The sequence below is a fragment of the Sediminibacterium salmoneum NBRC 103935 genome (assembly GCF_000511175.1).
GTDB lineage: Bacteria > Bacteroidota > Bacteroidia > Chitinophagales > Chitinophagaceae > Sediminibacterium > Sediminibacterium salmoneum.
This window is the reverse complement of record NZ_KI866530.1, coordinates 3,195,364-3,246,830: the sequence shown is the minus strand read 5'-3', so window position 1 is coordinate 3,246,830 and position 51,467 is coordinate 3,195,364. Positions and strand designations below refer to the sequence as shown.

The 51,467-nt window shown below is 36.0% G+C and carries 45 protein-coding genes, 1 pseudogene and 1 riboswitch; of the genes and pseudogenes, 2 read left to right on the top strand and 44 right to left on the bottom strand.

Annotation, left to right across the window (positions count from 1 at the left end):
• Positions 1-170 precede the first annotated feature (170 nt).
• The 30 genes and pseudogenes from P767_RS0115035 to P767_RS17330 all read right to left on the bottom strand — a co-directional run bounded on the left by P767_RS0115035 (position 171) and on the right by P767_RS17330 (position 32,139).
• Positions 171-1,445, bottom strand: a complete 1,275-nt coding sequence (locus P767_RS0115035; protein ID WP_026765192.1) for a MutS-related protein — start codon at positions 1,443-1,445, stop codon at positions 171-173.
• 217 nt (positions 1,446-1,662) lie between these two features.
• The gene (locus P767_RS0115030; protein ID WP_026765191.1) at positions 1,663-1,998 is read right to left on the bottom strand and encodes a HepT-like ribonuclease domain-containing protein; all 336 of its coding nucleotides are present in this window, start codon (positions 1,996-1,998) and stop codon (positions 1,663-1,665) included.
• Positions 1,991-2,284: a nucleotidyltransferase family protein gene (locus tag P767_RS0115025; RefSeq protein WP_026765190.1), complete on the bottom strand. Its 294-nt coding sequence runs from the start codon at positions 2,282-2,284 to the stop codon at positions 1,991-1,993. Before P767_RS0115025 ends, P767_RS0115030 begins: the two co-directional genes overlap by 8 nt.
• A gap of 242 nt (positions 2,285-2,526) precedes the next feature.
• Positions 2,527-2,742 (bottom strand): GDCCVxC domain-containing (seleno)protein, encoded by a 216-nt coding sequence (locus tag P767_RS19075; protein ID WP_071840097.1) that lies wholly within the window; start codon positions 2,740-2,742, stop codon positions 2,527-2,529.
• Positions 2,742-3,359 (bottom strand): mercuric transport protein MerTP, encoded by a 618-nt coding sequence (gene merTP, locus P767_RS0115015; RefSeq protein WP_037351961.1) that lies wholly within the window; start codon positions 3,357-3,359, stop codon positions 2,742-2,744. Before merTP ends, P767_RS19075 begins: the two co-directional genes overlap by 1 nt.
• A complete protein-coding gene (locus P767_RS0115010) occupies positions 3,356-3,727 on the bottom strand; it encodes an ArsR/SmtB family transcription factor (RefSeq protein ID WP_026765188.1) in 372 nt (123 codons plus the stop codon). The genes merTP and P767_RS0115010 overlap by 4 nt, the downstream gene beginning before the upstream one ends.
• 292 nt (positions 3,728-4,019) lie before the next feature.
• Positions 4,020-4,772, bottom strand: coding sequence for a hypothetical protein (locus tag P767_RS0115005; RefSeq protein ID WP_026765187.1), 753 nt, complete (start codon positions 4,770-4,772; stop codon positions 4,020-4,022).
• Positions 4,773-5,011: 239 nt separating this feature from the next.
• On the bottom strand, positions 5,012-7,384 hold the full coding sequence (locus tag P767_RS0115000) for an outer membrane beta-barrel family protein (protein WP_026765186.1): 2,373 nt from the start codon (positions 7,382-7,384) through the stop codon (positions 5,012-5,014).
• Between the two features lie 3 nt (positions 7,385-7,387).
• Complete coding sequence (locus P767_RS0114995) at positions 7,388-8,113, bottom strand: superoxide dismutase (RefSeq protein WP_026765185.1); 726 nt, start codon at positions 8,111-8,113, stop codon at positions 7,388-7,390.
• Between the two features lie 300 nt (positions 8,114-8,413).
• Positions 8,414-8,782 (bottom strand): hypothetical protein, encoded by a 369-nt coding sequence (locus P767_RS0114990; protein ID WP_157611570.1) that lies wholly within the window; start codon positions 8,780-8,782, stop codon positions 8,414-8,416.
• Positions 8,783-9,026: 244 nt separating this feature from the next.
• The gene (locus tag P767_RS0114985) at positions 9,027-9,734 is read right to left on the bottom strand and encodes an adenylate/guanylate cyclase domain-containing protein (RefSeq protein ID WP_037351959.1); all 708 of its coding nucleotides are present in this window, start codon (positions 9,732-9,734) and stop codon (positions 9,027-9,029) included.
• Positions 9,734-10,225 carry a Pycsar system effector family protein gene (locus tag P767_RS0114980; RefSeq protein WP_026765182.1) on the bottom strand — a complete coding sequence of 164 codons (492 nt, stop codon included), beginning with the start codon at positions 10,223-10,225 and terminating at the stop codon, positions 9,734-9,736. Before P767_RS0114980 ends, P767_RS0114985 begins: the two co-directional genes overlap by 1 nt.
• 389 nt (positions 10,226-10,614) lie before the next feature.
• A complete protein-coding gene (locus tag P767_RS0114975) occupies positions 10,615-12,801 on the bottom strand; it encodes a peptidase domain-containing ABC transporter (protein ID WP_026765181.1) in 2,187 nt (728 codons plus the stop codon).
• 22 nt (positions 12,802-12,823) lie between these two features.
• Positions 12,824-13,339 carry a TlpA family protein disulfide reductase gene (locus P767_RS0114970; protein ID WP_026765180.1) on the bottom strand — a complete coding sequence of 172 codons (516 nt, stop codon included), beginning with the start codon at positions 13,337-13,339 and terminating at the stop codon, positions 12,824-12,826.
• Between the two features lie 9 nt (positions 13,340-13,348).
• Complete coding sequence (locus P767_RS0114965) at positions 13,349-13,819, bottom strand: hypothetical protein (RefSeq protein WP_157611569.1); 471 nt, start codon at positions 13,817-13,819, stop codon at positions 13,349-13,351.
• Positions 13,820-14,252: 433 nt separating this feature from the next.
• Positions 14,253-14,486, bottom strand: a complete 234-nt coding sequence (locus tag P767_RS0114955; protein WP_026765178.1) for a hypothetical protein — start codon at positions 14,484-14,486, stop codon at positions 14,253-14,255.
• 806 nt (positions 14,487-15,292) lie between these two features.
• A complete protein-coding gene (locus tag P767_RS0114945; RefSeq protein WP_026765176.1) occupies positions 15,293-15,676 on the bottom strand; it encodes an acyl-CoA thioesterase in 384 nt (127 codons plus the stop codon).
• On the bottom strand, positions 15,677-16,138 hold the full coding sequence (locus tag P767_RS17340) for a PAS domain-containing protein (RefSeq protein WP_051417388.1): 462 nt from the start codon (positions 16,136-16,138) through the stop codon (positions 15,677-15,679). It abuts the gene before it with no gap.
• Positions 16,139-16,149: 11 nt separating this feature from the next.
• Positions 16,150-16,593 carry a hypothetical protein gene (locus P767_RS0114935; RefSeq protein WP_157611567.1) on the bottom strand — a complete coding sequence of 148 codons (444 nt, stop codon included), beginning with the start codon at positions 16,591-16,593 and terminating at the stop codon, positions 16,150-16,152.
• 9 nt (positions 16,594-16,602) lie between these two features.
• Positions 16,603-19,002, bottom strand: coding sequence for a ribonucleoside-diphosphate reductase subunit alpha (locus P767_RS0114930; protein WP_026765174.1), 2,400 nt, complete (start codon positions 19,000-19,002; stop codon positions 16,603-16,605).
• Between the two features lie 25 nt (positions 19,003-19,027).
• Entirely contained in the window at positions 19,028-19,999 is a 972-nt protein-coding gene (locus P767_RS0114925; protein WP_026765173.1) for a ribonucleoside-diphosphate reductase small subunit, read from the bottom strand.
• A gap of 117 nt (positions 20,000-20,116) precedes the next feature.
• Positions 20,117-20,312, bottom strand: a riboswitch (cobalamin riboswitch).
• A 463-nt stretch (positions 20,313-20,775) separates the two neighbouring features.
• Positions 20,776-21,635: pseudogene (locus P767_RS17335) on the bottom strand (AadS family aminoglycoside 6-adenylyltransferase).
• Between the two features lie 152 nt (positions 21,636-21,787).
• Positions 21,788-22,234, bottom strand: a complete 447-nt coding sequence (locus tag P767_RS0114915; protein ID WP_037352889.1) for an SRPBCC family protein — start codon at positions 22,232-22,234, stop codon at positions 21,788-21,790.
• A gap of 212 nt (positions 22,235-22,446) precedes the next feature.
• The gene (locus P767_RS0114910) at positions 22,447-23,682 is read right to left on the bottom strand and encodes a TCR/Tet family MFS transporter (protein WP_026765171.1); all 1,236 of its coding nucleotides are present in this window, start codon (positions 23,680-23,682) and stop codon (positions 22,447-22,449) included.
• A 378-nt stretch (positions 23,683-24,060) separates the two neighbouring features.
• A complete protein-coding gene (gene ltrA / locus P767_RS0114905; RefSeq protein ID WP_026765157.1) occupies positions 24,061-25,284 on the bottom strand; it encodes a group II intron reverse transcriptase/maturase in 1,224 nt (407 codons plus the stop codon).
• A 1,907-nt stretch (positions 25,285-27,191) separates the two neighbouring features.
• A complete protein-coding gene (locus P767_RS0114885) occupies positions 27,192-27,560 on the bottom strand; it encodes a hypothetical protein (RefSeq protein ID WP_157611565.1) in 369 nt (122 codons plus the stop codon).
• A 302-nt stretch (positions 27,561-27,862) separates the two neighbouring features.
• A complete protein-coding gene (locus tag P767_RS0114880) occupies positions 27,863-28,744 on the bottom strand; it encodes a WG repeat-containing protein (RefSeq protein ID WP_026752532.1) in 882 nt (293 codons plus the stop codon).
• 211 nt (positions 28,745-28,955) lie between these two features.
• A complete protein-coding gene (locus P767_RS0114875) occupies positions 28,956-29,831 on the bottom strand; it encodes an HAEPLYID family protein (protein ID WP_026765168.1) in 876 nt (291 codons plus the stop codon).
• 284 nt (positions 29,832-30,115) lie between these two features.
• Entirely contained in the window at positions 30,116-31,021 is a 906-nt protein-coding gene (locus P767_RS0114865; RefSeq protein WP_026765167.1) for a hypothetical protein, read from the bottom strand.
• A gap of 236 nt (positions 31,022-31,257) precedes the next feature.
• On the bottom strand, positions 31,258-32,139 hold the full coding sequence (locus P767_RS17330; protein ID WP_051417387.1) for a DUF5694 domain-containing protein: 882 nt from the start codon (positions 32,137-32,139) through the stop codon (positions 31,258-31,260).
• A gap of 526 nt (positions 32,140-32,665) precedes the next feature.
• On the opposite strand from P767_RS17330, the gene P767_RS17325 reads away from it, so the two are divergent.
• Together P767_RS17325 and P767_RS0114850 are read left to right on the top strand one after the other, a co-directional pair.
• Positions 32,666-33,343, top strand: a complete 678-nt coding sequence (locus P767_RS17325; protein ID WP_172637558.1) for a sensor histidine kinase — start codon at positions 32,666-32,668, stop codon at positions 33,341-33,343.
• Entirely contained in the window at positions 33,337-34,044 is a 708-nt protein-coding gene (locus P767_RS0114850) for a LytR/AlgR family response regulator transcription factor (protein WP_026765166.1), read from the top strand. Before P767_RS17325 ends, P767_RS0114850 begins: the two co-directional genes overlap by 7 nt.
• A gap of 210 nt (positions 34,045-34,254) precedes the next feature.
• On the opposite strand, the gene P767_RS0114845 is transcribed toward P767_RS0114850, so the two are convergent.
• From P767_RS0114845 to P767_RS0114775, 14 genes are all read right to left on the bottom strand, one after another.
• Positions 34,255-34,959 carry an endonuclease/exonuclease/phosphatase family protein gene (locus P767_RS0114845; protein WP_026765165.1) on the bottom strand — a complete coding sequence of 235 codons (705 nt, stop codon included), beginning with the start codon at positions 34,957-34,959 and terminating at the stop codon, positions 34,255-34,257.
• Between the two features lie 137 nt (positions 34,960-35,096).
• Positions 35,097-36,320, bottom strand: coding sequence for a group II intron reverse transcriptase/maturase (gene ltrA, locus P767_RS0114840; RefSeq protein WP_026765157.1), 1,224 nt, complete (start codon positions 36,318-36,320; stop codon positions 35,097-35,099).
• Positions 36,321-37,352: 1,032 nt separating this feature from the next.
• Positions 37,353-38,204, bottom strand: a complete 852-nt coding sequence (locus P767_RS0114830) for a GNAT family N-acetyltransferase (RefSeq protein ID WP_026765164.1) — start codon at positions 38,202-38,204, stop codon at positions 37,353-37,355.
• A gap of 188 nt (positions 38,205-38,392) precedes the next feature.
• On the bottom strand, positions 38,393-39,979 hold the full coding sequence (locus P767_RS0114825) for an ABC-F family ATP-binding cassette domain-containing protein (protein ID WP_026765163.1): 1,587 nt from the start codon (positions 39,977-39,979) through the stop codon (positions 38,393-38,395).
• Between the two features lie 283 nt (positions 39,980-40,262).
• Positions 40,263-41,045, bottom strand: a complete 783-nt coding sequence (gene lnu(H), locus P767_RS0114820; RefSeq protein ID WP_026765162.1) for a lincosamide nucleotidyltransferase Lnu(H) — start codon at positions 41,043-41,045, stop codon at positions 40,263-40,265.
• 324 nt (positions 41,046-41,369) lie between these two features.
• Positions 41,370-41,906, bottom strand: a complete 537-nt coding sequence (locus P767_RS0114815) for a hypothetical protein (RefSeq protein ID WP_037351954.1) — start codon at positions 41,904-41,906, stop codon at positions 41,370-41,372.
• Positions 41,903-42,394 carry a hypothetical protein gene (locus P767_RS18215; protein ID WP_051417385.1) on the bottom strand — a complete coding sequence of 164 codons (492 nt, stop codon included), beginning with the start codon at positions 42,392-42,394 and terminating at the stop codon, positions 41,903-41,905. The genes P767_RS0114815 and P767_RS18215 overlap by 4 nt, the downstream gene beginning before the upstream one ends.
• Entirely contained in the window at positions 42,391-42,636 is a 246-nt protein-coding gene (locus tag P767_RS0114805) for a hypothetical protein (protein ID WP_026765159.1), read from the bottom strand. Before P767_RS0114805 ends, P767_RS18215 begins: the two co-directional genes overlap by 4 nt.
• 2 nt (positions 42,637-42,638) lie before the next feature.
• On the bottom strand, positions 42,639-43,154 hold the full coding sequence (locus P767_RS0114800) for a hypothetical protein (RefSeq protein WP_026765158.1): 516 nt from the start codon (positions 43,152-43,154) through the stop codon (positions 42,639-42,641).
• Positions 43,155-43,346: 192 nt separating this feature from the next.
• The gene (gene ltrA / locus P767_RS0114795; protein WP_026765157.1) at positions 43,347-44,570 is read right to left on the bottom strand and encodes a group II intron reverse transcriptase/maturase; all 1,224 of its coding nucleotides are present in this window, start codon (positions 44,568-44,570) and stop codon (positions 43,347-43,349) included.
• An 815-nt stretch (positions 44,571-45,385) separates the two neighbouring features.
• Entirely contained in the window at positions 45,386-47,947 is a 2,562-nt protein-coding gene (locus tag P767_RS0114790; RefSeq protein WP_026765156.1) for a DEAD/DEAH box helicase family protein, read from the bottom strand.
• 5 nt (positions 47,948-47,952) lie between these two features.
• A complete protein-coding gene (locus tag P767_RS0114785; protein WP_026765155.1) occupies positions 47,953-49,941 on the bottom strand; it encodes a DNA methyltransferase in 1,989 nt (662 codons plus the stop codon).
• Complete coding sequence (locus tag P767_RS0114780) at positions 49,938-50,897, bottom strand: 5'-nucleotidase (RefSeq protein ID WP_026765154.1); 960 nt, start codon at positions 50,895-50,897, stop codon at positions 49,938-49,940. Before P767_RS0114780 ends, P767_RS0114785 begins: the two co-directional genes overlap by 4 nt.
• On the bottom strand, positions 50,897-51,232 hold the full coding sequence (locus P767_RS0114775; protein ID WP_216593243.1) for a helix-turn-helix domain-containing protein: 336 nt from the start codon (positions 51,230-51,232) through the stop codon (positions 50,897-50,899). The genes P767_RS0114780 and P767_RS0114775 overlap by 1 nt, the downstream gene beginning before the upstream one ends.
• Positions 51,233-51,467 lie beyond the last annotated feature (235 nt).

Genomic DNA, 51,467 nt, shown 5'->3' with positions numbered 1-51,467 from the left:
CCGAGGCTTTACGCAGGGTGGGGAAGGATAATTCCCGCTGCTGGCTTGGCCACTACTGACGCGATTAGTTAAAGCCAAATTACTGAAGCTCATTTGAAATACCAAAGCTGATGGGCTATTGCTGAAAGCCCAACTTGCGCAAAGCCTATTGTTGTACGCATACCTATTTGTCATGATGCATCTAATAAATCATTTAGACCTACATTCTCAAACAGAAGTTGTCCAACTTTTAGGTCTGACCATCCTTCTTTGACTTGATAATTAAATAGGGGTGTGCTATTTTCAATTACACAGTCAACATAATAAGTTTCAACCTCTTTTCTTTGCACTTCTTCAATCTGCTTTATTTGATGTAGATGTGAAGAGATAAAGAAAAATGATTTCTTGAATTTTGTTAGTCCCTTAATAGTGGTAGAACTAATTTGAACTGCATCATCAATACTTGTACCCTTAAATAGTTCATCAAAAATGGCAAAACAGCTTTTATTCTCCGAAGCGTCAACAACAACCTGTTTTAGTCTGATTATTTCATTCATAAATTGGCTATATCCATTTGAAATGTCATCATTATGATTAATAGAGATGGATACACGCTCAAAAAAAGGTAATTCCATTTTCTTTGCTGGTACAGCTACACCGAGTAGAGCAAGGTGAATGCAAAGACCAATAGATTTTAAAAGTGTTGACTTTCCTGACATGTTTGGTCCTGTGAGAAGAATCACATTTTTGTCTATTGTAAAGCTATTTTTTACTGGGTTCTTTATTAGAGGGTGGTAAACGTTTTCAAATAAAAGATGGAATTTGGAAAAGGATGGAAAACAAAAATGATATTTTATGATACATTTGCTAATTGAAATATATGCTTCAAATTGGAAAAACATTTTATAAAATACATCAAATTCTCCCTTTAACTTTTTGCCAGTAATAATTTTTGCAATTTCTAATAAATGCTTTATCTTAAATTTGCCTTCTCTTACCAACTCATCGTAGTACCTTAGGTTTAAAGATGTAACAAAGTTGTCTAATGAAACAAGTTCCTTTTTATAGTCATCTGGAAAGGAACTGACATTGATTCTTTTTAAATAGGTGAAATGGAGCTTATGAAAAAGTAAAATAAATTGAATAAATCTTGCTCTAGTCTGATGTCTTTCGTTTTCTAAAAATAGAAGCCTCATTTTTGAAGCTTGTATAATTTTTTGATATGAAGTGTCATTTAAAAAATTATATACTTCGTGAAAGTCCAATCTGGAATAAGAATAATTAGTGAATATTTCAGCGTTAGCAATAAAGCCTTTAAATATCTCTTGTCTTTTCTCGATATCGGCTAGTGTAGAAAGTGGCTCTTGGAATATTTGATAAAGTGTTTCTTTAGCAAAGTCATTAAGAGTGTAGTCGAACAATGGTAATATTTCTGTCTGTAGGTTTAAATCATTAATGTTGTTCATTCGGTCACTCTTTGCATTGTTGGAATAATCATGTGAGTTGCGTACAACGTCCGTGGCTTTACGCTGGTTGGAAATTCCGTGATACTACTGCTGGCTTGGCCTCTAAAGCCCCGATTAGTTAAAGCCAAATTACTGAAGCCCATTTGAAATACCAAAGACGATCGGCCATTGCTGAAAGCCCAACTTGCGTAAAGCCGTTTGTTATGGGCTGTGTAAGTTAGCCTTGAAGTTTAATTAACTGTTCGATCATTTTAGGAAGAAATGTCTCTTTTATTACCCAAACAATAGAATAATCTATTCCAAAATAGTCGTGAACAATTCTGTTTCTGAAGCCTCGAATTTTATGCCAGTCAATTTCTGAATGCTTCGCCTTAAAATCTTCGGGTAATCTGTTAGCCGCTTCTCCTATGATTTCGAAATTTCTGATTACAGCATCTACTGTTTTTGAGTCAGCTGAAAATTGCTCTAGAGTCAAGCCAAGAGTATAATCTAGGATTTTTTGTCCACTATCAAGGATATCGTCAATAAGCAGGTCTGTAGATCTTTTAGACATAAATGATATCGGATTCTATAGCTTGAAAATATTTCGTCTTGATTCCGTTTCTCGATACAAGATCTATTTTTCTTTTTATTTTCTGTTCGAGATAATCAGCCAAATCAATGAATTCAATTCCGATAGGCTTAGAAAAATCTACAATAATATCGATGTCGCTTGATGTTGGTGAAAAATCATCGCGCACAACTGATCCAAAAAGGCCAATAGAACTGATAGAATACTTTTCCATTAGCTCTGGCTTCAGCCTAAGTAGCAAATCTTTTAAGGATTCCAACTGTGTCATACTTCAAAGATACGAAACCTGATAATACATAGCCCATAACGTTGGGGCTTGCTGCTGTGCTGGTATTTTATAATGTCCAGCCCGGAGCCGCAGCCGATTGAAAAACTGATGATGAAGATAACAACTAAAGCTCATTTATATTCTTCAGCCCGAACAAAAGCTGATAGCGAACAGAATGATGAGTATATATTCGTCAGCCAGCATAGCAGCAAACCTCGCTGTTAGCTGCATACCCTTCGTCGCTACGAACAGCAGGATGTACCTAATTGCATAGGTGGACATTTTACTGTCCCGTAACTGCAATAAACGCAACAGTCGCCTTCCTTTGGTTTAAGTCGTGTCTTGCAACTTGAACACTCATAAAAATACTGGCAAGCATCTGTTGGCATTGTTTCTTCTTGTCTGTGTCCACAAATGGGGCAAGTAATAACAGATTGAAGTATGATAGTTTTTTCCATTAGTTGTTGATTACAGATTGAGAAGTTACTTTATAGCCAGTTTTATTAATGACGGATACAAGGCTGTCAACGGAAGTTTTACTGTTGTCAAACTTTACAAGACTGTTGCCTTTTTCGTAAGAAGTATTGAACTCAATCACTCCCGAAGTTTTTGAAAGTTCGTTGTTTATATGTTCTGTACAGCCTTCACAGGTCATACCTTTTATTTTAAATTCTGCTGTCTGTATATTGCTTTTGTCAACAATAATAACTTTTGTTTCTTGAGGCTTTGGATAAAATACTTTTGCATAGTAAGGAAATGCAATTAACAGTCCTGCAACCACTGTAACGATTGCTAAAAAAGATTTTGATTGCCAAAATGATTTTTTGTTGTCCGGTTCACAGTCGCAGTCAAGTTGCTTTTGTGGCTTTAGTTTTTGATACCACGCAAATGCAAAAACTGCAATTGTCAAACCGATTAAATAAGGACGAAAAGGTTCAATCCACGAAAACGAGGAAGCAAGTCCACTTGCACCACCAAAGAAAGCTAAAACTGGTGTTATGCAACAAAGCGAAGCTGCAACCGCTGTCAACAGACCTGCAACCCAACCTTTACTATTTTTTGTTGGCGTTATCATACTGTCACCAAATTTTGTTGATTAATAATTTTAAAAAACGGTCTTAAAGTTTTTAAATGTTCGCTGCGTAAAGAATAGAAAATAGTTTGTCCTGCTTTTCTGGCTTCAATGATGTTACCGTCTTTTAGTTTGCGTAAGTGCTGAGAAACTGCGGGAATGCTCATTCCTAAAATGTCGCTTAGGTCGCAAGGGCAAAGTTCATTTTCCTCTTCAAGCAGGAACAGTATTTTCAGTCGCACTTCGTTGCCCGTCAAAGCAAGGACTTGTCCTAACTGTAAAAATGATTTTGAGTTAGCCTTTAATTTTTCCCGGCAACTTTTAATTTGTTCAATGTCCGCCTGAAGCCGTATGCAAGTGTCGTTTGCCATTGTCAATTTTGTTTGTTGTGTCAAAAGTAGTAAAGATTACTTATTTAAGCAAATACTTAAATACGAAATTGTCGGCAGGGTTACAAAGTGTCCTTGAAGTGTCGCAAAAAAATGTCCGTTTGAATAATTGGGAACTGTCCAATAGGGCTGCAGCTAACGGTTTCGGGCTTTGCGTTCGGGCGGGTTTCGGAGAACAACACTGTCAACCAGCACTGAACTTGAATAGAAGCACAAAACTCCAAGTTTGCACGTCAGCCCGCCTGACGCAAAACCCGTGTTACCAGCAGATTTTCTATTCATTTTCAATGTTGTCAAGTCCGTAATTTTTAGCTGTCAAATTAAACTGGTCTCTTGCCCAAATATATTTTTTGTATGCACTACTTTCCTTTGGAAGTTTAAGTCCGTCAACTATTATCTGTCTTAGCTTTGAATAGTGAACAGAAGCTGTTCCTTCTCCGCCACCGACACGGTCGTCATAGTCTGTAAAGTAGTCCAAGTAATATTCACCGTTCTCTATCTGTTTGCAGTTTTTCTTAATGAAGTCAATTTCCCATTCTTCAAAGCCTTTGTTGGCCGGACCAGGGAAATGTTCAACAATCTCGAATATTTCTTTGTCAAACTTAACAATTGGTAGTTTTTCGTCTTCTTCAGCCAAATATGCGTCAACATAGGCTTGTCCAAATAGTGTTGTGTCCTTGTGATACATTTTTCCAAAACGAATTGCTCCTTTGCATAAAAAACCATTGCTAATTAAAAGGTGAATTGCAAAAGCACAGTCAGAAAGCATATAATAAATACCACCTTGTTCTTGAATTAATCGTGAAATTATTAAGCTGTCTGAAACTTGTAAAATTTGAGTGTCTGCACCAAGTTTTCGGTCAGCTTCAATCTCGTAGTGATCTTTCGGTTTTATAAAAAAGTCTTTTAACTCTGTCAATGTGTCGAGTATTCTATTAAATTCTTGTTCGTCTTCGTTGGACTTGTCAACCGAACTCTTGAACCCAAGAATGTCTATAAATGCTACTACTCTAATGTCGTATCCCATTGTCTTTATGTTGGTCTGTTAAATTTGCTGGTAACGGAAAAGCATTGGCGATGTGACGGCATTCCGTGTTCCGTCTGCCCATAACCGCTGCTAAATAAAGTTACAGAAGTTCATTGTTTATTCTGTTGCCCGGTGTTATTCGTCTGACGAAACCGAAGCTGAGTAGCGGACAAAAAGTTGAGAATATATTCTTCACCCGCCATATTGCCAATGCAATGTTACCTGCTGTGCTGTATTCCTTAGTCATTACTAAATTTATTATCCATGAGTTTTTCCTTAAAAGTGGTTCCAAAGGTGTAAGCAAATGTTAGCAAAGCGGCTCTTGTATCGACTTTGAAAATACGTTGGAATGAAAAATCATTGGTGTCCCAAATAATTCCACTGCGTTGAGTATTGAACACATCGGTAACAATAAAGCCGATTCTTGCTTTTTCTTTCCAGATTTTATGTTGAAACGCTATATCAGTATTATACACAGAAATAGTCCTGCCTTGTATGGTTGCAACAGGTGAATTATAGACAGATAGTACCTGTATTTTAAAATGCTTGTTTATTGTAAAATCATTTATCCATTTTGCATTCCAACTCCAAACGTTATTTACAGCATCAGCCTCTATATTTTTTGCATCGATTTGTTGATTAAATACCGATGCACTGATGTTTGAAGTCCAAAACGAAAATATATTGTATGCAAATATCATCTCCAGACCAGTTGTGTTGGTCGTTCCTGCATTAATAGGTTTTGTAAAGAGAACACCGTTGGTGTTGAGCTCTGTAAAAGGTAAGATGGAGTTAGTACTGTTTCTGTAATAGAGTCTGGTCAGCAAATTCCCCTTCTGAAAGGAAAACGAATGACTGAGTTCTGCATTATGACTTATCTCAGGCAACAATTCGGGATTGCCACTGCGTTGGGTAAGTGAGTCTGTGATATCTGTAAATGGGTTAAGTTGCCCAAGTCTTGGTCTGTTGATTCTTTTGGCAAGGCTTAATCTAAGATTTTGTTGACCTGTCAGCCGGTATCCGGTACCCAAATTATAAAACTGGTTGTAGTAGTTATTGTCGAAATTTAATTGCTGGCTTTTAACACTACCTTCATTTATTGTTTGTTCTCCCCTTAAACCAAATTCAAAATCCCACCGTTCTTTCGTTCTGAATTTATATTGTGCATACCAGGCATGAACCTGCTCTCTGAATTCGAGTTTTCCAGTCAGGCTCGGTATCGGCGTAAAGACTCCGTTGCTGTCATTTTCCTGTGAAAAGTCACTATCGAAAAATCTTAGCAACGCTTTATAACCTGATTCAAACAAGCCTTTACCCATTTTCTGAGTATAATCAACCCGGATATTCGAAACAGAACTTTTATCGTTAAAGCTGGTTCGTTGTAAAACAGGCACACCTGTTTGCTCATTTGAGATCGTCAGATATTGTGAATTAATATTGGTCCGTTCGATACCATCGCTGAAAGAATTACTGAAATTAAAATTCAATAACTGTTGTTCCTTATTAAGTTTCCTTTCATATTTCAAAGCAATCTCTGCTTGTTTTGCTTTTCGGCCTTCGTCTGAAAATCGCCTGTTTTTTGATTCAAATCCGCCAGCCTGATTCTGAAAAGTGCTGAATAGCGTTTCATTGTTTTGTTCGTTCTGCCATCCCAATAAAAACTCAGCACCTGCTGCATTTTTACCTTTCGTGTAATCTATACTGCTTCTTAAATTATGTATCGCTTCCTCACGGGCATCATTTCTATCTTGCGTTAACAGGTAATTGGTTGGAAGAAAGAAATTAACCCTCGTGCCTTCTGCATTTCTTGTTCTTTCTGCTAATCGGTTATCATACGAAAGTCCCACATTCCAGGCTCCTCTTTTATAATTCATCATAGCAGAACTGTTGAATCGCCAACTGGCCCCCCAACCGGTTCCGATGACTGCTGCACCATTTAAACCATCGGTTTTCTTTTTTTTAAAGATGATATTGATAATTCCGTTTTCCGCTTCCGCATCATAGTTGGAACCTGGTGATGTAATGATTTCAATTTTTTCAATACTTGTTGCCGGAATACTATTGAGGTTGTCAAGTTTTGAGTTCCTTCCGTTTATCAATATCAATGGTGTTTTTCCCCTCAAATTGATATTGCCGTCCGCATCTACAAAAACGGTTGGAGTTCCCCTCAGTATATCGGCAGCCGTGCCTCCTTGCTGCGTGAGCACTGCATCTGTATTTACTACCAATCCATTATTGGTTTGTTGAATAACCGGTTTTTTTCCAACAATGGATACTGTTTGCAGTTGTTGGACGTTTTCAATAATTGTTATAGTGCCCAATGTCAAAACGGGCAGATTTGTGCTTTCTATAACCAATTGTTTTGAAACATATCCAATGGAGTGAATTTTTAAGATGAATTCTGCATTTTGAACCTGAGTAAACCTGAAATTACCAAGACTGTCTGTAGTTGTGCCTTGAATAATCTTTAATGTGTCTTGCTTGTAATACAATAGAACATTTGCAAACGCAACAGGTTCGGCATTAGAATTTTTTACGGCACCTTCAATTTTGATTTGTGCAATTATGCCATCAGACAACAATAATAACAGATGAACTAAAATTAATCTCATTTCTTATTTTGTAAGTTTGATTGCATCAGCAAGTCGTTGGGATGAGTTGTCCCAATTAATAATGTTGAACAATGCGTCCACAAAGTCGCTCCGTTTATGTTTATATTTTAAGTAATACGAATGCTCCCAAACGTCAATTACAAGTAAAGGAATAACGCCCCACTGGGTCAGTTTTTCGTGGTTCTCACATTGTAAAATAGTAAGTTTGTCCGTGTAAGGTTGATATCCTAAAATGCCCCACCCGTTGCCGTCCACATTTTTGGATGTCTGTGCTAAATATGTTTTTAGTTTGTCGTAGCTGCCAAAATCTTTTTCAATTCGTTTGAGTAGGTCACCCTTCGGTGTTGTAGCTTTGTTGGTAAGGTTTGTCCAAAAGATAGAATGCAAGATGTGTGACGACAAATGATAAGAAAGTTTCTTAGTCCAGTAATCAACTGTTTCAAGGTTGTTGCTGTCCATTGCCTCTCTGATTTTTTTGAGGTCTGTATTTGCTGCCTTTGTCGCCCCACCGTGATGGAAGGTATAGTGCAAATGCAATGTCTCGCTGTCCATATACGGCTCTAAAAAATTTTCCGTGTATGGAAGTGCCTGTTGAACAAAGTTGCCGTTTGCGTCCACCAACTTATCAATGTTGTTGTCTGTCAGATTTTGCGAAAATGCGTTGTTTGTTCTGATAACTGTCGCAGCACTTGTCAACGCCCCAATTTTTAAAAAGTCTTTTCTGTCCATATTTTGAATTGTTAGAGATTGTCAATTAGCATAGCAGGTAACGTCCGTGGCTTTACGCTGGTTGGATAATCTGTGATCCAACTGCTTGCTTGGCCACTATAGACTCTATTAGTTAAAGCCAAATTACTGAAGTTCATTTGAAACTCCAAAGCTGATGGGTCATTGCTGAAAGCCCAACTTGCGTAAAGCCTTTTGTTGTGCACCGTCTATTTCTTCGCTTATATCAATTATAATATTTTCACTAAACGAGAGGGTATAATTACTTGACCTACAAAGACTAATTGCAATTATCTCTTACAATCAATTTTTCGGTGGCTGATAACTTTTCGCTTTACTTTTTAAAAATTCAGTTATCGCCATTTTTGATTGAAAAGTAGAGTCTGGTGAAACACAGGGCATTTTATCCAAAGTCATAGAATATAGATCTAAACCATTGCCAAGATTTCGCTCATATACCCCATTATTATCTATAATCAAAGTAGGCATCTTATGTTTAGAACCAAATGGCTTCTTCAGTGAATTATTATTAGGCTTAATTCTAATTAAAGTATCAGAAATTGTTCCCTTATTAAACTTCTGCAAATCATTAGGAACTTTTGAAACAGGTAATTGAGAAAAGCTATTGCTAGAGGCGAAGAATAGAAATATAGCTAAAAGTATTAGTCGCATAACTAAAATTTTAATCATTTAAATTTAATCAATTTATTCTGTAAACTTTCAACAGCTTTGTTAATAGTGCAGATTCTAGTTTCATTAAATATTTATGGTGCACAACGTTTGGCCACTTGGCGTTCGTGCGGGATTTCGGAGCACTTCACTGTCAACCCACCACTAAAGCCCAATAGGAGCACCGCACTTGAATTTAAGCACGTGACCCCGAATGACGCCAAACGGCTGTTGTGTGCCGTTATTCTCATGGTTTCAGTGGTGTTTTAGACCTATAAACTGTATGTGTTTGTCCACTTATTACAACATCCTTAGCAGTCCATACGTCTTCAGTACCATTTTTCTTAGCACTCATTGCAAGTTTATTGTAACATTCTTTCGAAATATAAACTTCATAAGGATAATCTCGAATGTCAGACAATTTTGCTGCAAATGCTGGAGCTTTACCAATCCAAATCAAGTCATTATTATTTCTAATTCCTGAACGAACAGCTCGTGCTTCACTTGTGTCTACACCAACGCAATGCCTAATTTTTATGTCATTGTCTCTAATTGATTTAAATTTTTCCTTTGCTTTTGGGTTTATAATGTTAGTTACAACCCAGTCTATATTTCTCGCACAAGTCACAGCCGTTGTATTGGGATAATCACCCTTAAAAATTCCCATTACTCTATCACCATCAAAACTTCTTACTTCACCATTATGGTGTCGAATTAGTCTTACAGCTGTGTCAAGATATGTTCTAATGATTTTAGCTGTCGTCTGCCATGGACAAGTTTTTGCTAATAAAGATGAACCAGCCAAGTCAGCATAAAGAAAAGTCGCTTCAATTTTTACTGCACCATCTTTTAGAGCTACGTCTGTTGTCTCTGGAATGACAGTTCCATTTCTTTCATTCCAATTTATGCTTAGAATTGAGTTTACTTCGCTTTCTAAAGTATCTAAAATTGCCATTATTTCAAGTATTCGTTGGATAGATAAATAGACGCCAACCATGGTAAAATTGAAATACTCAACATCACTAAAGCTAATTTCAGATACTTGAATTTTAGTTTTAGAATGACAGAATTTCTATGGATTTGATATAGAATATCTTCCAAATAATCTTTGTCCGATGTGCCTAGAGTTTTCTTTTTGAACTCATCAAACTTCATTTCAGCAATTGTCCCGAAATAATTTAAAGAATTGTTTGATGATTCTGTTTGTGGGTATTGGCATTTATAGATGAAAAAGAGTCCAGCTGCTAAAGTTACTCCAGTTACTCCATAAACTACGTAAGCAAATGTTGTCCATTCGTCAACTTTAGAACTTGAAGAAGCTAAAACCCCAAGCATTGCGATTAACATTCCTGCAACAAAAGTTGTCCTACTGTCATGTCGTCCAACCCAATCTAATTTTCTTTGCAGATTTGTCTCGGCTTGGTTTATTTGTTTTTCTATACTCATTTTTCTTTATATAATGGCACACAACGGACAGGTATTGCCGAAGTGCAGGGAATAGAACTACATCCGCCCGGCTGACCGCTGCTTAGTAAAGATAAAAAAGATGATGCTATGCACATAGCTAAATAGATAAGGTCAAGCTGGATATGCAGCCCAACAGAGTTACAACAGTTGAAACACGGCTTCCGTCAGCCTGCATTTTGGCAATACACTTGTTGTAAGCAGCTCTGTTATCTGTCGGAGCGTTAATTGTTACGTAATGTCCTCTGTCGCCATAAAGCTGCTTACCCTGCGTGGGCGAAAGACAGGCTCTTACCGCTGCTTGGCCTTAGTGTGCAGGCTTTGAGCGGCTGCGGTATGTGCCTGGCTTTGCAGCATGGCCGGTTACGAACTTACCCTATCATGTCGGCCCAGTAGCGGCTGTATAAATTGTCGGACTGCAGGAGTGTGTCATGGTTACCCGTTGAGGTAATAGAACCCCTGTCCAGCAAGTAGATACGGTCGCAAAAGGTTTTAAGAACATGCAGCCTGTGGGTTATGAGTATGATGGCCATTTGTGATTTCAGACGTTGCAGCAATTGCAATACAAAAAGTTCATTTTCTCTGTCCATTGCCGCTGTCGCTTCGTCTAACAGTAACAGTTGCGGTCGGTGATATAATGCCCTTGCCAGTGCAATCATTTGTTTCTGACCGCCGGAGAGGTTAATACCTTCCTCACCTACCAGAGTCATTACAGAATGAGGTAATGTGTCCATAAAAGAAGCAAAACCATAGTTGCGTAAAAACTCAATAACTGTTTGTGGATTTTTAGCAGCATCTTCAAAAGCAATGTTTTCCAAAACAGTTCCGTTAAAAATATGAACCTGCTGCGGCACTACGGCGGCAACTTGTTTCCAGTTAGAAATTTGAATGTCAGAAAACTTTGTACTACCATTAATCAGAACGTGTCCGTTTTCAGGAGTATAATGCTGCATCAGTAATTGAACCAATGTGCTTTTGCCACAACCGTTTTCACCCATTAGGGCGATGATTTCACCTTTGTTGACTTCAAAAGAAACATTTTGCAGAACAGGACTTCTACCGGGATAGCGAAAGGAAATATTCTTTACCTCCATTTGTTTGAAATCCGATAGTTCCAACTGCCCTTTTTCTTGTGGTTGTATTCCTGCAAACTCATACATGCGGTTAAAGGCGATACGGGCTTCGTTGATCGGTATGCTTAACAAGGCAAGATTCGCAACCGAAGGCAGCAACGAACCTACCATGCCCATTACAGCCATTAACTCACCTGCCTTTAATTGGTTGTGCAAGACCTGATAACTCAAAAAGAGCAACAAACCACACAACAAAAAAGCTGCAAATACATTGGCAACAAAGGAAAGCCGCATTTGTATTTGTCCTAAACGGAATATAGCCGATTGATATTGATTGTAAATGGCATTGTTTGTTTCTGAAAAAAGAACTTCCTTACTGTGATTTTTTACCGGCTCAATGCCCTGCAGCGTAGAAATATAATTGCTTTCTGCCATAGCATAACCAGCCATCGTATTACGCTGTGCTTCAATGATATTTTTATTGCTTTTGTAAATGAGCAAAAAGAAAACAGGCAAAGCGGCTAAAGTAATAAGGCCACTTGTAACAGAATAGGAGAATACAAATACCAGCGTAACCAATACTACAATGCTATCCAATAACGTGTTACCTGCAATCTGGCTCACAACCCTTTGAATGCGGTTGGTATCATGCAGACGGGCAGTGAGTTCACCTATTTTGCGGGTGTCAAAAAAAGGTTTGGGCAAAAAAAGCAGTCTGGAAAAGAAATCCTTTACAATTCGCAGGTTAAATTCTTTGGATTGGCGAAGCAGTAATTGAGTGCGAATAAGGCTAACGGCTTCTTTTGCCAGTAAGAGCAGAAACACAAAACCAATACCTGTATAAAGTTTGTTGTACAGTTTATTGGGTAAAAACTCATCAATTAACCGTTGGGAAAAGATGGCCATAGTAAGACCAAGCGCTGCTATAGCTATACCCATCGCTGCCACAATGAGGAGAAGTGGCATATCTGGTTTTACAAGTTCTCTGAACCATTGCTTCTTTGAACGATTGATGTTTTTCTTTTTTTGAAACTGTTCATTGGGAGTAAGCACCAGGCAGGCTTTTGATTGCCAGATGCTTTCCAATTCGGCAGGTGTCATATACACCATTCCTTTTGCAGGGTCGCCAATAATCAAAAGAAGTTTACCTTTGTTTTCCTTCTTACCAAAATACACCACATAGTGCTGTAAGTTGTTTTCCAAAAGAACATGTAAAATGCAGGGCGAAGGGTGGGCTAGTAAAGCATCCATATCTGCCTCACAACTTTCTGCATCAAACCCCGTAGCCTGTGCTGCTTGATATAATCCTAACAGAGTTGTTCCTGTAATAGATGTGCCGCTTAAACGGCGGAGGCTTTCAAAATCATTATCACCTCCGTAGTAGCGTATAAGGGAAAGTAGACAGGCAATCCCGCAATCTTTTTGGTCTTGCTGCGGTACTATTAAAGGTTTTAGCTCTGTTGATTGTATAAAAGATATAGGCATGAATTAAGATGATGTTACGGATTTACTCTTTTACCAGATAAGCTACACTGCACTCACCACTGTGCTTACGGAGAAGTTTACCATTTTTGTACACATAAAAAGATGGAACCGAAGCGGTTCCAAATGTTTTAATAAAATCCGATTCTGTATCATTCAGCACCGTTACGTTTTGAAGTTTCGCTATTTCCATACTATCTGCAAATCGTTTGGTTTTTTCAACGGAAGCTGATGTTATCATGAGCCATTTTACATTTTCTACAAGTTGTTGCTCCCGAAACAGTTCCTGTACCATGCTTTGGCAGTGGTCGCACTCGGGGTTAAAATAATTGAGTACTAAAAGTTGTTTATAAGTTTTGAAACTATCTGTATTGAAAATGCTGCCATCCATTTTGCGGAGCTGTATAGAGGGCAGGTACTGAGTAGCAGCTACTATTTTTTCTTTGGCTTCTGTTGTACTCCAGATTTTATAACCAAGGAATGAAACCAATAAAAGTAAAATTGGAGGCACAGTTATATGGATGATTTTTCTACGGTTCATGAAAAATTGTTAAGGTTGAAACACAACAGATAAATAACTTACCAATAACACCCAAAGTGCAAGACCCGGCAGGTAAGTAGATGCAACGAATTTCAAAGAAGGCAAAACTTTGCTTTTAGCCTCCTCTGCAATGAGGTAAGCTAAAACGAACACATAACCGAACTCAAAAATGTTGAGTGTATTAAAAAAGTAAAGGCTCCACTTGGGCACACTATCCGAAACAAATACCTGCAACGAAAACGGGTTTACCGATAATTGTTCCAAGGTTTCTACATCCACAAAAAACTCGGTGTAGAATAACCCTGCTACAGCACCAAATGCAAAAACAATTTCTGCCTGAATGGCTATTTTCCAGAAAGATGTTTCAGTAAACCTATCTGTAATAAAACTGCCAGCTTTTAAACAAATCCATGTAAAGGTGATGCGAAGCAGCAAGACAAGTGGAATAAACAAATAGCTTATCCACTGCCATTTTCTCACAAAATCAATTGAATCTTTGATATTATTACTTGTCAAATTATAACCAAGTGCTGAATTTATAAAATTGTCTGTCAAAATAAATTCGTGATTATAAAATGCTACTAAAAAATAGATGATTGAAATTGAAATGAAAATAACTTGTTTTGTCATTAAAAAATTATTGTTTCTTCAGTGAGCGAAATATTGAAATAATAAAAAATGTAAATAATGAAAATGAAGAAATTAAAACCAGTTTATCTACTATATTAGTTAATGATAAACCATTTATTAAAAAGTAAACTATTGTCCAAATCATTGAAATTCCAAGTAGGAAAGATAAAATTGCAGTCTTTCTTGTTGCCATAAAATTTAATTTTTCAAAAATTGAAGATTTACTGTTTTATTTAATATAGAGGGGGGTATGACACTACAAACTCATAGCCCCCCCCATTTTTTACTTTTCAGAACATGCAATTGCAGTAGTTGCAATTGAACCACCTAATGTAACACCAGCGGCTGTATTTGCGGCAATAGTTCCTAGTGCAGCGACAACGGTTGCTCCTCCTGTAGCAAAACCAGTGATTGCAAGTCCAAGAATAGCCATACCAGTAAAGAAGATGCCTGTTGCACATCCAAATTTGTCACCTCCATTGATTGTTGACATTTGTGTTAATTCCATTTTTTTCATTTGTTGCGATTTTGAATTGTTTATAAATACTCGTCTTGTGTTCGTTGTACTTTCGAACTGGGCATACAGTATTTTTATCCCTCGTACTTGCGGTACTCCTTGCAGTGTAAGCTGCCACTGCCATACAGTCCTTTGCTATTTTTCTTTGGGTCAACAAAGGCAAAATGTCCCTCAATTTGTACGTACTGAATAAGTTTAAAAAAGTTCTGTTGTTTATTTTTTGCACAACTGCTGATAGTAAAATGTTAGCTCGGTTGTGCGTTGGCGTTGCAGCTCTTACCGCAGCTTTGCTTTGTGTCTATCCATGTGCGGCTGCTGTATGTGCTGCAACGAAGCGTAGACAAAAATAAAATTGAAAAGTTCAAATTTCCAAATCAAATTTTGTAAAATGTCGGTAAGGGTTGCTTACAACGGACAGGGCTTGCTGCTGTGCTGGTATTCATTGAACGTCCAGCCCGGAACCCCTGATGATTGCAAATATGTAGTTGAAGTTAACAACTAAAAGCCAAATAGAATTACGTCGGCTGGAACTGGTGCTGATAGCGAACAAAAAGATGAGGATATGTTCGTCCGCCAGTATAGCAGCAAACCCCCTGTTGTACGTTCGCCCTTTTCTCTGTCCAGTAGTAGAGTGTTGCATTTTAACTGTGTCAACCTAAAGACTGTTACCCAAGCCGAGCAAGAAGGCAAGCTCTTTGGCAGGTTGGCTTCTGTGCTGTGGGTTTTGTGTGCCTGCCAATGTGCTTGCCTTGCGGCGTTGGCTATTGGAGACTTCGCTTATTGTCCTTTTGTCATTGTGTGTTTGGTCAATTGATTTTCGTTGGCTTTTTATTGTCGTCAATAGCAACAAATGTAAACTCTCCGCTTACTGCTTTTTGTCTGTCGTTAGAATACATCTGTTCAACAAAAATATCAACTCTTACTTTTAAGCTCGTATTGCCGGTATAAGATACTTTACCAACCAACTCTATTATAGTTCCTGCAGGTATGGGCATTTTAAAATCTATTCTGTCGCTGCTAACAGTTACCATTTTTTGTCTGCTGTAACGGGTTGCAGTTATAAAAGCCACTTCATCCATCAAGTGCATTGCTGTCCCACCAAATAAAGTGTCATAATGATTTGTACTGTCGGGAAATACAGCTTTAAATATTCTTGTGATTGATTTTTCAATTTTTTCTTCGTTCATCATTTATGCAACATTTTCAATTGCAATGAAGTTTACTAAATTCCCTTTTTTGTTGAAGACAGGATAACCTTCAATTTGGCATTTGTAAATACTCCCGTCTTTTTTATAATTTGTAATGATACTTTTAAATGGGTTTTGTTTATCAACCGCTATTTTAATTTTTTCTCTTTCTATAATTTCAGTTTTAGCACCTTGAAACATTGTGGGCTTTTTGTGAATTACATCCTCCTGTCTGTAACCATTCATGGCAAATATATTTTCAGTAGCATGAATGATATTGAGTTTCGTATCCGTAATAATAATCACTTTGTTTTCCCAAACCAATGTATTGTCAAGAGAAACGAGGGGTTTATGCCAGTTACCTGCATTCATTATACTTTGCATTATTCTCAAGTCATTGGCTAATTGCATTCTTCTGTGCAATCCTTCTAAACATATATCCCAGCATAAAAGTGGATGTGCCATAGTTATTAGTTTTAATCAGTTCGTTTCATCCTTGAAAATGGATAACCATTACATCCTTTACGGGGGTTAATCCTATCTGCCGTTGCTGTATTCATTGCTTCCTCCATAGTACTTGCTTTATATGTAGTAAGGCAATAACCCCAATGCCAGGGTTTCATGTTTTCAAAATACATTATGTCTATCCTTGTGTACAGCCCACCGTCCGAAGGATTAGCTTCATCATTCTTTGCAATAAAAAAATTTTCAGCCTTGTTGTACTGTAACAAGTGATACTTTATGCTTTTACCTTGCACCCATTCTTTGTTTGTAATAATATAGCTGCTTCCGTAATCATCTTTAAAGTTTCCAAGTAAGGCAGATGGCATCTGCTTTAATGTTTGCTGGCTAATTTTGGCAGTCGTATGACAAGCCGATACCAATAGCCAAAAAGCAACTATGAGATTTCTTATTTTCACTTGCTTATTTTACGAACCACAACTAATACAACCATCTTCCATATTGCAACTTGGGGCATCAGTTTGCGTTGGCTCCACATCATTATTTATTTGTGGTTGTTGATTTACTATTTCTGTTGATGGAACTACAGGGCTTATTTCATTGCTACCTTGCTTTTCTACTGTAAATTGAACAGCTTGTGTGGCGGCTTGTGTACGCAAATAATACATGCCAGTTTTTAAACCTTTCTTCCATGCGTAAAAGTGCATAGAAGTAAGTTTAGAAGTATTTGGGTTGTCAACAAATAAATTCAACGATTGGGATTGACAAATGTATGCCCCTCTGTCAGCTGCCATATCAATAATATTGCGTTGTTTTATTTCCCAAACTGTTTTGTATAATTCTTTTATGTCGGTTGGTATTTCTGCAATGTTTTGGATAGAACCATTGGCAGCAATAATTTTATTTTTCATACTGTTATTCCACAATCCTAAATTCACTAAGTCTTTTAAGAGATGTTTATTTACGATTATAAATTCACCGCTTAAAACCCTTCTTGTATAAATATTGCTTGTATACGGCTCAAAACATTCGTTGTTGCCAAATATTTGTGACGTAGAAGCAGTAGGCATAGGCGCTAATAAAAGCGAATTACGTACTCCGTATTGTTTTACCTCTTCTTTTAGCAAAGCCCAATCCCAACAGTCAGTTGGTGTTACACCCCACATATCAAATTGAAAAATACCTTTTGAAACTGGCGAATCTACAAAGGTTTCATAAGCACCTTGTTCTTTTGCCAAATCTTTACTGGCTGTCATTGCCGCAAAGTAGATGGTTTCAAAAATATTTTTATTTAACAGTTTTGCCAACTCACTTTCGAATGGCAAACGCAATAAAATAAATACATCTGCTAAGCCCTGCACACCCAAACCAATTGGGCGGTGCTTCATATTGGAAGTTCTTGCCTCTTCTATTGGGTAGTAATTATTGTCAATTATTTTGTTGAGGTTTTTTGTTACTTGATAAGTTACTTCATATAGTTTTTGCTGGTCAAACTTTCCATCAATAACAAAACGGGGTAATGCCAATGAAGCTAAATTACAAACTGCCACTTCATCAGGGCTGGTATATTCCATTATTTCAGTACAAAGATTACTGCTTTTAATTGTGCCTAGATTTTGCTGATTACTTTTACTGTTTGCAGCATCTTTATATAACATGTAGGGTGTACCTGTTTCAATTTGTGATTGTAAAATCGCAAACCACAAATCCTGTGCTTTCACTGTTTTTCTTGCTTTGCCTTCAGCTTCATATTTAACGTAAAGCGTTTCAAATTCTTTACCCCAACACTCACTTAACCCCGGTGCCTCATTGGGGCAAAACAAACTCCAATCACCATTTGCTTCCACCCGTTTCATAAACAAATCGCAAATCCATAAAGCAAAAAATAAATCTCTTGCCCTCATTTCTTCTTTACCATGATTTTTTCTTAAATCTAAAAACTCAAATACATCACTATGCCATGGCTCTAAGTAAATAGCAAAAGCACCTTTGCGTTTTCCGCCACCTTGGTCAACATATCTGGCAGTATCATTAAATACACGGAGCATTGGAATAATGCCGTTGCTTGTTCCATTTGTGCCGCCAATATAACTGCCTGTGGCTCTGATATTGTGAATGGCTAAACCAATACCACCAGCACTTTGAGAAATTTTTGCTGTTTGTTTTAGTGTGTCGTAAATGCCGTCAATGCTATCTTCTTTCATTGTTAAAAGAAAACATGAACTCATTTGAGGTTTAGGAGAACCTGCATTAAACAATGTTGGTGTGGCATGTGTCATCCATCGTTCACTCATTAAGTGATATGTTTTTATGGCACTCTCAATATCTTCTTTGTGTATGCCTATTGCAACTCTCATATACATGTGTTGCGGACGTTCTGCAATTTTTCCATCAACTTTTAGCAGGTACGATTTTTCCAAAGTTTTAAAACCAAAATAGTCAAAACCAAAATCTCTGTCGTAAATAATGGTGCTGTCCAGTAACTCTGCATGTTCTTCAATTATCTGCATCACATCATCTGCTATTAGTGGTAATTTTTTTCCTGTTGCAGCATCTGTATAATTATAAAGCCTTTGCATTGTTGCAGAAAAACTTTTAATGGTATTCTTATGCAGGTTGCTTACTGCAATTCTTGACGCAAGTATTGCATAGTCGGGATGTGTGATAGTAAGCGATGCTGCTGTTTCTGCTGCAAGGTTGTCCAGCTCTGTTGTCGGCACGCCTGCATAAATACCTTCAATGGTTTTCTTTGCAACATCAATTACATTCACCATTGGGCTTAAACTGTAACTTAATTTTTCAATTCTTGCGGTTACTTTGTCAAATTTTACAGATTCCTGCTTACCGTTTCTTTTTATTACAAACATGGGTGTAGTATATATTTAATGTTGTTCAAAAATCTTCTTCAGTTGAAAATACTTGAGTTTCTTTATTACCCATTACTCCAGCTTTTTGATAATCGCCAACTCTTTTTTCAAAAAAATTTGTTTTGCCTTGCAATGAAATCATTTCCATAAAGTCAAATGGATTGGTGGCGTTGTAAATTTTTGTACAACCTAATTCACTTAGCCAACGGTCTGCAACAAACTCAATGTATTGTTGCATCAATTTAGCGTTCATACCAATTAAATCAACAGGTAATGCTTCAGTAATAAATTCCTTTTCTATTGTTACAGCATCGGCAATAATATCCTGGACTTTTTTTTCTGACAATTTGTTTTGCAGCATACTATAAAGTAGACAAGCAAACTCACAATGTAAACCTTCATCACGGCTTATTAATTCATTACTGAACGTAAGCCCCGGCATTAAGCCTCTTTTTTTCATCCAGAAAATAGAACAGAAACTGCCGCTAAAAAATATTCCTTCTACTGCTGCAAATGCAACAAGGCGTTCAGCAAAATTTCCATTGTCAATCCAACGCAAAGCCCATTCTGCTTTTTTCTTTACTGCTGGTACAGTGTCAATAGCATGAAATAGTTTATGTTTTTCTTGTGGGTCTTTGATGTAAGTGTCAATAAGCAAAGCGTAGGTTTCGCTGTGTATATTTTCCATCATTATCTGAAAACCATAAAAGCATCTGGCTTCGGGTAATTGCACTTCACTCATAAAGTTTACCGCAAGATTTTCATTTACGATGCCATCACTTGCAGCAAAAAAGGCTAACACATGAGAGATAAAATGGCGTTCTCCATCATTTAGTGCAGCCCAATCTTTTAAGTCGCCACTTAAATCAATTTCTTCGGCTGTCCAAAAGCTGGCTTCATGTCTTTTGTATTGTTCCCAAATTTTTGGGTAATTAATTGGCAGGATAACAAAGCGGTCTTTATTTTCTTTTAAAAGTATTTCTTCTGTATGTACCATAATCAATATTTGTTTCAAAAATTTTTAGCTACAGGAGAAAAATATAGTGCTGAAAGAATGAGCCGCATGAAGCAGCGAAGACTGTCAGTACCATGCCTTTCACCCGAAAGCGTTGTTACTAAATGTTTGATTCTGGCAGGTCTTCTGACTTGCTCCATTGTTTAAAGCCTTCCCGTCCAAAATGACAGTGGCATGGGGATTAAACAACTTTGGTGGAGCTTACAGCTACGGGGATAGTTCAAGACTTAAACTTGATTCCCTTTTAATGAAATCCGCTTGTGGCGAATTGTCAACCAAAATGTGGTGTAAAATAATAACCTAAATTTAAAATTGGGGCAAGTTGTTATACACTTTATGTTGAAAACATTGGAAAGTCGCAATGGGAGGATGTTGTAAAATATTGTGGGTTGCTGATGGTAGTAATTTTTTCATATTTAAGGAGATGCCGATAAGAATTCAGTCCGCTGGGTGGTGGGTGGGCATGGGGCCTTGGCATTATTAGCTCTTGGCAAGGTTGGCTTTGTGTCGGGGTTTGTGTGCCTTGCCATGTGCTAAAAATAGCGTAGGGTCGGGTCGGCTGATTTTTGTATTTGTCGGAATGATGAATGTTAGCAGGAAGTTCGTTAGGGTGACGTACAACGGTTTGGGTATTGCCGAAGGCGGGGATTTTTAGCGCAAAAGTTCAAACGAAGGACGAATGTTGAACCTTGCACAAATGTCCAATCGAAGTCGTTCAGCCCCGCTTTTGGCAATACCTTGTTGTACGACGTAGTTATTTATTTAGTTTTTAATTCGTCCAAATATTTTCGTATGTCTTTTTCTAATTTTTTGGGATAATCATAATTTAGTTTTTTCGATAATTCAGTTCCAATTTTTGAAACTAAATCAGCCATTGCAAATAAAGCATCCCAATTATCATTTTTTTACTTCCTGAAAATGTTTGTTCTATTGTTTCCCACAAATCGGTAGTCAGGTATTTTTTAAAAAGTCTGCCGTATTTATTGGTTGTAATATTCCAATTATGTTCGCTTGAAATGTACCATTCGATTAAAGGGATTAAATAGTCTGTTCGGATATTATTTTCAGTCATAAACTTTGTATAAAACAAGTCATCCCTAATAATACATTTTGCGGTATGAGCAATGTCCCACCAAAAGTCATTTAAAACTTGTTTGAATTTTTTTTCTGTAGGTTTTTTTATTATAAAAATCTGGTGAGTAGGCTTTTTTAGACTATTTGTTAGCCCTTCTTTATCCACCAAAACTTTATAGCCAATATCCCAATCTTCGTGTAATTCATTTTTTTTTGCGTCAAGTAAAAATTCGGGTTTGCTGTATAATTTGAAATCTACTTTGACATAGTCAGCATATAAAACCATTTTCATAGCGTGTTTACCTTCGAAATAGGTTTCGTCTTCTTCAACCATTGCAATTGGATTTCCAAAATTTTCTGTCCAAGTATTGTCTGAAATATATTTGGCGTTATTTTCGAATATAAGTTCAATGTCTAAGTCGCTAAAATCGTCAACAGGTGCTAATGGATTTACAAGTGAACTTGTCAATAATACTGCTCTTATGTCTCGGTTATTTTTAGACCAATCAATTATTGCTTTTAGTTTTTCGTCACGAACTTTCATTTTTACGAGGTGGGTTTTACTATGTCGTACAACGTTTTGCAGATTGGCGATGGGCGGGCTTTTCAGCACAAATGTTCATTTGGAAAACTACACCTTCTGTAACCACTAAACTATCAAGCGGAGACGAAACCCCGCTTATTGCCAATGTGCTGTTAGCGGTTCGTTGTTTTATCTTCGGTTCGTTCTTTTATAGTTAAAACAGTAGTTCGCCAATAAAATTCTAAGTGCTTTCTAATCGTCTCTGTCGGAAAGTTTTCAATGTTTACGGTCAATCTCGTTTGTTTGTCAATGAGGGTTAAGACAAATTCAATAATAGTATAGTTTTCTTTTTTGTCTGCAAGTCTGGACACAGAACTGAGGTGCGTGAAGCTTAATCTGTTTTCCTTGTCGTATTGAAGTATAGTTCCTTTGTTTTCAAAATTTACGTGATGAAATCCACGAATAAAAATTGGCGAATTAATTTTCCAATCAGTCTGTACTTCAATATTCATTTCGGGGTCGCCCAACCATTTTGACATTAATTCAATGTCTGTCAAAGTCCTCCATACGTTTGAAGCTTCGGAACTTATTGTAACTGATGTAGAAAATTTGTCTGTCATTTTAGTAACGTATTGTATTATGTTATTGGGTTGCACGGTTGTCCGTTACAATGACCGCTAACGGTTTGCAGCTAAAAGAAGTGGCGGTTTTGGAACACTAAACTGTCTATACGCACCAAAGTTTATTAGTAGCACAACTGTTTATATTCCCACTTCCCCGCCATTTTTTTTAGGTGCTGTTAGCGGTTCGTTGTTTTCTGTCTATATGGTCATTACTTGTCCACCGATTTTAGCAATTGATTTGATGTTTTAAAACTTTTAAGAAACAAAATTAAACTAATTAATGTCAGTATTGAAGCAATTAAAAAAGGAATTCCTGGAAAATAAATTTCGGATTGTTTCCCCGTAAAGTAAGAAAAACTGCTTGTCATTAAAGGTGGTGCGAGCAGAGTTGTCAAGCCCATTAAACTACCTAAAGCACCTTGAAGTTCGCCTTGTTCGTTGTCGGGCATTGCTGAAGACATAATGCTTTGAATGGCTGTTCCCTGAATTCCACCAACTATGAAAAGTAATAATGCTGTAAAGAGTAACCATTGCCACGGTGTAAAAGCAAACAGAAAAAAGCCTGTCATCATAAGTACAAACCCTAATACTGCCATTCGTTTATCGCCCAGTTTTTTTGCCAAAATACCGACTAACCATAACTGAACAATAATTGATAGAATGCCTATAAATGCTAATGAGTAACCAACAAGAGAGTTACTCCACTTGAATTTTTCAATGGTGAAAAATGCCCAAACACTTTCCATACTGTGATTGGCGATGGAAACAAAAATCATTGATAGCACTAAAGTTTTTATCAATGGAAATTTCTGTAAGTGTTTGAGGGAACCAAATGGATTAGCTCTTTTCCAGTCAAATTTCCTGCGGTTATTTGCTTTTAACGATTCCGGGAAAAAGTAATAGCCAAAAATAAAATTGATAAAACTTAAAATAGCAGCAACAATAAAGGGTGTATGAGTTCCGAATTGTCCTAATGTTCCGCCAATTATGGGTCCAATTATAAACCCCAAACCAAAACCTGCGTTTATAAGCCCGAAATTTTTAGTTCTATTATCGTCTGTGCTAAAGTCGGCAACACAAGCAGATGCAACGGAATAGCTTGCTCCTGTTATACCTGCAATTGTCCGCCCAACAAAAAGCCACAAAATATTTGGTGCAAAAGCAAGAAAAATGCAGTCAATGCTGAACCCAAACAATGAGCTTAAAAGTACTGGTCGCCTGCCATATTGGTCGCTTAAATTCCCTAAAACTGGTGCAAAAACAAATTGCATAATTGCATAAGCAAATGAAAGCCAGCCTCCGTATTTGGCGGCTGTGCTGATGTCTGAATGAAGTAGATTAGTTAGTAGTTGTGGTAGAACTGGAAAAATTAGTCCAAAACCTGCGGTGTCAATTACGACAACTATTAATACAAATATGAGTGTTGATTTATGATTTGATTTCATTTTTATGAAGCGATAAATTATAGCATTACTCTGAAAAGTATAATGCAGTTTGTTAATAATAAATTCAATGGAAAGAAGTCTCAACCAGATTTGGTCAAGAAAAAAAGCGTTGAACGCTATGAAAATATTATTGCCTCATAATGGCACAAATATAGAAACAAAGGTCAATAAGTCGATATCGAGTTGCGAAAAATAATTAACAGGGTCAACGAAGTGCTAGTTTTTTTGTCGGTCATTTAATGCTTGCACTGTCGTCTTCACAATGACCGCTAATCGAGTCACGCAAGGGATTTTCACCCTTACGTTCTCACGGAACCGTGCTTGATAGTCTCCCATCACACGGCTCTTCTTGTTTATAAATCACAAGTTAATTATAACTTACGGATGTGCCACTTGCCAGTGTGGGAATAAATAAGGGTTGAGTTTGTATTGTATTTGCAACCATTTAACTGCTGCTCTTACCCCCAAATCCTTTTCCCATTTAACCCATTTTAATAGTCTCGCATTTAATTGTTTCCAGACATAGTTCATATGACCACTTGAGAACTTATGAAAGTAATTCATGATTCCCCGTATTTGTGGTGTTAAATATTGGGCTATAGTTACAAGTGGTTTTCGCCGCTTGTGTATATTCCAATCTTTAAACTTTTCCAGTAAACTAGTCCTGGATTTAGTACTTATGAAGATGCTTGGAACAATCAAAACCTTTTCTTTAAACTTTACACAATTGGGGCGTATAGTGAATCCTAAAAAGTCAAAGCCTTTGGGGTATTTCTTTTCTGAATACCCTCTCAGATTGACTATTCTTGTTTTGTAAGGGTGTAAGGTTAGTTTACACTTCTCCATTCTCTGCTTGATTTTGTTAAGCACAAATATTGCTTGTTTCTCCGTCTTGCAATGAACTACTATATCGTCTGCATATCGTTCAAATGGCTTCTCGGGATGCTCCTTTGCCATCCATCCATCAAATACTACATGTAGAAAAATATTTGCTAATAACGGACTAATTACTCCACCTTGTGGTGTACCCAACACAGTTCTTGTGGCTTTGCCATCCTGCTCTATTATTCCCGCTTTTAACCATCTCTCTACATACAAATGTACCCATTTATCTTTGCAGAAATGTGCAACCGCATTCATTAATAGTTCATGGTTAATGGTATCGAAGAAGCCTTGTATGTCAATGTCTATCACAAAATCGTGATTAAAACAATTACTGTTGGCTTTTGCAACAGCATCGTGACAGCTTCGATTGGGTCGATATCCGTATGACCCCTCATGAAAAACGGGTTCCACCTGCAATTCTAAATGTTGCTTGACAACTTGTTGTGCTATGCGGTCCATGATAGTCGGAATGCCTAAACTTCTTATTCCACCATCTTTCTTTGCAATAGCAACTTGGCGAACAGGTACTGGAAAATACGATCCTGAAGAAAGTCTGTTCCATAGCTTGTATAATAATCTATATGCATTCTTGTCTACATATCCCCATGTCATACCATCTATGCCAGCACTCCCGTGATTGGCTCTTACTTTCTTGTAAGCCTGCCACACCATTAACTTGGTAATTGGTTGTGATTTTGTCTCAAAATAATCTGTCATCCCATTCCTGGTTGTAAATTGGTTTTGATAACTAAACAAGCTTAATCCTTCGCTCCACTTAGTTTCTTAAGTTTCCTCACTACTATGATTAAGTCTGCCGCCATTGCTTCGCCTCATCCAAAAGCGTTTGTTCCTCTTTCGATTTTACAAAACAACAATGACTTCACTTGTTCCATAAAACAGCCTATAATACAGTCCTGCCAACTTAACCCCGGATGCCGTGTAACCTATAATCTGGTATCCATTACACTCTATTCGTAAACACAAACGTAACTGCTTACTTTCGACATCGCTATTGCCCTTACGAGGCTTCATCATTGGTTCACTTGCGTTCAGCTCTTGTATTACGCACCTACAGAAATCATCGTTCCTGTTTTTCTTTATCGCTCACTACAAAATCGTTTCCAATTATTGCAGCATAAAGTGGTTTGAAAACTACTCCAGAAAGTCGTCTTCGGAAGACCATAATTTCTCGCTATTATCAGAGAAATTCTTCCATCTGTTTTACAGCATTTAAACATTAATCTCAATAATGTTTAATTCAAGTCACACACGTTCGAGGCTTAACGCAGGTTGGGAATAGTTGTTACTACTGCTGGCTTGGCCACTAAAAAACTCGATTAGCTGAAAGCCAAATTACTGAAGTTGATTAGCACCACCAAAGCTGATGGGCCATTGATGAAGCCCAAATTGCGTAAAGCCTATTGTTATAAGCTGCTCATTGAATTTATATTAATCGCTCTAAAGAAATTGTTAGAGACTCCAATAATAATACTGCTATATTGTTTGGCCTTGTTCAATAGCTGGTTTGATTAAAACCACCTTGAAAAATCATTCGCTCTTTTGCCCAAGTTAACCAAACCAACAGCCAGGATCTACGCTGCAGCTGAGTAGCTGATAACGTCCGTGGCTTTACGCTGGTTGGATAATCTGTGTTCCTACTGCTGGCTTGGCCACTATAGACTCGATTAGTTAAAGCCAAATTACTGAAGCCCATTTGAAATACCAAAGCTGATGGGCCATTGCTGGAAGCCCAACTGGCGTAAAGCCTTTTGTTGGCAGAAGTATTCACTTATTCAATAATAATAGTCTTTACTTCTTCTCTCGCAATTAAATTCCGTAGGAATATTAAAAATTATATTCTAGAATAAGATTAATAAAGATAAGTCTTGAAAAGACATAGCTTCCTCGCCTAAAAATATTCACATCGCCGCAATGGGAATCTAATAAAGATAAGTAACCCTATAAGAGCAAAATCATTCTATTTTTTACGATTAGACTTAATTTAGAAAATTTATAAATTATCTATTTCGTGTCTTTGATATTTTTTATTGCGAGGTTTAAAGATTTCTTGGATATGTTTCCAATTAAATGGAATCATCATAAACAACGACATCCAAGTTGCATGTAAAATGTTAGACTTCCACGAATGCCTTTCGTCAAAAATGAATTGATCTGCAAGCAACCTCATGATTAGCCAAAAAGAGAAATTCAAAAAAAAAGATAAAACCAACCCTTTTAAAGGTGGCAAATCATTAAACAACTTGTTATATTTATTTGTAATCATTATCGAATAATAATTTCTCATTTAATATTTTCAGTCTATCACATTTGTAAAATTAAGAATTTAAAAATGTATTTCTGCCAACGTCCGTGGCTTTACGCTGGTTGGATAATCCGTGTTACTACTGCTGGCTTGGCCACTACTAACGCGATTAGCTAAAGCCAAATTACTGAAGCTCATTTGAAATCCCAAAGCTGATGGGCCATTGCTGAAAGCCCAACTAGAGTAAAGCCTTTTGTTGTGCACCGTTAAATTCTTCGCTTATATAAATTATAAAATTTCGACTAAACGAGAGGGAATAATTACTTGATCTGCAAAGACTAATTGCAATTATCCCTTAAACTCAATTTTTTGGGGGCTGATAACTTTTCGCTTTACTTTTTAAAAATTCAGTTATAGCCATTTTTGATTGAAAAGTAGAGTCTGGTGAAATACACGGCATTTTATCCAAATTCATGGAATATAGATCGAAGCCATTGCCAAGATTCCTATCATATACGCCTTTATTATCTATAATCAAAGTAGGCATTTGATTTTTAGAAATAAATGGCTTCTTCAGTGAATTATTATTAGTCTTAATTCTAATTAAAGTATCTGTAACTGCTCCCATATTAAACTTCTGCAAATCATTAGGAACTTTTGAAACAGGTAATTGAGAAAAGCTGTTGCTAGAGGCGAAGAATAGAAATATAGCTAATAGTATTAATCGCATAACTAAAATTTTAATCATTTAAATTTAATCAATTTACTCTGTAATCTTTCAACAGCTTTGTTAATAGTGCAGATTCTAGTTTCATTAAATAGTTATGGTGCACAACGGGCAGGGCTTTATGCAGGTTGGGAATTAGAATTCCGTCTGCCGATAACCGCTGCTGATTGAAAATATAAAGTTGAATTTAAGAACTAAAGTTCAAATTTGTTTGTCCTGCCCGAACCACAGCTTGGATTTGCAATTGGTTGAAGTTTGTTGGTCATGCCCGACTTGCATAAAACCCAATGTTAGCAGACGTTTTTCTACCATTTATAAGAATAGATTTCGTCCTTTTGATTTTTCCGTTTCAATAGAACAAACTCTTTTCGTAGTTCTATTGCATCATATACTGGCTCTTTAACGATATCTCCATCAATGTTGATTAGTCCTATTTTGCCCCTGTCCCTAATAATAAAATAACGCCAGTGCTGTGAAGATTTCACTTCCTCATAGGTTATAGGCACGATGGTTTGATTGCTTGCATTGATGACACCAAACTTGTTTCCCTTCTTTACTATTTGATAAAGCTGTTCTCCCATTGAATAATGTCTTGTTGTTTCAACAAAAGCAATGTCTTTGTCTAAAATGATTGTCTCTTCTGGATTTTTGATGTTTAGGATTAGAGGTTGAGCATCCTTTACTGCGAAGATTTTGTAGCCGTCAATTGTGTAAAACCTGTAAATTGCTGGCAGTATATTTTCACCGTTGAAGTTGTAAACGCCATTTAAGTTCTTGTCATTCTTAGTTATATAAAAGCTATCATTTTCTGTTGAAGAAACACTTTTGTATTGAACAGGCAATATAGTTTTGCCGTCGCCATCAGATAAGCCAAAAACTGAACTTGGTGTCCACAGAAGAAATCGATTGTTACCCCTTGGTAGAATAAATTGATATTTAATTGGAATGATTAGTTTGTTGTTGGTGGTAAGTAAACCTTGTAAACCCTTTTTACGTACTATCAATCTACTGTTCTGGTACTCGATAAAATCATAATCAAAAGGAACAATAGTTTTATTCAAGGTATCAGTTAACCCATATTTACCATTCTTAACTTTCAATAATCTGTTTTCTTCAATTCTGTTCTGCTGGGAGAAGGTTTGTCCAGCAAGAGCGATGGTAAGTATGCTTAATAAAATAAGTTTCACTTTAAGGATTTAAAATGTCTGCTAACGTTCAAGGCTTTGTGCAGGTTGGGATTTCGAGTTCCGTCTGCTGGTAAACGTCAGCCTAATAGTTATTCTTAGTTCAAAATTAGTGATTTGCTCAATAGCGTTCCGTCACGCTGGAACAAAAGTTTAATAGTAGCACAAATGTTCAGGTTTATTCCGTCAAGCCCAACTTGCACAAAACCGCTTGTTAGTGGTAGTGCTTTTTGTGTCCTGGTTCGTAGATTAGTCTTAAAAATGTACTTAGCCTTTCATTTTTTCTGTCCACTGGAATCCCTGTCACAATCCCTATCAATAAGTTGTCTGCTATTCCAACTCTCATTTGTGGTCTTATTGTCATACTAAATTCGCCTTTATTTACCTCCTTATTGAACTCAATTCCTAAAAAATTTCTTGTACCGTCAATCATGTAGTGAAAACTTGAATTTATTTGCCAATTAGTATTTATGGAATTGTTAGAAAAATTTTGAATGAATTGTGGCCCTGTATAAAGTAAAATATGAAAGTTGTCACCCCATCTTTTGGCTGTTATGAAAAAGGGATTGTATACGTTTCCCGTAAATGTTCGTCCTTTACCGTAGTTTTTAAAGTCTGTGAGTTCAAATTCGTGTATGTAGCCAACAGCCATTGAAGTTTTTAATTTTTCCGATACAAAAAAAGAATACTGTCCTGCAATTTTAAAACTATTTAATTTACTATTTGGTGCTGCAATCCCATTTTGAGTCGGATAATATATTGAAAAAGGTAGCTCTACTTCTAAACCTAATCTATCAATAGGTGCCCATTCATATTCAACTAATGCTGTGTACTTATCAAATGTTTGATTGTCTGTTAAACCAAGCCCAATGTTCCATTCCTTTTCTCCTTTTCTCGCTCCAAGGTCACGAATTAAGTCTATGTACAGAGGTTCAGCGTGCAGAACTTTATCAGGTTTGTTTCTACCTTCAACTTCTTGAATAAAAAGACTATCCAATTTATCTTTTCTTGTTTTAGTACTGTCAGTAATTTGTGCTTTGAGGCTAGTAAATGCAATTACAATTAAAAGGGTCAAAACAGTTTGTCTCATATATTTAATGTGCTATTTTAAACCAGTCAAATTTACAATTAATTGGTTATTAGAGTTTGTCATTTAGCATTACCACTAACGGGCAGGGCTTTATGCAGGGTGGGCAATAGCATTCCGTCCGCCCAGACAACAGCTGCCGATTGAAATTATGATGTTGAAGTTAAGTACAAATGCTCAAAGTTGCTGGTCCAGCCCGAACCACAGCCTGGATTTGCAATTTGCTGATGTTTGCTGGTCATGCCCAACTTGCATAAAACCCAATGTTGCCTGCTGGCATATTAGAGTTATCTTGGAAAAAGTGAAAAGTCAATTTCCTCTTGAGTTGCTGTTCGCCATTCTATGTTATTTTGCTTCATCTCACCAACTCTTCCCGTTGATACTGAAAACGTGTCACCGTTAATTTCTAATAATTTAAAGCGTATAACTTTTTCAAATTTAAGATAACGGTCTACAACATTAGGATGTATAGCAAAGTTTGAGCTAAATGCTTTATTCGCAAAACTTGGATAAATAATGAAATCTTTCCAGGCTGTCCCGTACAGCAACTCATTTGAAATCCACGATGTAATTGGATAAGGTTGTTTCTCTGTCAAATATAGGTCTGCAATAAAGTCCAATGCCTCATGAAAGAAATTTGCTTTTTGCATTGCAACCTTATCAATATTTTTATTTGCAAATGAATAGATGTCCTCTGCTAAGACATACCACTCGTTTCCTTTATCAAGCTGTCTTGGAAGTAAAACTCCAGATTTCATTTCTCTATCCGTTATTCCTTGCCAAAAACTTAAGTAGCCGATGTCACCAACTTTTGGCTTGCTCTCCATAATTGCTGTCAATGCACAATTGGTTGAATAAAAAACACTTTTATATTTTATGTTAGCTCTCCCGTTTTCTTTGCAGAATTGAGGAAGCGGATAGGAATATGTTTGTACAAGGTTCAAATCCTCAATGTCGGTATTTACATTTAGTCTTACACGATAAAATTTAAATGAATTGAACTTTTCGGGGGCATACTTTCCAATCAAAGAGGGGATTACTGATAAATATTTAAAAATTGCTTCACCAATTTGCTTTTTGTCAAGCCCTGAAAAGTCAAGGCTTTTCAACTCTTGAAGTTTCTTTTTGAAGTCATCAAGACTTGAATATTCATAAAAGTCTTTATCGGTAATTATTTCGTTCGTTGTTGTCACACTTTAAATAATTTGGGTGTCTCGGAATGCTTGCAGGCAACGAACAGGGCTTTATGCAGGTTGGGAAATAGAATTCCGTCTGCCCGAAATCGCTGCTGATTGAAATTATAATGTTGAAGTTAAGAACTAAAGTTCAGCGATGTACGTCCTGCCCGAACAAAAGCTGAACAGAATTACAAAAGCTGATTGTTTTTCCGTCTGCCCAACTTTCATAAAACCCAATGTTAGCAGTAGTGCTATTTACTCTTCAATACATCCCCAAATTTCACTACTTGATACTCTGGGGAACATTCAAACAACCATTTTAAAATAGCTATATGACCAGCACCAAATAATATCAAAATCCTATCGTCACCTGTAGTTTTGATGCGTTGTATGTTTCTAAAAATTCTCAAGTTCCTATTCATCCAAAACATTGAGAGAGCATCAGGGCCTTCATCTTCAATGGAAGTAAATTGTCCCCCAGCAATATAAGCTCCGAAATACCTGTTTAGTACTTTATCGGAATTCAAATATTTAAAACTCTCTAACAAAGTGTTGTTCAGTTCATACTTGTCTTGATAGTCGTAAAATTTTTTGTATCTACTGTGTGTACTGTCGCTGCCCCCAAAATAATGCCGCTTGGTTATGAAATCTATGTAAGGAGTGCTTTTAAAAGATGTGTCATAAAGAAGATCCATTAATAAAGCTCCATCATCAACACCATAAACGGTATCCAGTTTTAATTTGTCCATTAAGCGAATACCGATCTGACTTCTTTCACTTGCATATAATTTTGCTTTCCCGGCTTTCCATTCTTTAAGGTTGTGGGTCAAATAGCCGGTAATAGCACCCGATTCCAGCATAATCTTTGTTGGCTTAAATGCTGCAATATAATTTATAAGTTTTGCCAGTTCCTTTTGTCTTTCTTCAGAATAAATATTGATGCGGTCTTTTTCTTTGGTTACATTGGCATCTAAACCGGGATAATCAAAATGCCAAGAACCAACCAATAATACTTTAGGTACTTTTTTATTTTTCTGCAATATTTTATCAGGGTCAATTTGGCAAAACCCTTTTTTATTAAAAGAAAAAATTGCTATGCAGGTAACAACAATTAAAATAGTACAGTTTTTCATTTTACTTTTATTTCAAAAGTACCTGCCAATAAATGTAGCATTAAATTTATTCTGCGAAACCGTTCTATTTGTCTGCAAATAGTTTGCAGATAAAATCGAATAGTTTGCAGACGTTACAGCCGTTTATAAACTAATTTAAAAGTATTCTATAGCTTATTCTGTAAGTTTGCTTATGCGATTTAAGTTTACCCAGTTGCTTCTTTATTTTTTACTCTTTAGTTTTATCTGGAGTATTTCTTTAGAAGCAAATACTGGTAGCTTAATCACATATTTTTCCGGCATTTTCAAAAATGCTGCTTCTTTTGGGTTGAAAATCACCACAACTGTATCTTTTTTTTTGTATGCCTTGGTTTCCTATTTTTTTCTTTGGTATTATTCTAAACCAAAAAAACAGGTAGCAGCATTTTTATTAATATTGCTTTGTATTCCGCTGGTTATATTATTCCGGTATTTTTTAGAAGAAATGATTTGTCCTGTCATTTTTGGGTTTCAAAATTATTACCCAGGTACTCATTTGTATTATTATATGCAGGACAATAAATTTTTTTCCATCCCATATACTGCTTTTGGTATTGTTTTTTATTTTTTACAAAGCAATCAATATAAAGATGTAGAAAAAAATGAGCTTGCTTTAAAAAATCGTCAGGCTGAATTAGAGTATTTAAAATCTCAGGTAAATCCTCATTTTTTATTCAATAACTTAAACAGTATTTATTCACTTATTTACCATAAGTCGGATAAAGCACTCAAAGCAGTTGAACAGCTTTCTGCACTGCTTCGATATATGCTTTACGAAAAAAATAAGGAAGTATTACTTACAGAAGATGTTACCTGCCTTAAAAGTTATATAGAACTGCAAAAACTTCGGTTTGATTATGAGCTGCCTTTGGTTGTAAATATCGATAACCAGGTTGGAAATGAGAAAATTGCTCCCTTATTACTAATTCCACTGGTTGAAAATGCTTTTAAACATGGAGATTTTAAACATCCTGAATCCCCGCTAATTATTGAATTACTCAGTATAAAAAGTGAATTGAGTTTTATAATAGAAAATAAAAAAGGTCAACATCAAAAAGATCAACTTTCCGGAATTGGGATTGCCAATTTAAAAAGGCGATTGGAGCTCATTTACCCCAAAAGATATTATTTTAATATAGAAGAAAGTGATGTTTCCTATAAAACAACCCTTAAAATTAAATGGTAAAAAAAGTCATTAGATGTATTATTATTGATGATGAACCTTTGTCGGTTAAGCTTTTGGAAAGTTATACCGATAGCTGTAGTGATACCCTTTTGTTACAGAAATTCACTAACCCTGTAGAGGCATTACATTTTTTAGAAAACAATATACCAGACCTGATTTTGCTGGATGTGCAGATGCCCGAATTAAATGGAATTCAGTTTATAAAAATTTTACAAAAAAAGTGTTTAATTGTATTGATAACTGCCTACCCGCAATATGCAGTAAATGCTTTTGACTTGGATGTTGTTGATTATTTGCTAAAGCCCATTGTTTATGAAAGATTTCTGCAAGCAATTAGCAAGGTAAAAGACCAGTTAGCTTCACAAAAACATATAGTGGAACCTAAAGACACCCTGGATTATTTTTTTGTAAAAAGCGAATACAAAATGCAGAAGGTTTATTTTAAGGACGTGGTATACTTAGAAGGCCTTAGAGATTATGTCGCTTTACATACTAAACAATTTAAGCTTTTAACCTTACAAAGTATGAAAAGTTTTGAGCAAAATTTACCTTCTAATTTTGTCAGAGTCCATAAGTCTTATATTGTCAATACAGATGATATTACAAGTTTTAATAGTAATACTATTGTATTAGGCAAAATAGTCATTCCAATAGGTTCAGTTTATGCACAAAATGTAAAAGGAAAATTTAAACAACTATAATTCATTCTACTCTGTCGGTAAGCATTACTGCTAACGTCCCAGGCTTTTCGCTGTTTGGATAATCTGTGATCCTATTGCTGGCTTGGTCACTACTGACGCGATAAGCTAAAGCCAAATTACTACAGTTGATTAGCAATACCAAAAGATGAATGGCCAAAAGTGGAAGCCCAAATTGCGCAAAGCCTTATGTTGTGTGTTCGCCCTTTTTGCTTAGTTAAAGTCAACAATTAAAGGTTTATGGTCGCTGTATTTTGTCCAAGCATCATAAGTTCCAATTTCTACATTTTTAACTTTGTCGATAAGGTTCTGTGATACAAAGCAATAATCAATATGATAAGGTCTGTCAAATTTTCTATGCATAAAAAGAGTACTATCTCTTTCCTTGCCTTGAGCCTGATTATGATAATGATGATAAGTACTAAAGATGCTTTTAGAATTTAAAAGTTCTACAAGATTCGAATGATTGTAAATACGTTTGGGTTTGTCCCAAATTGTGTTGCTATTGAAGTCACCTGCAAGAATTATGTTATCTCCTTTGAGTATATTACTATAATAATGTACAGCATTCCAAACTTGTTCTGTATAACAGTCATGGTGTTCAGGTTTCTGAGCCCAAATAGCGAAAAGTGTCCAACTTAAATTCCCGCTATGAATTTTAAGAGGTAAAATATATTTGAACTCTGGGTTGTGGTCAAGCAGTTTGATTTTTAGTCCGCCGTAAGAAAAAACAGCGAGTCCTTTGTTTTGATTGTGTCCGAACCAATATGTATCTGTCGGCTTTGGTAGATCTCCTTTAAAAATTATTTTATCTGGATGCTCGCATTCTTGGATAATTAGAATGTCTGGCTGATACTGCAAAATGAATTCAGCTTTGTTCCTAAATGCCATGTTACAGTTCCATGTAATGATTCTCATGTTTTGGAGTATTCAAATACGGTGACACACAATCGAGTCACGCAAGGGATTTTCACCCTTACGTTCTCACGGAACCGTGCTTGATAGTCTCCCATCACACGGCTCTTCTTGTTTATAAATCACAAGTTAATTATAACTTACGGATGTGCCACTTGCCAGTGTGGGAATAAATAAGGGTTGAGTTTGTATTGTATTTGCAACCATTTAACTGCTGCTCTTACCCCCAAATCCTTTTCCCATTTAACCCATTTTAATAGTCTCGCATTTAATTGTTTCCAGACATAGTTCATATGACCACTTGAGAACTTATGAAAGTAATTCATGATTCCCCGTATTTGTGGTGTTAAATATTGGGCTATAGTTACAAGTGGTTTTCGCCGCTTGTGTATATTCCAATCTTTAAACTTTTCCAGTAAACTAGTCCTGGATTTAGTACTTATGAAGATGCTTGGAACAATCAAAACCTTTTCTTTAAACTTTACACAATTGGGGCGTATAGTGAATCCTAAAAAGTCAAAGCCTTTGGGGTATTTCTTTTCTGAATACCCTCTCAGATTGACTATTCTTGTTTTGTAAGGGTGTAAGGTTAGTTTACACTTCTCCATTCTCTGCTTGATTTTGTTAAGCACAAATATTGCTTGTTTCTCCGTCTTGCAATGAACTACTATATCGTCTGCATATCGTTCAAATGGCTTCTCGGGATGCTCCTTTGCCATCCATCCATCAAATACTACATGTAGAAAAATATTTGCTAATAACGGACTAATTACTCCACCTTGTGGTGTACCCAACACAGTTCTTGTGGCTTTGCCATCCTGCTCTATTATTCCCGCTTTTAACCATCTCTCTACATACAAATGTACCCATTTATCTTTGCAGAAATGTGCAACCGCATTCATTAATAGTTCATGGTTAATGGTATCGAAGAAGCCTTGTATGTCAATGTCTATCACAAAATCGTGATTAAAACAATTACTGTTGGCTTTTGCAACAGCATCGTGACAGCTTCGATTGGGTCGATATCCGTATGACCCCTCATGAAAAACGGGTTCCACCTGCAATTCTAAATGTTGCTTGACAACTTGTTGTGCTATGCGGTCCATGATAGTCGGAATGCCTAAACTTCTTATTCCACCATCTTTCTTTGCAATAGCAACTTGGCGAACAGGTACTGGAAAATACGATCCTGAAGAAAGTCTGTTCCATAGCTTGTATAATAATCTATATGCATTCTTGTCTACATATCCCCATGTCATACCATCTATGCCAGCACTCCCGTGATTGGCTCTTACTTTCTTGTAAGCCTGCCACACCATTAACTTGGTAATTGGTTGTGATTTTGTCTCAAAATAATCTGTCATCCCATTCCTGGTTGTAAATTGGTTTTGATAACTAAACAAGCTTAATCCTTCGCTCCACTTAGTTTCTTAAGTTTCCTCACTACTATGATTAAGTCTGCCGCCATTGCTTCGCCTCATCCAAAAGCGTTTGTTCCTCTTTCGATTTTACAAAACAACAATGACTTCACTTGTTCCATAAAACAGCCTATAATACAGTCCTGCCAACTTAACCCCGGATGCCGTGTAACCTATAATCTGGTATCCATTACACTCTATTCGTAAACACAAACGTAACTGCTTACTTTCGACATCGCTATTGCCCTTACGAGGCTTCATCATTGGTTCACTTGCGTTCAGCTCTTGTATTACGCACCTACAGAAATCATCGTTCCTGTTTTTCTTTATCGCTCACTACAAAATCGTTTCCAATTATTGCAGCATAAAGTGGTTTGAAAACTACTCCAGAAAGTCGTCTTCGGAAGACCATAATTTCTCGCTATTATCAGAGAAATTCTTCCATCTGTTTTACAGCATTTAAACATTAATCTCAATAATGTTTAATTCAAGTCACACACGTTCGAGGCTTAACGCAGGTTGGGAATAGTTGTTACTACTGCTGGCTTGGCCACTAAAAAACTCGATTAGCTGAAAGCCAAATTACTGAAGTTGATTAGCACTACCAAAGCTGATGGGCCATTGATGAAGCCCAAATTGCGTAAAGCCTTTTGTTATAAGCTGCTCATTGAATTTATATTAATCGCTCTAAAGAAATTGTTAGAGACTCCAATAATAATACTGCTATATTGTTTGGCCTTGTTCAATAGCTGATTTGATTAAAACCACCTTGAAAAATCATTCGCTCTTTTGCCCAAGTTAACCAAACCTACAGCCAGGATCTGCGCTGCAGCTGAGTAGCTGATAACGGTTTCGGGCTTGGCGAAGGTGGCGATTTTCACCACAAATGTTGATGCGGAGAACCAAACTTTGATTAACCACAAATGTGTCTGCGGAGCACTGAACCGCCACTTTTGCCAAACCCGTGTTATATGCCGTTTATATATCTTTAATCATCTCAAACTGTCTACCTGTTATCTCAATATTTTTTGTCTTTAAAAAATCTACAATTGAACTACAGGCAATATCTGTGTTTATTAGTTTTGTTTTAGTATTCTTATTGAGTTTGCTAACTTCTTGAAGCAATAACGAAGCAATACCTTTCCTTCTGTGAGCTTTGTCAACAGCAATTTGAGTGATATCTCCAGAATTAGGCTCAAAAATGCAATATCCTATTATTTTTTTGCCTTCAAATACGCCTAAATTTATAAAGTCTTCTCTCATTCTATTAATTGATTCAAAACTATTCTGCCAAGAAGGAGAAAAATCCCAAAAATCAGAAATTGAATCATATTGATTACTATCAAATAGTTCTATTTGATAGCGTGTTCCAGTGTTTTTAATTTCATCCTTAATTTCTTCATTTTTCCAAACGAAATAATTTAACTCACGAGTAACTTTAAAACCGATTTTTCGATAAATGGAAACAGCTTTCGTATTATGTTGCAAAACTTCTAACAGATAATGTTTGATATTGGCCTCTTTTAAAAACGGTATTGAGTAGTCAAATATTTTTGTGGCTAAACCTTGACCCCTATAATTTTTAAGTGTCCCTGTCCCGGTGTCGTAAGCCATTTTTGTTCCGTAAAAGTTTCCAATTCCATTCAAGGTAAATGCCACAATATTTTCTTCCTCAAATGCTGCAAAGGATAAATCCGGATCAAAGCCACGCCTTTTGCACAGAGTTATGAGTTCGTTGGCGTTTATTTGCATTTCATAGTCGGCAAATGCCTTACTAAATGCTACAAATATTGTTTCAAAGTCTATTTTTCCAAGTGATTTTATTTCCATTTACAATACTTTTTCATTTCTATTGTGGGTTTGCGCCAAATGGCATATAACGGTTCTCGGCTTTGCGTAGTGGCGGATTTTCAGCACAAATGTTGATGCGAAGCACGAACTTCAAATTTAGCAAAAAGTTTCATACGAAGCACTAAACCCGCCATTACGCAAAACCGATGTTATCTGCTGTACTTCTGTCAGAGTTGAATTGTCAGGTTTATTTTTGTCTGCTCCAAAAAAGTTTCATCGTGGGAAACGACAATCAATGTTCCTTCGTATTCGTTAATTGCTAATGTCAATATTTCTATGTTTTGAATGTCTAAATTATTTGTTGGTTCGTCCAATATAATGAGGTCAGGCGATTGATTGCCGATGGTTAAACAACAAAGCATTAAACGCATTTTTTCGCCACCACTTAGTGCATTGCAAGTTTTATCCCAATCGTCTTTACCGAACAAAAAACGGTTGAGCCTTATTTTAATTTCGTGTTCTTGCAATGCAGTCGTATTGAACTGTTGAGCTTGTTCGTAAACTTTTAATCGGTTGTCAATAAGCGAATAATCTTGGTCAATGTAAACAGATTTATTTTCTGCTCTATAAACTGTTCCTATTTGTGGTTCTAATTTTCCTAAAATTATTTTGATTAAAGTTGTCTTTCCCGAACCATTCAAACCTCTCAAAGCAAGACGTTCGCCACTTGTAATTTGAAAAGTAAAATTGTCTTTCCAAAGCAATTGATTGTTGTAACTGCAATTAATTTCAGTTGCATTAAATAATATTTTGCCTTTGTGTAAATTAGAATTATCAAAGCCAAATTTCATTTTATCAATGTCGGGCAAAGTGGAACGCAATTCTTGTAACTCTTGCGAAATTCCACCAATTTTTTCAGCGTGAACGCCTTTCATTTTTGACGTACTATTTTCAGCATTGTTTCGCAAGGTGTTCATCATTATTTTGGCAACGCCTGCTTTTTCTTGCTTGGCTTTTCCTCTGCTGTCCAATTTATGTTGTCGCTCTGCTGTTTCCCGCTCTTTTTCTTTGGCTTTTCGCAACGCTTTTTCCTTGCTTTGCAAATCCTGATTTAAAGCGTTCTTTTCGATTAGTTTTTGTTCGGAATAAAATTCATAATTGCCACCATAAACTTTAATGCCGTGTTTGCTCAACTCGCAAACGGTGTTCAACAAGTACAATAATTTTCGGTCGTGACTTACTACAATTATAGTGCTTTTCGTAGTTTGAATAAAATCATATAAAAGTTGTCTGCCTGTAACGTCTAAATGATTACTTGGCTCGTCTAGCAATACCAATTCGGGTTGATGAATAGAAATACCAGCCAAAAAAACCTTCGTTTTTTGTCCACCGCTTAATGTTTCCATTTTTTGCGATAAGTCCAAATTATTAAGTTGCCAATAGTTTAGAGCTTCGGTACAACGGTCTTCAATCGTCCAATCGTCATTCAACACATTGAAATTATCTTCGGAAGTATTTCCATTCAAAATTTCTTTCAGGGCGTTCAATTTATCTTCAATTCGTAACGCCTGTGCAACGGTTAAATGATTGTATTGCCCAAAAATTTGTGGCACGTAATAAGGTTCTGCCAGCGAATTTATTAGTCCATCAACAGGCTGTAATTCCTTTGCAATAATTTTCAGTAAAGTAGATTTACCTGAACCGTTATTACCAATTAAGGCTATTTTTTCTTGTCGATTTACTGTTAGATTGATAGCGTCAAACAACAGATTTTTGTTGGAATGTGTGTATGAAATGTTTTGTAAAATAAGCATTATTTCTTTCTTTAAAGATTACGAAATAGTCTAACCACTTTGTGGCTCAACGTCTTTAATTGTCTGAAAGAAATTTTATTTTACATTTTTGTCGTTTAGATTTTGGTCTGCAAATATAGGAATTATTTCCTGCGTTTATTCGGTCTTCCAGTATAGCAGATAACGTTTTGGGTATTGCCGAAGGCGGGGAAATCGAAGCGATTCACTGTCAACCAAGCAGAAACTTTGGTAGAAGCACAAACTTTGAATTTAGCACATTAACCCCGCTTTTGGCAATACCTTGTTAGCGGTAGTTTTTTCTTATTTCATGTAGGATTTCTTTCATTTTTGGTTCAATATTTAGTTCGTCAAATAGTTTTTCCGATAAATTTAATGAGTTTTCAAAAGCTAAAATTATATTTTTAGGATTTAAATCCGATGTTACTGTTTTATACGCAAAATACCAAGTCGTATCAATATCCTTTTCAAGACTTTTAGTTGGACTTTCCCAATGTTGGGTTTTGTTTGTTCTTGCTCTAATAAGCCAAAGCAAATATTTCTGAACATTTGATAAACTATGATGAGCATGAGCAAATTCTTCTCGCTTAATTAAGTTGCTTGTTGTCAGTATAACATTCAGTAATGATTGACTTAACCACAAGATGTTTTCATTTGTTATTCTTTCGGGCGATTTCGTTTTGATTTGATTTAGTGTTTTCGTTAAATGTCCGTCTTTGTCGATTAGGTTCATTTGGTCAAAATCGCTAAATGCAACAATTCCGTCCCAAGATTTGATAATTTCAATTTCCTCCGTTTTTAAAAAATGAAATTCGCCTCTGACCATATTCTCAAAAATAGCAACTTCGCTTCCATATTCATTTGTAAAATATAATGCCACAGGATGAATTTGATTTACCCATTTTTCTGCTGAGAAATTTTCTTTATTTTTTACAAAGATGTAAAATTCGATGTCAGAATATTTGTCTCCTTCGTTTTTGGTAAATGAACCATACATAAAAACAGCGGAAATATTTTCGTCTTGTTGAGCTATAGATTTTGTTTTGTTAATCATTTGTAACTGTGTCATTTTTTCTAATTTTTAAAAGTTAATAATAGGAAATTCCATTACTTTTTGAAAGCAATGAAAAGGTTTAAGTTTATATATTTTGAACAGTTACTTATAGCTTCATCGGATTATATTTTTTTATGTTCAACATTCTGTTTGGTAAAATTACCGCTAACGTCCGTGGCTTTACGCTGGTTGGATAATCCGTGTTACTACTGCTGGCTTGGCCACTAAAGACTCGATTTATTAAAGCCAAATTACTGAAGCTCATTTGAAATACCAAAGCTGATAGGCCATTGCTTAACCTCCAACTTGCGTAAAGCCTTTTGTTATGTGCTGGCGGTATTAATATTTGATTTTTTCGTCTTTATTATATTCTTTGTCAAGTTCGTAGATAATCCTATCCGAAAGTTCAAAGTTGATTTGCTTCTCCTCGCAGATATTTTTTAGTTTTTCCAAATACTCTAGATAAAGAACTATTTGTGATTCGATTGAACCGAAATATTTAGGCATATTTTCTCCGTATATAAATCTAAAAACTCTCTGGTCAATGATTTGATAGAGTTTCGGATTTTTAAATCGCAAAATTGTAGAAGCCATTGGGAGTTGTATTCCTTTCGTTATTAATAACTGTTCTAAGATTTGTTTTGTTAAGCTTGTATTTAGAATTTCATCATCTTTTCTAATTGTATTTAATAACAAAAGAGTATCAATCTCTAATTCAGTATATCGATTTACTTTCCACAATACAATTTCATTAATTATTTCTTGGTTAAAATCAGATGAAATGGAGTCAAGTTTTTTCGTTAGTACAAGTTGAAAGCTATATTTTTCGTTTTTCAAATATTCATCAGTAATGTCTATGTCATTAATAGTTTTCATAGGCTTACTTCATTTTCATTAATGCCATTTATATTCATTATTGAGAAGATTGTTTCTTCAGCTTTTTTGCAAAGTGTAACTAATATTTGAACATTTTGATCTTCAAGGTCTTCAAAGTGAGAAAGCACAAAACCATATTCATCTCCAATATCAAAAGCATTTTCTAAATGTTTAATTTCCCCAGACATTGCTAAGTTTACTATTTGAGTGAAAATCATATCTCTTGCTTCGATAAGATTTTCAATAGTTTCTATTATTTGTTTTCTTCGTTCGCTCATTTTATAAATCGTCTGAAATTTTATTGGAGTGGTCAAACCCGCTTGCCCATAACGGTTTGGCGCTTGGCGAAGAAGCGGATTTCGAAGCACTAAACTGTCAACCCAGCACAAAAGTTGATACGAGGTAGAATGGTCAATTAACCACTGAACCCGCTTTTTTGCCAAACGCCTGTTAGCGGTTTGTGCTTCTTGTCGTTCAGTTGTTGTCATACGAAAATCTTCAACGTAAAAGTATTATTTGTCTGGTCGAGAAGTTGTAAAACGGAATAATCTCCAAGTCCTAATCCGAAATGTAAATAATTCTCTACAAGTTCTCTTTCACTGTCTGAAGCAGTCATTGAACCTGTGTTTTTAACTGCTAATTGTTCAGTTGAATTGTCAGGTTGCAACTCAACAGTCACAACCATATTATGTAGGTCAATTTTTTGTTTTGATTTTATTGAGTGTTTCATATTTAATTTTTTTCGTCAAGAACGTAAAAGTAAAAATTGTTTGTCCCAGGTTCTGTTGCGTTGACGTGAACGACTTTTACATTTTCAAACTTGTTACTGACGAACTTAACCATAAGTTGATTGGGAACTCTATTACCACCTAAAGCACCAACTGAACCACGAAAACCAAAAGGCTCTAATGAAGCCGAGTCGTAAGTCGTCTCTTCGGAATTAATGTGTGCAAAAATTCCACCGCCAGCGTCTTCAACGTCAACTTTTACTTTCTTGTCAGCTTTGTAATGAGTTGCGGTAATTGTAAATGCGTGGTGTCCCTTTGTCGGGTGATAAATTTTGTAAATGGTTACATAATTTTCTCCAACTGTTTTGTATTCTCTTGTGTATTTGAATGAAATGTAATCGTCTGAATTAAGAACATACTGATAGCCAGTATATTTTGTCTGTGAATAAGCATTTGTTAAGAATACAGTCAGCAGAACCGTAAAAATTGTTTTGGTTAAGATTGAAATTGTCTTTGTCATTTTTGTTTGTTTTTCTTTATGCCTACTCTGGTCGGTTTTCGGCTTCCCCGTTGTCGGTCTGCTGTGTTGTCATAGCATAACCGCTAATCGAGTCACGCAAGGGATTTTCACCCTTACGTTCTCACGGAACCGTGCTTGATAGTCTCCCATCACACGGCTCTTCTTGTTTATAAATCACAAGTTAATTATAACTTACGGATGTGCCACTTGCCAGTGTGGGAATAAATAAGGGTTGAGTTTGTATTGTATTTGCAACCATTTAACTGCTGCTCTTACCCCCAAATCCTTTTCCCATTTAACCCATTTTAATAGTCTCGCATTTAATTGTTTCCAGACATAGTTCATATGACCACTTGAGAACTTATGAAAGTAATTCATGATTCCCCGTATTTGTGGTGTTAAATATTGGGCTATAGTTACAAGTGGTTTTCGCCGCTTGTGTATATTCCAATCTTTAAACTTTTCCAGTAAACTAGTCCTGGATTTAGTACTTATGAAGATGCTTGGAACAATCAAAACCTTTTCTTTAAACTTTACACAATTGGGGCGTATAGTGAATCCTAAAAAGTCAAAGCCTTTGGGGTATTTCTTTTCTGAATACCCTCTCAGATTGACTATTCTTGTTTTGTAAGGGTGTAAGGTTAGTTTACACTTCTCCATTCTCTGCTTGATTTTGTTAAGCACAAATATTGCTTGTTTCTCCGTCTTGCAATGAACTACTATATCGTCTGCATATCGTTCAAATGGCTTCTCGGGATGCTCCTTTGCCATCCATCCATCAAATACTACATGTAGAAAAATATTTGCTAATAACGGACTAATTACTCCACCTTGTGGTGTACCCAACACAGTTCTTGTGGCTTTGCCATCCTGCTCTATTATTCCCGCTTTTAACCATCTCTCTACATACAAATGTACCCATTTATCTTTGCAGAAATGTGCAACCGCATTCATTAATAGTTCATGGTTAATGGTATCGAAGAAGCCTTGTATGTCAATGTCTATCACAAAATCGTGATTAAAACAATTACTGTTGGCTTTTGCAACAGCATCGTGACAGCTTCGATTGGGTCGATATCCGTATGACCCCTCATGAAAAACGGGTTCCACCTGCAATTCTAAATGTTGCTTGACAACTTGTTGTGCTATGCGGTCCATGATAGTCGGAATGCCTAAACTTCTTATTCCACCATCTTTCTTTGCAATAGCAACTTGGCGAACAGGTACTGGAAAATACGATCCTGAAGAAAGTCTGTTCCATAGCTTGTATAATAATCTATATGCATTCTTGTCTACATATCCCCATGTCATACCATCTATGCCAGCACTCCCGTGATTGGCTCTTACTTTCTTGTAAGCCTGCCACACCATTAACTTGGTAATTGGTTGTGATTTTGTCTCAAAATAATCTGTCATCCCATTCCTGGTTGTAAATTGGTTTTGATAACTAAACAAGCTTAATCCTTCGCTCCACTTAGTTTCTTAAGTTTCCTCACTACTATGATTAAGTCTGCCGCCATTGCTTCGCCTCATCCAAAAGCGTTTGTTCCTCTTTCGATTTTACAAAACAACAATGACTTCACTTGTTCCATAAAACAGCCTATAATACAGTCCTGCCAACTTAACCCCGGATGCCGTGTAACCTATAATCTGGTATCCATTACACTCTATTCGTAAACACAAACGTAACTGCTTACTTTCGACATCGCTATTGCCCTTACGAGGCTTCATCATTGGTTCACTTGCGTTCAGCTCTTGTATTACGCACCTACAGAAATCATCGTTCCTGTTTTTCTTTATCGCTCACTACAAAATCGTTTCCAATTATTGCAGCATAAAGTGGTTTGAAAACTACTCCAGAAAGTCGTCTTCGGAAGACCATAATTTCTCGCTATTATCAGAGAAATTCTTCCATCTGTTTTACAGCATTTAAACATTAATCTCAATAATGTTTAATTCAAGTCACACACGTTTTGCGGCTTTGCGAAGAAGCGGATTTCGGAGCACAAAACTGTCAACATACCACAATATTTGATGCGAGGCAGAATGTTCAATTAACCACTGAACCCGCTTTTTTGCAAAACCGCTGTTAGCACTTCGCCCTTCTTTTCTGTCGTGGTTGTTCGTTGTCATTTCGTGTGTCGTGGTGCGTTGGCTTGTTAGCTCTTTTGCATTTTTTTGTTTGGCTTTTGCGTTGGCAAAAAATGCAAATGTGCTACCAAAAACGTGGGCTATATTTTTAATGTGTCCTCCAATGTCTTTTTGAATTCGTTTTCGTTTGCATAGTTGTAGAAAGGTACACCAGTAATTACATAATTGTCTGTGTCAATTTTGATGATCTTTTCTTCTTCTCTGATTTGCTTTAAAAATTCTTCTTTCCATTTGTCGTTGGCAATTAAGTGAGCACCTTTTGGCTCAATGAAAACTTGATAAGTCAACTCTTTACCCTTTTTCTGCTTGCAGAATAAAACAAAGTCAGGTTCAAATGCTCTGCCTAATTTGTCAATGATTTTAATTTCTCTTTCGTTACGGATTAAGTAAATGTTAGTGAACTTTTCCTTTAGTCCTTCAAAGCGTCTTTGAAACAATTCAACAAATTTTTTCTCTTCGCTTGTTCCGTAGTTGGCATTGTAAACATACCAAGGTTCATTGGCAACAAAAGCTTCTTGTCCGTCTGCTCTCTCGCTGTCTTTGTAAACTTTGATTTCTTTGTCTTTGAACACTTTGTGAACATATTCTTTGATGTAGTCCGAACCTTCAAATTCTGTCAAGTTTGAATTTATTTCAGATTCTATACTTTGTAAAAGTCCTTGAATGGCAAGTAAATAATCGTTATTTGTTATGTCTGTAAGTCTTGTTTTTGAGCCATTAAAAGTAATTTCTAACCCTCCTAAATAGTCTGTGTTTTCAATGAAATTTGATAGCGAACCAACATTAGGAAAATACCTTTCTAAGCTGTCAAAGTAGAAATATGGATTTTGAGCCAATGCAAAACGGATGATATGTTTTGGAATAGCTGAAACTTTAATATCTTTGCTTTCTGTCTTTTCGGTTGTAGCTTCTTCCTCTTTACTAAATGCACTTGAAATTCTACCTGAACCCGATGAAAGTGTAAAAGAAAAATTCCGTTTTGAAAATCCTAAGTCTGCAAACGATTTTACATTGTTGTAGCTTTTCTCAACTTTCTTGTTGTAAACAACCTTACCAGTCTTGTAAAATTCAGTTTCTTTAAAGTCAAGTTTTAAAGTAAGTTGCTTTGTTACTAATTTATCCTCGTCCTCGTAAATTCCTGATTCAACAAGGGCTTTTTTCAATTCAGAAATATATCGACTGTCCTCTTTTGTGTGATAATAAAGTTCTTCAAGTATTTTTAAATCGTTGGCTTGGTCATCGTCATATTTTCTTGTGTATTTGTCTTGTCCTTCTTCCAATGCAAAGGGGAAATATCTTGCACCTCGTCCAATTAATTGGGCTTCTGCAAGTGTTGTTGCACCTACGGTAGTATTTGTTCCTCCTGTGTTCTGACCTTCATACAAACGAACAATATCATATAGATTTAAAACGTCCCAACCTTCGTTTAATTTTTGCACTGCAAAAACGGCACGAATCGGATTGTTCTCATCTTCCAAAGTGTTTAACAGAAGTTGATTTTTCTCTGCTTCTTCATCATTATTTGCACTTATACAATTTTCAAAACGGAAATTCGATTTTATTCTTCTTGAAATTTCGGCTGATGAAATATTGATTGAATCAAAAAAGTTGAACGCTTTTTGAACTATTGAAACTGTTGCAGTATTTCTTATTTGGTCAATTAATTGGGCTGACATTAAATCAATGAGATTGTGAAAATCTACTTTGTTTTGTTCAGATTCTTTAATTGTCTTTTTAGCTTTGAATAGAATTACAGGCTTTAAATTGATGTTGTTTGTTGTTGCCAATTCTTGACGATACAAGTTTAAAATCAATGCTTGTATTATTCTTTCTTGCTGGTCAAAGCCTGACCTTATAAGATTAATTTCTTTTGAATATTTATCAATTCTAAATTGAGCAAGGTCGTATTTGAAAATTACCTTGTCCTGATATTTTTTTAAAATTTCTGCATTATCGTAGTCAAGCGTAGCGGTAAATTCTAAAAGTATGTTGTCGAAATTCTGTTTTAGAATTTCAATTACAGTTCCTTCCCAACTGCCAAATAAATCAGCGTTGCTTTTTGTTGCAGAACTTAAATGGTGTGCTTCATCTGCTATTAGCACCATTTTTTTGTCTTTGAAATCTTCGTAAGTAACGATGTTTTCTTTGGTATTATTTAAGTCAATGTGAAGTTGCTGAATAGTCGTGAATTTGATGTTAATGTTTTTATCATCTGCACTTTCAAAAGTATCTGTTTCCTTTATGTAAACTTCTTTTCCGTCAATTACTATTTTGTCGTTGAACAAATATTTTGAAGCCTGTGGATTCAAAAAGTTGTCTTTTGTTTTTTTGATGATGTTGTTTGAGTTTACAAAAAACAAAAAGTTTCTAAAACCTTTTTCATACAAGTAAAGCATCAAACCAGCCATTACTACAGTCTTTCCGCTACCTGTTGCCATATTATACAACAAGTGAAAGGGCTTTTTAGGTCTGCCTTCAAAATCTTCGTTATGGCAAAGTATGTAACGCTGAAACGATTCTATTTGATAAGGTCGTTGACCAAACCCATTTTTAAGATTGTCGGTTATATAATTGGGAACAGGAACACGGGCAATTTCTCTTTTACCAAATTCCTGCACCAATGTGTCGTGTAAAAAACTCATTATGCTTATTTTTTAAGTTGGTAAAAGTCTTGTGTTACTTTCTTTTCTTCTGCTGAAACAGCAAAATCTTTATCGTTCAATGAAGAAAGATTTACATACAATTGGTTTTTGTCTAACAACTCAACCAAATGTTGCTTTTGTTCTTCTAATGACAATGCTTTAAATTCTTCAATGTGTTCTTCTTGTTTTTGTAAGTCCACATTATAGTTGAGGAAAGATTTAGCTTTCATTTCTGCCCAAATTTTCAATATTGCTTTTGAGTCTTTAGCAACTTCAATTTGTTCAATGAAATTTTGATTGTATTTTTTAAGTTCTAAGTAAACAAACTCACCGCCACCTTTCCAATTTACCGCTTTTGAAATTCCAGTGGCATCACCAGCAATTACGTTTTTCATTCTCGTAACGCTGTCATTGTCGCCATAATTTAGTTGCTCTAAACCAATATATTGTCTATTAAGTTTGTGCGCAACGGCTGTGGTTGTTCCACTACCTAAATGATAATCAAGCACAATATCATTCTCATTAGTTGCCAATTCAATTATTTGTTTTATTAGCTTTTCTGGCTTTTTACCATTTTTCAGCTTCACACCACCTTCATTTGCGATACCAGCCCAAGAAATGTGATTCCAAAAATCAGTCAAAAGTTCTGTAACTTCCATTTTGCCATCTAACTCTTGCATTTTATTAGAATAAAAAGCTAAAGCACCACCTTTATACAAATACATTGTGCTTCCATCTTCTCTCTGATATTCAATTACCTTTTCTTCATTCTTAGATTTTGCCATTAGTTCCTTGAGCTTTTCAGTAGGCTTATGAGGGTCACGGACACTAACAACATTTGAAGCATTTTTATAGGCAAAATCTTCTATCATCACTTTTATAATGCTACTCCATAAGTCACCATACTTTTTCTTTGCTTCTGCCTCACTAGCGAAACCAGCATCACTAATTACCTTTTCTTTGAGTGGTGTAAATTTCCATTTGCTAACATTGTCATCCTTGTCAAGATAAAGATTGTAGTTGGCATTATAGCTTACTGGCACATAACCTTTTTTAAACTCAAATTTCGATTTGTTTTTTGTGTAAAACAGGATGTATTCAGTAACGTCAATTGGGCCAGGATTTACAGTTTTAAAACCTGCTGGTGAAGCTGTTTTTATTGCTATTATTTGGACTTTATTTTCTTTACCGAACACTTCATCAAGTAACACATTTAAGTAACCTAATTGATGATGGTCAATGTGAACATAAATTGCCCCTTTTTCACTTAATAATGTTAGTGCAGCTTGAAGCCTATTTTTCATAAAAGTTAACCAAGTAGATTGGTTAAAAGAATCATTGTATTTGAAAGCATCGCTTCCAGTATTATATGGTGGGTCTATGTATATTAGTTTTACTTGTCCAGCAAATTCTTCTTTTAATGAATGAAGTGCTAAAAGATTGTTACCTTTTATTATTAGGTTGTCGGTAATTATTCCCTTTTCGTTTCGGTTAAACTTATCAAATGGCTTTTCTCCTTTTTCGGTGTAGCGTTTAGCATTGGTTAGAACCTTTGGTTCTAAAAGTTGGGTTATTTCGTCTTGTGCAAGTGTTTCATTAAAAAATATTTCTTCTCTTTTATCTTCTTCACGGCTTTGTCCACCTTCTAAAACGCAGTCTTTAAAAGGCCAAACTAAAGCAACTTCGTTGCGTTGCTTCAAATATTTTCCGTCAATGTTTAAACCAACTTTGTTTTTGTATGAAGTATAGCTGTCGTTCAAATAGTTTTTTTGCTCCAAGAACTGCACAAATAAAGATTGGTTGAAAACCAAAACACCTTTGATGTCAAGAAAGAATTTTGCTTTTAGTTCCTTGTTGTCAAGCAACAAGCCTATTAGTTCAGGATCATAATTCTGTGCTTTATTTATTACAACCCATTTCTTTAACTCTCCGTTGTCTGTAACGTAGTTGAGTTCTTTTTTAAGTTGCTTTTCAAGTGATTCGTATAACTTCATTTTCCGTCTTTTGCTTTAGTGAGTGTTACATTTCCATTTAGTTTCAGTAATGGAGAATCTGATGCGTAAGGCACTTTTCCAGATGGAACAACTTTAGAAGATTCAGTCAAATGAACTTCTTGGTCGTCAAAAAATATGTGTGCTCCAAATGCTTTTAAAACATTGTCTTTTGAAAGTCCGCCTAAAAAGTAGGCTTCGTCTACATAAACACCCCATTTGCGAAGTGTTTTGATAACTCTCATATGTGATGGAGCATTTCTAGCAGTAACAATTGCCAACCTCAAAGGAGAAAGTTCAATTGGTGGTGGCATTTCTTCTTGAATTTTTGAAAGTTTGATAAGCAATTTTGCAAAAGGACCTTCTGCCAAAGGTTCGTCTTGATATTCTTGCTCGTATTTGTGAAAAGCTTCAATACCTTCAGTTTTGTATCTGTGTTCTGATTCATCTGAAAACAAAACAGCATCAGCATCAAAGGCAATTTTAACTCTGTTATCAGTTGGTTTAAATTCAGTAGGTGGCTCGTAAATGTATGCAGCAGCCGACTTTTTAGAATCAATTACACTTTGAACATCTTTAAGGTCTTTACTTAAAAATAAGTCAATATCAAAAGCGTCAATATATGGAGCTAAAGGTTCGCCTCCACTAAACGCCATTCTTGTTATGTCCAAATTGTATTTGCCAACTGAGTTCATAATTCTTACACCTGTTTCTGGGCTGTTTCTCGACATTACAACAACTTCAACAATTCTTTTTTTAGCGTTTTCATTCAAGTGAAGCAAACTTTGAACTAGGTGAAATGCTGTTCCAGGTTCTAATGGTTCATCTTCGTGTTCAAGTTGATATTTTCTGAAACCTGAAATACCTTCGGTATTAAAAATTTCATTCTCCTTTTCAAGATTGAATAGTGCTCGGCTGGATACTCCAACTACTAATATGTCGGAAAAGTCTACTGGCATTATTTAGTTTTCTTTTTGTTGTATTTGATTTTCTCTTCTGCTACTTGCATTGCTTGTAATGCTAAATCTTCGTCTTGAACTTCGTAATATAGTTTGTCTGAAAGCCAAGCAATGATTACTTCATTCTTTTGGTCTTTGTAAAAGTTGGCAAGTGATTTTACTTGTTCCTTTGTCGGCATTCGTTTGTCTTGCTCAATTTTGCTCAAGATGGTTGGATCAAGTGAAAGTTTAGCTCCAACTTCTCTAAGCAATAGTCCTTTTGCTTCCCGTAATTCTCGTAATGTCGTCCCAATTGTTTTCAATGTGCTTTCTTTTGACTTGACAAATATTGGCAAATGTAAAAATTATTTTTTGAAAAAGGGTCAAAAGGTGCCTCCAAATTTTCAAAATTCCACTTGTCGGGTGGTGGGTGGGCTTTGGGTGTGGTTGGGCAAAATTAAATGTGGTGTTTTTGTGTCGGCAAGTGTATTGGCAAAACACCTCTTTTAATTTTGCGAAGCGTTGGCATTGTCTTCCTCTGTTTCTGTCGGTTTATTGATGGTCGTGTCGGTCTTTTAGGGTGAGTGCTAA

Bases quoted from the DNA above. Each gene is read 5' to 3' on its own strand.
- P767_RS0115035 (WP_026765192.1), bottom strand. From the start codon at position 1,445: ATGAACAACATTAATGATTTAAACCTACAGACAGAAATATTACCATTG.
- P767_RS0115030 (WP_026765191.1), bottom strand. From the start codon at position 1,998: ATGTCTAAAAGATCTACAGACCTGCTTATTGACGATATCCTTGATAGT.
- P767_RS0115025 (WP_026765190.1), bottom strand. From the start codon at position 2,284: ATGACACAGTTGGAATCCTTAAAAGATTTGCTACTTAGGCTGAAGCCA.
- P767_RS19075 (WP_071840097.1), bottom strand. From the start codon at position 2,742: ATGGAAAAAACTATCATACTTCAATCTGTTATTACTTGCCCCATTTGT.
- merTP (WP_037351961.1), bottom strand. From the start codon at position 3,359: ATGATAACGCCAACAAAAAATAGTAAAGGTTGGGTTGCAGGTCTGTTG.
- P767_RS0115010 (WP_026765188.1), bottom strand. From the start codon at position 3,727: ATGGCAAACGACACTTGCATACGGCTTCAGGCGGACATTGAACAAATT.
- P767_RS0115005 (WP_026765187.1), bottom strand. From the start codon at position 4,772: ATGGGATACGACATTAGAGTAGTAGCATTTATAGACATTCTTGGGTTC.
- P767_RS0115000 (WP_026765186.1), bottom strand. From the start codon at position 7,384: ATGAGATTAATTTTAGTTCATCTGTTATTATTGTTGTCTGATGGCATA.
- P767_RS0114995 (WP_026765185.1), bottom strand. From the start codon at position 8,113: ATGGACAGAAAAGACTTTTTAAAAATTGGGGCGTTGACAAGTGCTGCG.
- P767_RS0114990 (WP_157611570.1), bottom strand. From the start codon at position 8,782: ATGCGACTAATACTTTTAGCTATATTTCTATTCTTCGCCTCTAGCAAT.
- P767_RS0114985 (WP_037351959.1), bottom strand. From the start codon at position 9,734: ATGGCAATTTTAGATACTTTAGAAAGCGAAGTAAACTCAATTCTAAGC.
- P767_RS0114980 (WP_026765182.1), bottom strand. From the start codon at position 10,225: ATGAGTATAGAAAAACAAATAAACCAAGCCGAGACAAATCTGCAAAGA.
- P767_RS0114975 (WP_026765181.1), bottom strand. From the start codon at position 12,801: ATGCCTATATCTTTTATACAATCAACAGAGCTAAAACCTTTAATAGTA.
- P767_RS0114970 (WP_026765180.1), bottom strand. From the start codon at position 13,339: ATGAACCGTAGAAAAATCATCCATATAACTGTGCCTCCAATTTTACTT.
- P767_RS0114955 (WP_026765178.1), bottom strand. From the start codon at position 14,486: ATGAAAAAAATGGAATTAACACAAATGTCAACAATCAATGGAGGTGAC.
- P767_RS0114945 (WP_026765176.1), bottom strand. From the start codon at position 15,676: ATGATGAACGAAGAAAAAATTGAAAAATCAATCACAAGAATATTTAAA.
- P767_RS17340 (WP_051417388.1), bottom strand. From the start codon at position 16,138: ATGGCACATCCACTTTTATGCTGGGATATATGTTTAGAAGGATTGCAC.
- P767_RS0114930 (WP_026765174.1), bottom strand. From the start codon at position 19,002: ATGTTTGTAATAAAAAGAAACGGTAAGCAGGAATCTGTAAAATTTGAC.
- P767_RS0114925 (WP_026765173.1), bottom strand. From the start codon at position 19,999: ATGGTACATACAGAAGAAATACTTTTAAAAGAAAATAAAGACCGCTTT.
- P767_RS0114915 (WP_037352889.1), bottom strand. From the start codon at position 22,234: ATGACAGACAAATTTTCTACATCAGTTACAATAAGTTCCGAAGCTTCA.
- P767_RS0114910 (WP_026765171.1), bottom strand. From the start codon at position 23,682: ATGAAATCAAATCATAAATCAACACTCATATTTGTATTAATAGTTGTC.
- ltrA (WP_026765157.1), bottom strand. From the start codon at position 25,284: ATGACAGATTATTTTGAGACAAAATCACAACCAATTACCAAGTTAATG.
- P767_RS0114885 (WP_157611565.1), bottom strand. From the start codon at position 27,560: ATGCGATTAATACTATTAGCTATATTTCTATTCTTCGCCTCTAGCAAC.
- P767_RS0114875 (WP_026765168.1), bottom strand. From the start codon at position 29,831: ATGAGACAAACTGTTTTGACCCTTTTAATTGTAATTGCATTTACTAGC.
- P767_RS17330 (WP_051417387.1), bottom strand. From the start codon at position 32,139: ATGAAAAACTGTACTATTTTAATTGTTGTTACCTGCATAGCAATTTTT.
- P767_RS17325 (WP_172637558.1), top strand. From the start codon at position 32,666: ATGCAGGACAATAAATTTTTTTCCATCCCATATACTGCTTTTGGTATT.
- P767_RS0114850 (WP_026765166.1), top strand. From the start codon at position 33,337: ATGGTAAAAAAAGTCATTAGATGTATTATTATTGATGATGAACCTTTG.
- P767_RS0114845 (WP_026765165.1), bottom strand. From the start codon at position 34,959: ATGAGAATCATTACATGGAACTGTAACATGGCATTTAGGAACAAAGCT.
- ltrA (WP_026765157.1), bottom strand. From the start codon at position 36,320: ATGACAGATTATTTTGAGACAAAATCACAACCAATTACCAAGTTAATG.
- P767_RS0114830 (WP_026765164.1), bottom strand. From the start codon at position 38,204: ATGGAAATAAAATCACTTGGAAAAATAGACTTTGAAACAATATTTGTA.
- P767_RS0114825 (WP_026765163.1), bottom strand. From the start codon at position 39,979: ATGCTTATTTTACAAAACATTTCATACACACATTCCAACAAAAATCTG.
- P767_RS0114815 (WP_037351954.1), bottom strand. From the start codon at position 41,906: ATGAAAACTATTAATGACATAGACATTACTGATGAATATTTGAAAAAC.
- P767_RS18215 (WP_051417385.1), bottom strand. From the start codon at position 42,394: ATGACAACAACTGAACGACAAGAAGCACAAACCGCTAACAGGCGTTTG.
- P767_RS0114805 (WP_026765159.1), bottom strand. From the start codon at position 42,636: ATGAAACACTCAATAAAATCAAAACAAAAAATTGACCTACATAATATG.
- P767_RS0114800 (WP_026765158.1), bottom strand. From the start codon at position 43,154: ATGACAAAGACAATTTCAATCTTAACCAAAACAATTTTTACGGTTCTG.
- ltrA (WP_026765157.1), bottom strand. From the start codon at position 44,570: ATGACAGATTATTTTGAGACAAAATCACAACCAATTACCAAGTTAATG.
- P767_RS0114790 (WP_026765156.1), bottom strand. From the start codon at position 47,947: ATGAGTTTTTTACACGACACATTGGTGCAGGAATTTGGTAAAAGAGAA.
- P767_RS0114785 (WP_026765155.1), bottom strand. From the start codon at position 49,941: ATGAAGTTATACGAATCACTTGAAAAGCAACTTAAAAAAGAACTCAAC.
- P767_RS0114780 (WP_026765154.1), bottom strand. From the start codon at position 50,897: ATGCCAGTAGACTTTTCCGACATATTAGTAGTTGGAGTATCCAGCCGA.